Annotated in this window: 54 protein-coding genes (1 of these 54 only partly in view); 16 read left to right on the top strand and 38 right to left on the bottom strand. The window is 69.0% G+C overall.

Annotation, left to right across the window (positions count from 1 at the left end; all coding sequences use genetic code 11):
* The 4 genes from RMP09_RS16510 to RMP09_RS16495 form a co-directional block, all read right to left on the bottom strand.
* Positions 1-181, bottom strand: the 5' end (the start) of a protein-coding gene (locus tag RMP09_RS16510; protein ID WP_310567078.1) for a type 1 glutamine amidotransferase. It extends 572 nt beyond the left edge of the window; 181 of the gene's 753 nt are visible here — the first part of the coding sequence; it begins with the start codon at positions 179-181; the stop codon falls past the left edge of the window.
* A gap of 52 nt (positions 182-233) precedes the next feature.
* Entirely contained in the window at positions 234-1,028 is a 795-nt protein-coding gene (locus RMP09_RS16505) for a crotonase/enoyl-CoA hydratase family protein (RefSeq protein WP_310567077.1), read from the bottom strand.
* Positions 1,029-1,173: 145 nt separating this feature from the next.
* A complete protein-coding gene (locus tag RMP09_RS16500; RefSeq protein WP_310567076.1) occupies positions 1,174-1,554 on the bottom strand; it encodes a hypothetical protein in 381 nt (126 codons plus the stop codon).
* The gene (locus RMP09_RS16495) at positions 1,551-2,951 is read right to left on the bottom strand and encodes an acyclic terpene utilization AtuA family protein (RefSeq protein WP_310567075.1); all 1,401 of its coding nucleotides are present in this window, start codon (positions 2,949-2,951) and stop codon (positions 1,551-1,553) included. Before RMP09_RS16495 ends, RMP09_RS16500 begins: the two co-directional genes overlap by 4 nt.
* Positions 2,952-3,159: 208 nt before the next feature.
* On the opposite strand from RMP09_RS16495, the gene RMP09_RS16490 reads away from it, so the two are divergent.
* The 9 genes from RMP09_RS16490 (at position 3,160) to RMP09_RS16450 (ending at position 11,559) form a co-directional block, all read left to right on the top strand.
* A complete protein-coding gene (locus RMP09_RS16490; protein ID WP_310567074.1) occupies positions 3,160-4,035 on the top strand; it encodes a branched-chain amino acid ABC transporter permease in 876 nt (291 codons plus the stop codon).
* A 10-nt stretch (positions 4,036-4,045) separates the two neighbouring features.
* Entirely contained in the window at positions 4,046-5,122 is a 1,077-nt protein-coding gene (locus RMP09_RS16485; protein ID WP_310567073.1) for a branched-chain amino acid ABC transporter permease, read from the top strand.
* Positions 5,123-5,261: 139 nt separating this feature from the next.
* On the top strand, positions 5,262-6,092 hold the full coding sequence (locus tag RMP09_RS16480; RefSeq protein WP_310567072.1) for an ABC transporter ATP-binding protein: 831 nt from the start codon (positions 5,262-5,264) through the stop codon (positions 6,090-6,092).
* Positions 6,093-6,123: 31 nt separating this feature from the next.
* Entirely contained in the window at positions 6,124-6,912 is a 789-nt protein-coding gene (locus RMP09_RS16475) for an ABC transporter ATP-binding protein (protein ID WP_310567071.1), read from the top strand.
* Between the two features lie 115 nt (positions 6,913-7,027).
* The gene (locus RMP09_RS16470; RefSeq protein ID WP_310567070.1) at positions 7,028-8,884 is read left to right on the top strand and encodes a long-chain fatty acid--CoA ligase; all 1,857 of its coding nucleotides are present in this window, start codon (positions 7,028-7,030) and stop codon (positions 8,882-8,884) included.
* Between the two features lie 48 nt (positions 8,885-8,932).
* Positions 8,933-10,096 (top strand): ABC transporter substrate-binding protein, encoded by a 1,164-nt coding sequence (locus tag RMP09_RS16465; RefSeq protein WP_310567069.1) that lies wholly within the window; start codon positions 8,933-8,935, stop codon positions 10,094-10,096.
* A 195-nt stretch (positions 10,097-10,291) separates the two neighbouring features.
* Positions 10,292-10,510: a hypothetical protein gene (locus RMP09_RS16460; RefSeq protein WP_310567068.1), complete on the top strand. Its 219-nt coding sequence runs from the start codon at positions 10,292-10,294 to the stop codon at positions 10,508-10,510.
* 39 nt (positions 10,511-10,549) lie between these two features.
* On the top strand, positions 10,550-10,942 hold the full coding sequence (locus tag RMP09_RS16455) for a DUF2784 domain-containing protein (protein ID WP_310567067.1): 393 nt from the start codon (positions 10,550-10,552) through the stop codon (positions 10,940-10,942).
* On the top strand, positions 10,939-11,559 hold the full coding sequence (locus RMP09_RS16450) for a YdeI/OmpD-associated family protein (RefSeq protein ID WP_310567066.1): 621 nt from the start codon (positions 10,939-10,941) through the stop codon (positions 11,557-11,559). The genes RMP09_RS16455 and RMP09_RS16450 overlap by 4 nt, the downstream gene beginning before the upstream one ends.
* Before the next feature lie 65 nt (positions 11,560-11,624).
* Here RMP09_RS16450 and RMP09_RS16445 read toward each other — a convergent pair whose 3' ends face one another.
* On the bottom strand, positions 11,625-13,391 hold the full coding sequence (locus RMP09_RS16445) for an amidohydrolase (protein WP_310567065.1): 1,767 nt from the start codon (positions 13,389-13,391) through the stop codon (positions 11,625-11,627).
* 92 nt (positions 13,392-13,483) lie between these two features.
* Here RMP09_RS16445 and RMP09_RS16440 point away from each other — a divergent pair, with 92 nt between their 5' ends.
* Positions 13,484-14,431, top strand: a complete 948-nt coding sequence (locus RMP09_RS16440; RefSeq protein WP_310567064.1) for a LysR family transcriptional regulator — start codon at positions 13,484-13,486, stop codon at positions 14,429-14,431.
* A gap of 33 nt (positions 14,432-14,464) precedes the next feature.
* Here the strand turns inward: RMP09_RS16440 and RMP09_RS16435 are convergent, their stop codons facing one another.
* From RMP09_RS16435 to RMP09_RS16395, 9 genes are all read right to left on the bottom strand, one after another.
* Positions 14,465-14,890, bottom strand: a complete 426-nt coding sequence (locus RMP09_RS16435; protein WP_310567063.1) for a signal peptide prediction — start codon at positions 14,888-14,890, stop codon at positions 14,465-14,467.
* A gap of 25 nt (positions 14,891-14,915) precedes the next feature.
* Complete coding sequence (locus RMP09_RS16430) at positions 14,916-15,401, bottom strand: thioesterase family protein (RefSeq protein WP_310567062.1); 486 nt, start codon at positions 15,399-15,401, stop codon at positions 14,916-14,918.
* Positions 15,398-16,660, bottom strand: coding sequence for an acyl-CoA dehydrogenase family protein (locus tag RMP09_RS16425; RefSeq protein WP_310567061.1), 1,263 nt, complete (start codon positions 16,658-16,660; stop codon positions 15,398-15,400). The genes RMP09_RS16430 and RMP09_RS16425 overlap by 4 nt, the downstream gene beginning before the upstream one ends.
* Complete coding sequence (locus RMP09_RS16420) at positions 16,657-18,594, bottom strand: biotin carboxylase N-terminal domain-containing protein (RefSeq protein ID WP_310567060.1); 1,938 nt, start codon at positions 18,592-18,594, stop codon at positions 16,657-16,659. The genes RMP09_RS16425 and RMP09_RS16420 overlap by 4 nt, the downstream gene beginning before the upstream one ends.
* A complete protein-coding gene (locus tag RMP09_RS16415) occupies positions 18,591-19,388 on the bottom strand; it encodes an enoyl-CoA hydratase/isomerase family protein (protein WP_310567059.1) in 798 nt (265 codons plus the stop codon). The genes RMP09_RS16420 and RMP09_RS16415 overlap by 4 nt, the downstream gene beginning before the upstream one ends.
* A 102-nt stretch (positions 19,389-19,490) precedes the next feature.
* Positions 19,491-20,666, bottom strand: a complete 1,176-nt coding sequence (locus RMP09_RS16410) for an acyl-CoA dehydrogenase family protein (protein ID WP_310567058.1) — start codon at positions 20,664-20,666, stop codon at positions 19,491-19,493.
* Positions 20,667-20,821: 155 nt separating this feature from the next.
* The gene (locus RMP09_RS16405) at positions 20,822-22,438 is read right to left on the bottom strand and encodes an acyl-CoA carboxylase subunit beta (RefSeq protein WP_310567057.1); all 1,617 of its coding nucleotides are present in this window, start codon (positions 22,436-22,438) and stop codon (positions 20,822-20,824) included.
* Positions 22,439-22,522: 84 nt separating this feature from the next.
* Positions 22,523-23,413, bottom strand: coding sequence for an SDR family oxidoreductase (locus RMP09_RS16400; RefSeq protein WP_310567056.1), 891 nt, complete (start codon positions 23,411-23,413; stop codon positions 22,523-22,525).
* A 73-nt stretch (positions 23,414-23,486) separates the two neighbouring features.
* Entirely contained in the window at positions 23,487-24,146 is a 660-nt protein-coding gene (locus RMP09_RS16395; protein ID WP_310567055.1) for a TetR/AcrR family transcriptional regulator, read from the bottom strand.
* Positions 24,147-24,382: 236 nt separating this feature from the next.
* Here RMP09_RS16395 and RMP09_RS16390 point away from each other — a divergent pair, with 236 nt between their 5' ends.
* Complete coding sequence (locus RMP09_RS16390) at positions 24,383-25,291, top strand: Tim44 domain-containing protein (protein ID WP_310567054.1); 909 nt, start codon at positions 24,383-24,385, stop codon at positions 25,289-25,291.
* A gap of 64 nt (positions 25,292-25,355) precedes the next feature.
* Here RMP09_RS16390 and RMP09_RS16385 read toward each other — a convergent pair whose 3' ends face one another.
* The 3 genes from RMP09_RS16385 to RMP09_RS16375 all read right to left on the bottom strand — a co-directional run bounded on the left by RMP09_RS16385 (position 25,356) and on the right by RMP09_RS16375 (position 28,203).
* Positions 25,356-26,174 (bottom strand): DUF3047 domain-containing protein, encoded by an 819-nt coding sequence (locus RMP09_RS16385; protein ID WP_310567053.1) that lies wholly within the window; start codon positions 26,172-26,174, stop codon positions 25,356-25,358.
* Between the two features lie 27 nt (positions 26,175-26,201).
* Positions 26,202-27,455 (bottom strand): glycerophosphodiester phosphodiesterase family protein, encoded by a 1,254-nt coding sequence (locus tag RMP09_RS16380; protein ID WP_310567052.1) that lies wholly within the window; start codon positions 27,453-27,455, stop codon positions 26,202-26,204.
* Between the two features lie 421 nt (positions 27,456-27,876).
* Positions 27,877-28,203 (bottom strand): hypothetical protein, encoded by a 327-nt coding sequence (locus RMP09_RS16375; RefSeq protein WP_310567051.1) that lies wholly within the window; start codon positions 28,201-28,203, stop codon positions 27,877-27,879.
* 127 nt (positions 28,204-28,330) lie between these two features.
* On the opposite strand from RMP09_RS16375, the gene RMP09_RS16370 reads away from it, so the two are divergent.
* Together RMP09_RS16370 and RMP09_RS16365 are read left to right on the top strand one after the other, a co-directional pair.
* A complete protein-coding gene (locus RMP09_RS16370) occupies positions 28,331-30,100 on the top strand; it encodes a winged helix-turn-helix domain-containing tetratricopeptide repeat protein (RefSeq protein WP_310567050.1) in 1,770 nt (589 codons plus the stop codon).
* 171 nt (positions 30,101-30,271) lie between these two features.
* Positions 30,272-31,189 carry a DUF6929 family protein gene (locus RMP09_RS16365; protein WP_310567049.1) on the top strand — a complete coding sequence of 306 codons (918 nt, stop codon included), beginning with the start codon at positions 30,272-30,274 and terminating at the stop codon, positions 31,187-31,189.
* 24 nt (positions 31,190-31,213) lie between these two features.
* On the opposite strand, the gene RMP09_RS16360 is transcribed toward RMP09_RS16365, so the two are convergent.
* From RMP09_RS16360 to RMP09_RS16335, 6 genes are all read right to left on the bottom strand, one after another.
* Positions 31,214-32,485, bottom strand: a complete 1,272-nt coding sequence (locus RMP09_RS16360; protein ID WP_310567048.1) for an RNA polymerase sigma factor — start codon at positions 32,483-32,485, stop codon at positions 31,214-31,216.
* A 9-nt stretch (positions 32,486-32,494) separates the two neighbouring features.
* Positions 32,495-32,905, bottom strand: a complete 411-nt coding sequence (locus tag RMP09_RS16355) for a glyoxalase/bleomycin resistance/extradiol dioxygenase family protein (RefSeq protein WP_310567047.1) — start codon at positions 32,903-32,905, stop codon at positions 32,495-32,497.
* A 32-nt stretch (positions 32,906-32,937) separates the two neighbouring features.
* The gene (locus RMP09_RS16350) at positions 32,938-33,468 is read right to left on the bottom strand and encodes an SRPBCC family protein (RefSeq protein ID WP_310567046.1); all 531 of its coding nucleotides are present in this window, start codon (positions 33,466-33,468) and stop codon (positions 32,938-32,940) included.
* Positions 33,469-33,482: 14 nt separating this feature from the next.
* Complete coding sequence (locus tag RMP09_RS16345; RefSeq protein WP_310567045.1) at positions 33,483-33,908, bottom strand: YciI family protein; 426 nt, start codon at positions 33,906-33,908, stop codon at positions 33,483-33,485.
* 117 nt (positions 33,909-34,025) lie between these two features.
* Positions 34,026-34,445, bottom strand: coding sequence for a VOC family protein (locus RMP09_RS16340; protein ID WP_310567044.1), 420 nt, complete (start codon positions 34,443-34,445; stop codon positions 34,026-34,028).
* A gap of 10 nt (positions 34,446-34,455) precedes the next feature.
* Entirely contained in the window at positions 34,456-34,899 is a 444-nt protein-coding gene (locus RMP09_RS16335) for an SRPBCC domain-containing protein (RefSeq protein ID WP_310567043.1), read from the bottom strand.
* Positions 34,900-35,080: 181 nt separating this feature from the next.
* Here RMP09_RS16335 and RMP09_RS16330 point away from each other — a divergent pair, with 181 nt between their 5' ends.
* Positions 35,081-35,359, top strand: coding sequence for an AraC family ligand binding domain-containing protein (locus tag RMP09_RS16330; protein WP_310567042.1), 279 nt, complete (start codon positions 35,081-35,083; stop codon positions 35,357-35,359).
* 6 nt (positions 35,360-35,365) lie between these two features.
* Here the strand turns inward: RMP09_RS16330 and RMP09_RS16325 are convergent, their stop codons facing one another.
* Positions 35,366-35,734, bottom strand: coding sequence for a YciI family protein (locus RMP09_RS16325; RefSeq protein WP_310567040.1), 369 nt, complete (start codon positions 35,732-35,734; stop codon positions 35,366-35,368).
* Positions 35,735-35,790: 56 nt separating this feature from the next.
* On the opposite strand from RMP09_RS16325, the gene RMP09_RS16320 reads away from it, so the two are divergent.
* Entirely contained in the window at positions 35,791-36,396 is a 606-nt protein-coding gene (locus tag RMP09_RS16320) for a hypothetical protein (RefSeq protein ID WP_310567039.1), read from the top strand.
* Here RMP09_RS16320 and RMP09_RS16315 read toward each other — a convergent pair whose 3' ends face one another.
* The 3 genes from RMP09_RS16315 to RMP09_RS16305 are packed head-to-tail and all read right to left on the bottom strand — an operon-like array spanning position 36,397 to position 39,625.
* Positions 36,397-38,421: a S8 family serine peptidase gene (locus tag RMP09_RS16315; protein ID WP_310567038.1), complete on the bottom strand. Its 2,025-nt coding sequence runs from the start codon at positions 38,419-38,421 to the stop codon at positions 36,397-36,399.
* Positions 38,422-38,464: 43 nt separating this feature from the next.
* Positions 38,465-38,833: a hypothetical protein gene (locus RMP09_RS16310; protein WP_310567037.1), complete on the bottom strand. Its 369-nt coding sequence runs from the start codon at positions 38,831-38,833 to the stop codon at positions 38,465-38,467.
* 15 nt (positions 38,834-38,848) lie between these two features.
* Positions 38,849-39,625 carry an enoyl-CoA hydratase gene (locus RMP09_RS16305; protein ID WP_409559744.1) on the bottom strand — a complete coding sequence of 259 codons (777 nt, stop codon included), beginning with the start codon at positions 39,623-39,625 and terminating at the stop codon, positions 38,849-38,851.
* 144 nt (positions 39,626-39,769) lie between these two features.
* Between RMP09_RS16305 and RMP09_RS16300 the strand changes: the two genes are divergently transcribed.
* Positions 39,770-42,052, top strand: a complete 2,283-nt coding sequence (locus tag RMP09_RS16300) for a patatin-like phospholipase family protein (protein ID WP_310567036.1) — start codon at positions 39,770-39,772, stop codon at positions 42,050-42,052.
* A gap of 7 nt (positions 42,053-42,059) precedes the next feature.
* On the opposite strand, the gene RMP09_RS16295 is transcribed toward RMP09_RS16300, so the two are convergent.
* The 11 genes from RMP09_RS16295 to argB all read right to left on the bottom strand — a co-directional run bounded on the left by RMP09_RS16295 (position 42,060) and on the right by argB (position 54,820).
* Positions 42,060-42,881 (bottom strand): thioesterase family protein, encoded by an 822-nt coding sequence (locus tag RMP09_RS16295; RefSeq protein ID WP_310567035.1) that lies wholly within the window; start codon positions 42,879-42,881, stop codon positions 42,060-42,062.
* A 235-nt stretch (positions 42,882-43,116) separates the two neighbouring features.
* Positions 43,117-44,322: an acetyl-CoA C-acyltransferase gene (locus RMP09_RS16290; RefSeq protein ID WP_310567034.1), complete on the bottom strand. Its 1,206-nt coding sequence runs from the start codon at positions 44,320-44,322 to the stop codon at positions 43,117-43,119.
* Between the two features lie 64 nt (positions 44,323-44,386).
* Positions 44,387-45,097 (bottom strand): crotonase/enoyl-CoA hydratase family protein, encoded by a 711-nt coding sequence (locus RMP09_RS16285; protein WP_310567033.1) that lies wholly within the window; start codon positions 45,095-45,097, stop codon positions 44,387-44,389.
* Between the two features lie 33 nt (positions 45,098-45,130).
* Positions 45,131-47,530, bottom strand: a complete 2,400-nt coding sequence (locus RMP09_RS16280) for a 3-hydroxyacyl-CoA dehydrogenase NAD-binding domain-containing protein (protein WP_310567032.1) — start codon at positions 47,528-47,530, stop codon at positions 45,131-45,133.
* A 131-nt stretch (positions 47,531-47,661) separates the two neighbouring features.
* On the bottom strand, positions 47,662-48,099 hold the full coding sequence (locus tag RMP09_RS16275) for a DUF2147 domain-containing protein (protein ID WP_310567031.1): 438 nt from the start codon (positions 48,097-48,099) through the stop codon (positions 47,662-47,664).
* 34 nt (positions 48,100-48,133) lie between these two features.
* Positions 48,134-49,930, bottom strand: coding sequence for an acyl-CoA dehydrogenase C-terminal domain-containing protein (locus tag RMP09_RS16270; RefSeq protein ID WP_310567030.1), 1,797 nt, complete (start codon positions 49,928-49,930; stop codon positions 48,134-48,136).
* A 35-nt stretch (positions 49,931-49,965) separates the two neighbouring features.
* A complete protein-coding gene (locus tag RMP09_RS16265; protein ID WP_310567029.1) occupies positions 49,966-50,670 on the bottom strand; it encodes a TetR/AcrR family transcriptional regulator in 705 nt (234 codons plus the stop codon).
* Positions 50,671-50,850: 180 nt separating this feature from the next.
* Positions 50,851-51,534, bottom strand: coding sequence for a nucleoid occlusion factor SlmA (slmA, locus tag RMP09_RS16260; RefSeq protein WP_310567028.1), 684 nt, complete (start codon positions 51,532-51,534; stop codon positions 50,851-50,853).
* A gap of 97 nt (positions 51,535-51,631) precedes the next feature.
* Complete coding sequence (locus RMP09_RS16255; protein ID WP_310567027.1) at positions 51,632-53,110, bottom strand: ATP-binding protein; 1,479 nt, start codon at positions 53,108-53,110, stop codon at positions 51,632-51,634.
* Entirely contained in the window at positions 53,094-53,786 is a 693-nt protein-coding gene (locus tag RMP09_RS16250) for a response regulator transcription factor (RefSeq protein WP_310567026.1), read from the bottom strand. The genes RMP09_RS16255 and RMP09_RS16250 overlap by 17 nt, the downstream gene beginning before the upstream one ends.
* A 131-nt stretch (positions 53,787-53,917) precedes the next feature.
* A complete protein-coding gene (gene argB, locus RMP09_RS16245) occupies positions 53,918-54,820 on the bottom strand; it encodes an acetylglutamate kinase (protein WP_310567025.1) in 903 nt (300 codons plus the stop codon).
* Between the last annotated feature and the right edge of the window lie 155 nt (positions 54,821-54,975).

The following is a 54,975-nucleotide window of genomic DNA, read 5'->3' as shown; positions in this document are numbered from 1 at the left end:
AGCCCTTGTAACCGCGCACCGACGCCGGGTAGGCATCGCCCGCCTCGGTGCACAGCACGCGCCAGCGCACGCCCTGTGACGTGAGCCAGTCGCCGAGGTGGCCCGGGCCATCGTCCTGCAGGTGCTGCAGCACCAGCACCTCGGGCGTGTCGAACGGTTGATCGGTCAAGGGCTGGGTCATGGCCGCGATGATCGCCAGATCGCCCGGCGGCCGGGGGGCCAATCGGCGCGGTTCAGAAGGTGCCGTGCCGGCCCGCGCCCTGCGTGAACCGCACCGCCCCCTCCAGCGCGTCGGGGATGCGGGCGCGCCCGCGCTGCCACTCCTGCTGCAGCGCCTCACCCAGCGGCAGGTCCCACTGGGCCAACGCGCTCTCGCGGTCGGCGCGCAGGGTGGCCTGCGGAAATGCCGCGAGCTGCCGCGCCAGCGCGATGGCCGCCGGGCGCGCCTGCCCGGTGGGCACCACGCGGTTGGCCAGCCCCATCTGCAGGGCCTCGGCGGCCTCGACCTTGCGGCCCGTGAGGATCAGGTCCATCGCATGGCCCATGCCGATCAGGCGCGGCAGGCGCACCGTGCCGCCGTCGATCAGCGGCACGCCGAAGCGCCGGCAGTAGACGCCGAAGTAGGCGTCGGCCTCCACCACCCGCAGGTCGCACCACAGCGCCAGTTCCAGGCCGCCGGCCACCGCCGCGCCGCTGACGGCCGCGATCACCGGCTTGGACAGGCGCAAGCGCGACGGCCCCATGGGGCCGATGGCGCGCGCGTCATCGCTGTGAAAGTCCAGCTGCGACAGCGCACCGCCCTGCCCGGTCGCGGCCAGCCGCGCGCCGTGCTGCAGATCCCAGCCGGCGCAGAAGTGGCCGTGCGCGCCGTGGAACACCGCGACCTTCGCGGCCGGGTCGTCCTCGAAGGCCAGGAAGGCGGCGTGCAGCGCCTGCGCGGTCTCGCCGTCGACCGCGTTGCGCACCTCGGGGCGGTTCAGCGTGACGACGTGCAGGTCGTCGAGGATTTCGGTGGTGACGGTGGTCACTGGATGACCTTCGCCCTGGCGGCGGCGGTGCGAGCGCCCTTCGGAACGGCCGGGCGGGCGCTCATACGATTCGGCGACGGGCCGCCCCCAGCCGAATCAGCCCCCGTGGGGGGGCAGCGACCCGCGCAGCGGTGGAGCGTGGGGGTCATGGTTCACCCCACCAGCCGACGCGTCGTTCGTCCAGAGCCGTCTGCAACGCGTCTTCCGACACCTCGATCTCCAGGCGCAGCAGCGCCCCGGCCATCGCCTTGCCCAGGTTGTCCAGCCGCAGGTTGCGCGCGCCGCCGCCCTGCAACGCGCCCTTGAGCACGAACTTCAGCGCCAGGAGGTTGGGCAGCGGCCAGCACTCGACCTCACCCGGCAGCCAGGGCGCGAAGTGCTGCCGCACGCGTTCGGCCGTGACCTCGCGTTCGAGGATCGCGTAGCCCGCGGCGTTCCAGGCGAACAGGCCGAAATCCACCCAGTCGGCCTTGTCGCCGCTGCGCGCGTGCGCGAGGCGGACCAGGGGAATGCGCACCGTGCTCATGCCTTGCCTCCAATGAGTTCGACCTTGACGCCGGGCTCCACCTCGGCCCGCGGAATCAGCGTCGGCCAGATGCCCAGCAGCTCGCCGGTGTTGTGCAGGCCGGTGAAGCCGCAGGTGTAGGCCGGGCCGCTCAGGCCGATCCAGGGGAACAGGCGGCCAAAGCCATCGGCGGCGGCCTTCACCTGCGTGCGCAAGACCAGCCGGGTCCAGAGCTCGTTCATGGCATTGAGCTGTTCGGGTGGCGGCAGCGGCGCCAGCGGGCCGTGGGCCGAGTTCAGGCCCGGGTACTCCACGTACAGCTCATCGTGCGGCACGCGCCGCTCGGCCAGCTGGGTGCGGATGGTGGCGATGGCGGCCTGCGCCTTGTCCCAGGCGTCGGGCCAGGCAAAGCCCCAGGTCACCTCGGCCTTGAAGCCATCGCTGAAACCGGCGACCACCTTGAGCCGGTCGCCCGGCGCCGTGCCGCGCGCGCCGGTCAGCCGCACGCGGTCGTGGCCCTCGTCGTGCAGGTGGATGCCCCCCATGTCCAGCACCACGTCGGGCGAGTGGTAGGCGTGCGGGTTGTGCACCTCGTACAGCAGCTGCTGGCGCACGGTGTCGTAGTTGACGCGCCCACCGGTGCCGGGCGCCTTGGTGATCAGGGCCGTACCGTCCTCCCACACCTCGGCGATCGGGAAACCGATGTGGGCCAGATCGGGAATGTCCTTCCACGCACCCTGGCTGCCGAAGTTGCCGCCGCTGCCCTGGCCCGAACATTCGAGCAGGTGGCCCACGGTCAGGCCCTGCGCCAGCCGGGCCAGCCCGGCGGCGTCGGTCGCGTTCAGGTCCCAGCCCAGGCCGTGGGCGATGGGCCCGAGGAACAGCGCCGCATCGGCCACGCGGCCGGTGATGACGATGTCGGCGCCCAGGCCCAGCGCCCGCACGATGGGCGCGGCGCCCAGGTAGGCGTTGCCGAACACCAGGCGTTCGCGCACCGCCGCCACCGGCTCGCCGGTGAACAGGTGCGCCAGCGCGGCGTCGGGCCGCGCGGGATCTTGCAACTGGGGCAGCACGTCGTCGCCGCTGACCACGGCGATGCGCGGGTGCCAGCCCTTGGCCGCCAGCGCCGCCCGCACCGCCTGGGCGGCGCCCATCGGGTTGAGCCCGCCGGCGTTGCAGACGAAGCGCACGCCGCGCGCCTGCATCAGCGGCCACAGCCGCAACAGCATGGGCACCACGTCGCGCGCATAGCCCAGGCCCGGGTCGCGCTGGCGGTCTTTCTGCAGGATGGCCAGCGTCAGTTCGGCCAGGTGGTCGCTGGCGATGCACTGCACCTCGCCGCGTTCGATGCTCGCGACCACAGGTTCCCAGTGGTCACCGTAAAAGCCGAGACCGGCGCCGATGCGGATCGATTTCATGGCGGCAGCATAAGGGCATTCCCTATTTTTGCAAAGCGATTGCTTGGTGAAAATAGAGGCGCGATGCGGTAGGCACGTGAGCGACGGCCGCTGGGGTCAACCCTAGCGCCGGTTTCGAGCAAGACCGATATAACCGCCGCACCACCGATGGACTGGGCAGCACACACCATGCGGCACCACCCGTCCACGACCACACAGGAGACCTTGCGTGCAATTGTTGCAACTGCTGATCAGCGGCGTGGCCCAGGGCTGCATCTACGGCCTCATCGCCCTGGGCTTCGTGCTGATCTACAAGGCCACCGAGACCGTGAGCTTCGCGCAAGGCGACCTGATGATGGTCGGCGCCTTCGGCGGCTTGCTGACCATGACGCTGCTGGGCTTTCCGTTCTGGCTGGCGGTGCCCGCGGCGGTGGTGGGCATGGGCCTGTTCGGCGTCGTGGTCGAACGGCTGGTGATCCGCCCCATCCTGGGCCAGCCGGCCTTCTCCATCGTGATGCTGACCATCGGCGTGGGCTACGTGCTGCGCGGCGTCATCACCATGATCCCCAACATCGGCACCGACACCCACACCCTGGCCGTGCCCTACGCGGGCGAGGTGCTGCGCCTGGGCGCCCTGGTGCTGTCGGCCGAGCAGCTGGTCGTCATCGGCGTCACCGCTCTGCTCTGTGGTGGCCTGTTCGCCATGTTCAAGTACAGCAAGCTGGGCATCGCGATGCAGGCCGCGTCGCAGAACCAGCTGGCCGCCTACTACATGGGCATCCCGGTGCAGCGGCTCAACGGCCTGGTCTGGGGCCTGGCGGCCGGCGTGGCGGCCATCGCCGGCCTGCTGCTGGCGCCCATCACCTTCGTGCACGCCAACATGGGCTTCATCGGGCTCAAGGCCTTTCCGGCCGCGGTGGTGGGCGGCTTCGGCAGCCTGCCCGGCGCCATCGTCGGCGGGCTGGTGATCGGCATCGTCGAAGCCGTCTCGGGCTTCTACCTGCCCGAAGGCTTCAAGGACATCGCGCCCTACATCGTGGTGCTGCTGATGCTGGTCCTGAAACCCAACGGCCTCTTTGGCGAAAAACTGCGCAAGAAAGTCTGAGGCCAGCCACATGCGTTTTATCTTCAAGACCGATTACGACCAGGACATCCGCCTGGCCAAACACGGCGGCCATGTGTTCTGGTACGGCCTGCTGGGCCTGTTCCTCGTCGCCGCGCCCTGGGCATTGCCCGAGTACTGGCTGGCGCAGCTGACCTTCGTGCTGATCTACGCCATCGTCGGCCTGGGCCTGATGCTGCTGTCCGGCTTCACCGGCCTGTTCTCGCTGGGCCACGCGGCCTTCCTGGGCGTGGGGGCCTACACCGAAGCGGTGCTCACCAACGCAGGCTGGCCGTTCCCGATCTCGATCGCCTGCGCCGGCCTGCTCTCGGCCGCGGTGGGCATGGTGGTCGGGCTGCCGGCGCTGCGGGTCAAGGGCATCTACCTGGGCATGGCCACGCTGGCCTTCGGCTTCATCGTCGAAGAAGGGCTGGCGCGCTGGGAGCATGTGACGGGTGGCAACGCCGGCCTGTCGGTCAACCCGCCGGCCATCGGCGGCTGGGCCATCGACTCCACCGAGGGCTTCTACTTCCTGTGCCTGGTGCTGTGCGTGGGCGCCGCCCTGGCCATCATCAACCTGCTGCGCGCGTCCACCGGCCGGGCCTTCGTCGCCATCCGCGACTCCGAAATCTCGGCGCAGAGCATGGGCATCCACCTGGCGCGCTACAAGACCCTGTCGTTCGCGCTCTCGGCCGCGCTGGCCGGCATCGGCGGCGCGCTGTACGCGCACAAGATCCAGTTCCTCTCGCCCGACCAGTTCTCCATCGTGCAGTCCATCGACCTGCTGCTCATGGTGGTGATCGGTGGCCTGGGCTCGGTCCACGGCGCCTTCCTCGGCGCGATCTTCCTGATCGTGATGCCGCAGCTGATCTCACTGGGCAAGGACTTCCTGCCCGAGGCCATCGGCCAGTCCACCGGCCTGCAGGGCACGGTCTACGGCGCGGTGCTGATCGCCTTCGTGCTGTTCGAGCCCATGGGCCTGTACGGCCGCTGGCTCAAGGTGCGCACCTGGTTCCAGCTGTTCCCGTTCTACCGCAAGGGCATGTTCAAGCGGCAGAAGTCGTTCCAGAAATCGGACCGTCTGAAATGACCCACCCCCGTTGCTTGCTCACTGCGTGTAGCCGCATCCCCCCTCAAGGGGGCAACACCTGCGCCCCGGCAAAGCCGGTTGCGCGGTGTTCCGGGCTGGTGCATCTGCACTCGGACCGTTCTCTCCATGGCGAGGATTCATGACCGACGATCTGCTTCTCTCGGCCAGCAACCTCAGCGTGCGCTTCGGCGGCGTGCTGGCGGTCAACAACGTGAGCTTCGACGTGAAGAAGGGCGAGGTGTTCACACTCATCGGCCCCAACGGCGCCGGCAAGACCACGGTGTTCAACCTCATCAGCCGCATTTACACGCCCACCAGCGGGCAGATCCTGTTCAACGGCGCGGACGGCCCGCTGCCGCTGACCGCGCAGCCGCCGCACAAGGTGGCCGGCCTGGGCATCGCCCGCACCTTCCAGAACATCGAGTTGTTCGAACACGCCACCGTGCTGCAGAACCTGCTGATCGGCCGCCACACGCAGCGCCAGACCGGCCTGTGGAGCGAGATGCTGTTCAGCGGCAAGACCCGCGCCGCCGAAATCGCCGCGCGCGAGAAGGTGGAACAGGTGATCGACTTTCTGGACCTGCAGCACCACCGCGAATCGCTGGTGGCCGGCCTGCCCTACGGCGTGCGCAAGGTGGTGGAACTGGCGCGCGCCCTGTGCACCGAACCGCGCCTGCTGCTGCTGGACGAGCCGTCCTCGGGCCTGAACGTGGAGGAGACCGAAGACATGGCGTTCTGGATCAGCGACATCAAGAACGAACTGGGCATCACGGTGCTGATGGTGGAACACGACATGACCCTGGTGTCCAAGGTGTCCGATCGCGTGCTGGCCATGAGCATGGGCGCCGAACTGGCCACCGGCACCCCGGCCGAGGTGCAAAGCCACCCCGGCGTGATCGAGGCCTACCTGGGCACGGTGGACGACGTGTCCAGCCTGCGCCGGGAGAGCACCATGAAGGAGTCCGCATGAGCACCGCCGGATGCCCCCCAGGAGTGCGCGCATGACCGTGCCTGTTTCCGACCAGCCTGTGCTGCAACTGCTCAACGTCGAGAGCGCCTACGGCCCCATCAAGGCCATCCGCGGCGTCAGCCTGCAGGTGCGGCGCGGCGAGATCGCCACCGTGCTGGGCAGCAACGGCGCCGGCAAGACCACCATCCTCAAGACCATCAGCGGCATCATCGACCCGCGCAAGGGCAGCATCGGATTCAAGGGCAACGACATCACCGCCCTGGACCCGGCCCTGATCGTGCAGCAGGGCCTGATGCACGTGCCCGAAGGGCGCGAGGTGTTCCCGCTGCTGTCGGTGCGCGACAACCTGCTGATGGGCGCCTACACCCGCAGCGACCGCGACGGCGTGGCGCGCGACATGGAGCGGGTGTTCGACTACTTCCCCATCCTGCGCGAACGCGCCGCGCAGGACGCCGGCCTGCTCTCGGGCGGGCAGCAGCAGATGCTGGCCATCAGCCGCGCGCTCATGGCCAACCCCGACCTGATCCTGCTGGACGAACCCAGTCTGGGCCTGAGCCCGAAGCTGACCAAGGAGATCTTCGAGATCGTGGTGCGCATCAACCGCGAGCGCGGCACCACCATCCTGCTGGTCGAGCAGAACGCCAACATGGCGCTCAATGCATCGGACTACGGCTACGTGCTGGAGAACGGCCGCATCGTGATGGAAGACACCTGTGCCCGCCTGCGCGAGAAGGAGGACATCAAGGAGTTCTACCTCGGCATGAAGGCCGAAGGCGTGCGCGCCGACCGGCGCTGGAAGAAAAAGAAGAACTGGCGATGAGGACCCACCACGCCGTTCGGGCTGAGCCTGTCGAAGCCCTCACACCTTGCACCGCCAGAGCCCTTCGACAGGCTCAGGGCGAACGGACCTGTCTGGCCCGCTCACGAGGCACACCATGAGCTACCTTTGGGACCTGTCCCACATCCGCCCGCAGACCGACGACGTCATGCCGGGCGAGACCCTGCCCGCCATCTTCTGGAACGCGGTGGACAAACGCGGCGCCAACATCTGGCTGCGACAAAAGGAATTCGGCATCTGGCACAGCTGGACCTGGACCCAGGTCGGCCAGGCGGTGCGCGAGATCGGCCACGGCCTGATCGCCATCGGTTTCTCCGAACGGGAGACCGCGTCCATCCTCTCCAACACCAACGTCGAATGGGTGCTGTGCGATCTGGCCGTGCTCAGCGCCAACGGCGTGTCCAACGGCATCTACCCCACCGACGCGCCCGAACAGGTGCAGTACCTCAGCGAGGACTCGGGCACCACCGTGCTGTTCGTGGAGGACGACGAACAGCTGGACAAGGCCCTCGAAGTGCGCCAGCAGCTGCCGAAGCTGAAGAAGATCGTGGTGTTCGACATGGAAGGCCTGCGCGACTTCCACGACGAGCAGGTCATCAGCCTGGACGCGTTGCGCCAGCTGGGCCGCGAGCACCTGGCCCGGCACCCGCAGGCGCTGGACCAGCGCGTGGCCGCCGTGCGGCCGCAGGACCTGGCCATCCTGGTCTACACCTCGGGCACCACCGGCAAGCCCAAGGGCGCGATGCACGCCCACCAGGGCCTGGCCTACACCGTGCGCGGCTACAACACGCTGATCGCCCGCAACGAGACCGACGAGTGCATGTGCTTCCTGCCGCTGTGCCACATCGCCGAACGCATGGGCGGCGAGTACTTCTCGCTCTACACCGGGGCCAGGCTCAACTTCGTCGAGAACCCCGAGACCGTGCCCGAGAACGTGCGCGAGATCGCGCCCACGGTGTTCACCGCCGTGCCGCGCGTGTGGGAGAAGTTCTATTCCGGCGTGATGATCGCGCTCAAGGAAGCCAGCGGCCTGCAGCAGGCCGCCTACGCCTGGGCCATCGGCGTGGGCCAGCGCGTGGCCGACCATGTGCTCAAGGGCGAGGCCGTGCCGGGCGGACTGAAGCTGCAGTTCCGCGCCGCGCGCCTGCTGGTGCTGGACAACGTGCGCAAGCTCATCGGCATCCACCGCGCCAGCTTCCTCGTGACCGGCGCGGCCCCGATCTCGCCCGAGCTGGTGCGCTGGTACCTGGCCCTGGGCGTGCCCATGCTGGAGGTCTGGGGCATGACCGAGACCTGCGGCGCGTCCACCGGCGTCCCGGCCGCGCGCATCAAGCCCGGCAGCATCGGACCGGCCGCGCAGTTCAACGAAGTGAAGCTCGACCCGCAGACCAGCGAGATCCTGGTGCGCGGCCCCAATGTCTTCATGGGCTACCTGAACCTGCCCGAGAAAACGGCCGAGACCATCGACGCCGACGGCTGGCTGCACACCGGCGATGTGGGCATGGTCGATGAGGAAGGGTTTTTCCGCATCACCGACCGCATGAAGGACATCATCATCACCGCCGGGGGCAAGAACATCACCCCCAGCGAACTGGAGAACGAGCTCAAGTTCTCGCCCTACATCACCGATGCGGTGGTGATCGGCGACAAGCGGCCCTACCTCACCGTGATCATCATGATCGACCAGGAAAACGTCGAGAAATTTGCCCAGGACCACGACGTGCCCTTCTCCAACTACGCCAGCCTCACCCGCGCGCCCGAGGTGCAGCAGCTGATCCAGGACGTCATCGATGCGACCAACAAGAAGTTCGCCCGCGTCGAGCAGATCAAGCACTTCTGGCTGCTCGAAACCCAGCTGAGCGCCGAAGACGAAGAACTCACGCCCACCATGAAGCTCAAACGCAAGCTGGTGCAGCAGAAGTACGCGCAGCAGATCGACGCCATGTACCGCTGAGCCCGATTGCCGCCCCACCGTTTTCATCCACCCTAGGAGACCCGCCCCATGAAAGTCCGCACCACCCTGACCGCCGCCACGCTGGCGCTATCGGCCAGCGCCGCCCTGGCCCAGCAACAGGGCGTGAGCAAGGATGAAATCGTCCTCGGCACGATCCAGGACCTCTCCGGCCCGCTGGCGGGCTTCGGCAAGCAGATCCGCCTGGGCATGAACCTGCGCGTGGACGAGATCAACGAGCAGGGTGGTGTCAACGGCCGCAAACTCAAGCTGCTGGTGGAAGACAGCAAGTACGACCCCAAGAACGCCGTGCTCGCGGCGCAGAAGCTGGTCAACCAGGACAAGATCTTCGCCATGGTCGGCCACCTGGGCACGGCGCAGAACATGGCCGCCATGCCGGTGCAGTTCCAGAAGAACGTCGTCAACTTCTTCCCGGTCACCGCCGCGCGCGAAATGTACGAGCCCTTCCACAAGCTCAAGTACTCGTTCGCCGCCACCTACTTTGACCAGATGAAGAACTCGCTGCCCAAGGTGGTGAAAGAGAAAGGCGCCAAGAAGGTCTGCGCCGTGTACCAGGACGACGAGTTCGGCCTCGAAGTGGTGCGCGGCGCCAAGGAAGGCCTGAAGTCCATCGGCATGGAAATGGCCGAAGAAGCCAGCTTCAAGCGCGGAGCCACCGACTTCGGTTCGCAGATGCAGAAGCTCGCCGCCGCTCAGTGCGACTTCGTCGTGCTCGGCACCATCATCCGCGAGACGGTGGGCACCGTCGCGACCGCGCGCAAGCTCGGCTTCAACCCCACCTTCATGGGCAGCAGCGCGCTCTACACCGACCTGATCCACAAGCTCGGCGGCCCGGCCATGAACGGCATCTACGCCACCATGACGGTGCAGAACCCCTACCTGGACGACGCCTCGCAACCCGTGCGCTTCTGGGCCAACAAGTACAAGACCAAGTTCAACGAAGACCCGACCGTGTTCTCGGTCTACGGCTACAACATCATCGACACCTTCGCCAAGGCCGCGGGCAAGGCCGGCGTCAACCTGACGACCGACAGCTTCGTCAAGTCCATGGACAGCATGACCATCCCGTCCGACATCTTCGGCAGCGCCCAGGCCAGCTTCGGCCCCAACAAGCGCCTGGGCAGCAACGCCTCGCGCCTGTCGCAGATCGTGGACGGCAAGTGGAAGGTGATCGCCGACTACCCGAAGAACTGATTTCAGGTCAGAGCCTGCGCGCTGCCTGCGCCGACAGGCCATGCGCGAGAGCCGCCACGCCGGGTGCGTTGGCGGCTTTTTTTCGACTGCGGCCTTGGCCTACGGCGGGCATAGGACCTATCCTACGAACACGGAAGCCGGCCCGGGTCCAATGGCGCCACCGGGCAACCCATCCCCCTTTCAGAAGGCAGCACCATGGGAATCGCACGCATCGCCGCATTGATCGTCATCGTCGCCGGGATCGCCGTCCTGGTGTACGGCGGCTTCTCGTACACGACGGAAAGCACCGCAGCCAAACTGGGCCCCCTGGAACTCAAAGTCCGGGAAGAAAACCGGGTCAACATCCCCGTGTGGGCCGGCGTGGCGGCAATCGTGGCAGGCGGCCTCGTGCTGCTGATCAGCGCGCGCAAGTGACAGCGTGCACCCCTCGCACCACCAGCGCTGACGGGCAGCATGAACCCCGCCACAGCGGCCCTGCTCGCCGATACCCTGCTGGCGCTGCACATGGGCATCGTGCTCTTCGTGGTGGGCCTGCTGCCCCTGGTGCTGGCGGGTGGTGTGCGCGGCTGGCACTGGGTGCGCCACCGCGGCCTGCGGCTCACGCACCTGGGCCTGATGCTCTTCATCGCCGCCCAGGCCTGGCTGGGGCGGCTGTGCCCGCTGACGGTGTGGGAACAGGACCTGCGGCGGCTGGCCGGACAAGGCGCCTACGGAGAGAGCTTCATCGAGCACTGGCTCTCGCGCCTGCTCTATTGGGACCTGCCCTGGTGGGTGTTTGTGGCGACCTACACCGGTTTCGCAGGGCTGGTGGCGTGCGCCTGGTGGTGGGTGAGGCCTGACCAATGATCACGGACATCGAGGACTTCTTTTCGAAGGGTTGCGGCCGGTGCGACCGCTTCGCCACCCCCGCCTGCTCGGCCAACAAGTGGCACGACGGCTTGACCGGTCTGCGTGCCATCTGCCAATCGGCCGGGCTGATCGAAACGGTGAAGTGGGGCCACCCCTGCTACATGCACGCCGGGCGCAACATCGTGCTCATCGGTGCGCTGCAGGGTGACTTCCGGCTCAACTTTTTCAACGCCGCGCTGATGAAGGACCCCGACGGACTGCTGGAGCGGCAGGGCCCGAACACGCGCCACCCCGACTCGATCCGCTTCACCGCGAGCGCACAGGTCGACGACCGGGCGGCGTCGATCCGCGCCTACCTGCTGGAGGCGATGGGCTACGCCGACGCCGGCGTTCTGCCGCCGAAAGAAGCGCATGCGCTGGAACTGCCCGATGAACTGGTGGAGGCGATGGACGCCGACCCCGAGCTGGCCGAGGCCTTTCATGCGCTCACCCCGGGCCGCCAGCGCAGTTATGCGATCCACCTCGCGTCGGCCAAGACGGCGGCCACGCGCGTGGCCCGCATCACCAAGGCCCGCACGCACATCCTGGCGGGCAAGGGGGCCAACGAGCGCTGACCGGGTTCCGCGACCGGCCGGTCACCCGGACCGGCCCCGACACCCGGGCCACTGGCCCGGCGACCTCAGCGCTTGCCGATCTCCGACGCCGGAAACACGCGCCCGCCCAGCACCGTGCCCCACACCGGAATGTCCCGGATCGCCGCCGGCTTGACGTTGTGCGGATCCTGTTCCAGCACGGTGAAATCGGCCAGCTTGCCGGGTTCGATGCTGCCGACCTTGTGGTCCATGCCCAGCACGTAGGCGGCATCGATGGTGATCATGCGCAGCGCCTGGTCGAGGTTGATGCGCTCACCGGCGCCCAGCGTCTTGCTGCCGGACTGCCCCAGGCGCGTCAGGCCCAGCGTGACGCCCAGCAGCGGCTTGGGCGGCGCCACCGGGTAATCCGAATGGAAGGTGGTCGGCACGCCTTCGCGCACCAGGGTGCCCACGGGCGACAGGTCTTCGGCGCGGTCCTTGCCGAAGGTCTTGGGGTACGACTCCCCGCGCAGCCAGACGTAATACAGGTTCACGTTGGCGTTGGCGCCCAGGGCCTTCATGGCGCGGATCTGGTCGTAGCGCGCCATGCCCACATGCTCAAAGGTGAAGCGGTGGTCCGAGCGCGGCGTCTTGGCCTGCAGCTTGCGCAGCGTGTCCAGCGTCACGTCCTGCGCCTCCACGCCAATGGAGTGCACAAAGATCTGCTGGCCGTTTTTCCACCACGGCTCGATCAGGACTTCGAGCTTGTCGGGCGCCGTGATCCATTGGCCGGTGCTGCCGTCGATATAGCCCGGGCCGCCCGGCTTGAACGTCAGGCCGTTGAAGCTGTCGTCGGTGAAGAACTTGACACCGCGGTAGGTCAGGCGGTCGGTGTTCTTGGCCTGCAGGGCGTTCACGGCTTCGATGGCTTTTTCGGCCGTGCCGTACTTGGCCACGAAGCTGCGCATGTCTGGAATGGCCATCAGGCGCTGCGGCGTGTCCGGGTTGTTGAACATGGCGTTGAGCAGACCGGCCTCGGCGTCCACGTTGAAGATGCCCATGGAGTGGTCGGTGGTGGTGGTGATGCCGTTGCGGCGGTTCAGGTCCACCAACCAGCGCATCAGGCGCGAGGCCTCGGCCGGCGCCAGCTTGCTGGCCAGCAGCGGCAGGATCACGTAGCTGGCCGCCGGCACGCCCAGGAACTGGCCGTTCAGTTCACCGCTGGCGTCGTGCCCGACACCGACCAGCTTCAGGTCGGCCGGGATCTTGCGCTGGGCGATCAGCGCGCTGTTGACGTAGCCGTGGTGCTGGGAGGCGTCCCACACCAGCACCGGGCGGGTGGTCGAGATCTTGTCCAGGTCCTGGCGCGTCAGGTGGCGGCCCATCGCCGGTACGTCCCAGCCCCAGATCAGGATGGGGGTGGTCTGGTCCTTCATCTCGGCCTCGTAGCGGCGCATGCGTTCAAAGGCTTCGGCCTCGCTCTTCACACCCTTGATGTCCGGCCCGTAGGCCTGGGGCGTGTCCAGCGCGGCGATGGCGGGGAGGTTGGCGGTGATGGCGCCCAGCAGCGGATGCGAGTGCGCCTCGATGAAGCCGGGGAACACCGTCTTGTCGGCGAAGCGGGTGTCCACGGTGGTGGGCACCTTGCTGGTCCATTCCTTCAGGTCGTCCAGCGAATCGCCCAGCGAGACGATGCGGTCGCGGCACACAGCCACGGCGCGGGCCTCAGGGTGGCCGGGGTTCATGGTGTAGAACTTTTTGGCGGTGAAGACGGTGAGCTGCGTGCACGGTGGCGCGGCCTCTTCGTGGGCCTGCGCCTGCGCGGCGGCGACCACCAGCAGGGCGGCGGCGAGGGATTTGAGAGGGAACGTCATGGGTTTTGTCTCCGTGTTGTGGTGGGGTCCCGAGACAGTTTCCAAGCTGACACAAAAGGTGTCCAATGCATTATTCGACGACCTTTTATGTAATGACCACATCAATAGAGCTCAAGCGCCTGCAGCATCTGGTGTTGCTGGCCGACGAACTGAACTTCTCCCGGGCCGCCGAGCGCGCGCACCTGTCGCAGACCGCGTTCAGCCGCAGCATCCAGGCGCTGGAAGCCGAGTTCGGCATGCGCCTGTTTGACCGCGGTACCCGTTCGGTCCGGGCGACAACCACCGGCTTGCACCTGATTGCCCGGGCCCGGGAGCTGCTGGCGCGGGCCCGGGATCTGGCCCAGGAGGTCACCTACCTGTCGCAGGCCGAGGGCGGCACCCTGAGCTTTGGTGCGAGCCTGTTTGCGGTGGACAGCGTGCTGCCGGGCCTGCTGCCCCAGCTGACGCAAAGCCGCCCCGGCGTGCGACTCAACGTCGAGGTCAGCCAATGGGAAATCATGCTGCAGCACCTGGAGAGCGAGCAGATTGAGTTCTTCATCGCGTACGCGGGGCACCTGGCCCAGGATGCCCGGTTTGCCGTGGTTCCGTTGGCGCCGCGACCGGCCTCCATCTACTGCCGCGCCGGCCACCCCCTGCTGGCGGACCCGGCGCGGGCGCCGCACCCGAAACAGGTGCCGCTGTACCCCTGGGCGGCGGTGCAGCTGGACAGCTCCATTGCCCAGCAGCTGCGTGGCCTGTTCGGCATGCCGGCGTCGGGCGATCTGCCGCTGACCATGAGCTGCGACAGCCAGGCGCTGTTGCGCGAAACCACGCTGAACAGCGACACCCTGCTGTTCACCTGGGCCGCCCTGGTGGAGGCCGACCTGCAGCGGGGCACGCTGGTCGACCTGGGGCAACGGCTGCGCCCCGCCCTCCCCGCCCAAGCCCGGCAACTGGGCTGCGCCATCGTGCACCTGGCCGATCGCACCCTCTCGCCGCTGGCCCAGCGCATGATCGGTCTGGTCCTGCAAGCGGAGCAGACACACGCCCAGGGCTCGTGATCCGCGGCGCGTAACGCTCGCGAGAACCGCCGCTCAACACCCGCCGGTCCGCCGCGCCTCCACCTCGAACGGGTTGTCCCGGTAGGCCCGCCGACCGCACAACCACTGCCACAGCCCGGCCAGCGCATAGGCCGGCAGAAACAATGGTCCCCAGCGTTCGCATTGCCGCACATGCACCCGCTCGTGCGCGCGCAGGCGCTCCAGTTCGGCGGCGTGGGTGCCGACGATGACGTGACCGAGCGTGATCGCGGCAAAGGGCCAGCGGCGGCGGGGGGCGTGGTGCAGGGCGGCGATCTCGATCACGCCGCCCACCCGCCGCCAGCGGGCGCCGAAGGCCAGCAGCAGCGACAGGCCGAACGCCAGGCCGATGAGGGTGTTGGGGGCGGCCCAGAGCACGCGGGCCCAGCGCAGCAGGCGCCGACCGCGTGAGGGCTTCGACAGGCTCAGCCCGAACGGCATGGAGATGGATCGACGAAAGGGCGCTTCAGGAGACGATGTAAGCGCCCGAGCCGCAGGACAGCAGCTTGCCGTCCGGGCCCAGGAACTCCATGCGGGTGGAAGCCACGCGCGAGCCCAGGCGCATGACTTCGGCACGCAGTTCAAAGAACTCGCCGATGCCGGGGCGCAGGTAGTCGATGCGCAGGTCGATGGTGCCGAGCTTGCCAAAGCGGTGCAGGCGCTGCTCGGGCGTTTCGTCCATGTGGCGCGCGCCGATGGCGGCCATGCAGGCCAGGCCGCCCATGGCGTCGAGCCCCGCGCTGATGACGCCGCCGTGCACGCGGTTGTAGCTGTAGTGGCCCACCAGCTGCGGCTTCATGTCGATGCGGGCGATCACGCGCTCGGGCCGCAGGCTGGTGATCTTCAGCCCCAGCACCTGGTTGAACACGATCTTCTCTTCAAAAATGGCTTTGAGCCCGGCGACGAACTCGGGCTCGAATTCGGCGGGCAGCGGCGGTGGGGTTTTGGTCATAGTCCGGATTGTCGTGCGGCGAGTTCTTTCATGATCTCTTCAGCGCCGCCGCCGATCATCATGACCTTGACTTCGCGGTAGATGCGTTCACTGGCGGTGCCGCGCATGAAGCCCATGCCGCCGAGGATCTGCACCGCGGCGTCGGCGCAGAACTGCATGGTCTGCGTGGCGTGGTTCTTGAGCAGACACACGTGCGCGACCCAGTCACTGTGTGCCCCCACGCTCCCCTGCTGCGCATGGGTCGCTGCCCCCCGGGGGGGCTGTTCCGCCTTGGGGCGGCCCGGCGGCGGAACGCCCGCTTCGCCCGCGTCGGCGCGTGCGGTGACGGCGTCCACCCAGGCCTGGGTGCTTTCGATGCGCATGCGCATGTCCATGAGTTTGTGGCGGATGGCCTGGCGTTCGATCAGCGCGGCGCCGAAGGTCTGGCGCTGGCGCGCCCAGTCCACCGCCTCGTCGTAACAGGCCTGAGCAAAGCCCAGCGCCATGGCGCTCATGGCCAGGCGCTCGCCGTTGAAGTTGCCCATGACCATGCGAAAACCTGCGCCCTCTTCGCCCAGGCGGTAACGCACCGGCACGCGCACGCCGTCGAAGCGCAGGTGCGCGGTGTCGGAGCAGTGCCAGCCCATTTTCTGCAGCGCGCTGCGCGAGATGCCGGGCCGGTCCATGGGCACGACGAGCATGCTGATGCCGCTGGCGCCTTTGTTGTTCGCGTCCGTGCGCACGGCCAGCGTGAGCCAGTCGCAGCGCATGCCGGAGGTGATGAAGACCTTCTCGCCATCGATCACGTAGTCATCGCCCTCGCGGCGCGCGGTGGTGCGCAGCGCGGCCACGTCCGATCCGCCGCCGGGTTCGGTGATGCCCAGCGCCGCGATGCGTTCGCCGCGCAGCACGGGCGGAACCACCTCGGCCTGCAGCTCGGGCGTGCCGTGCGCCAGCACCGGCGGCAGGCCGATGTTGAACGAGAACAGGCTGGCCATCAGGCCGCCGCTGGTGCCATGGCGGGCCAGGGTCTGCGACAGCGCGTTGCGCGCGCGCCAGGGCGCGGGCGTGCCGCCCAGGTGTTCGGGGTAGCCCAGGCCCAGCAGGCTCAGGTCGGCGGCGTCGCGGTACAGGTCGCGCGGGAACTCGCCCGCGGCCTCCCAGGCGTCGAGGTGCGGGCGCACGCGTTCGAGGGCGAAGCGGCGCACGGTGTCGGTGAGCGCCTGCAGGTCGGCGGCATCGAAGCTGTCGACAGCGTCGGCGGTGGCGTGGGTGTTCATGCGGGCTCCGCTTCAAAGACCACGAGCACCTGGCCCGGGCCGACCTGCTGGCCGGGCGCGACCGCCACCGAGGCCAGAGTGCCGTCGCGCGGCGCGGCGATCTGGTGTTCGATCTTCATGCTTTCGATGGTCAGCAGGGCCTGGCCGCGTGTGACGCGATCCCCGGCCCGCGCGGCCAGCGCCACCAGCTTGCCGTTGAACGGCGCACGCAGTTCGCGCGCGGCGGGTCCGCTGCCATTGGCCACGGCGGCTGTGTGGCTCAGGTCCTGCAGGCGCAGATCGTGGGCACCCCAGCGCACATGGGCGTGGCCGTCGGCGCTGCGCACCACGGCGGCCGGCCGCGCCACGCCGTCCAGCGCCACGCCGTCCAGCGCCACGGTGTCGGTGCCGATGTGCGCCGTGTGCTGGCGTTCACCGGCCTGTACCTGCAGCGCACCGTGGCCGAGTTCGCGAACGCTGAGCGCCAGCGTGGCACCGCCCAGCTGCGCGCGCAGTGGCCGCGCAAACGGACTGGGCAGCGACGCGCCCGGCCGCCCGAGCCAGGTCGCGGCCAGCACGGCGGCCACACGGGCTTCGTGCGACGGCGCCAGCGCCTCGCGGATGCGCTCGCCATGTTCGGACAGGAAGGGAATGGTCGCGCCGCCTGCGGCGAACACCGGCTGGCGCAGGCAGGCCGCGAGGAAGGCGCGGTTGCTCGGCAGGCCCAGCAACACCGTGTCGTCCAGCGCCCGCGCCAGTCGCTCGATGGCCTCGGCGCGCGTGGGCGCGTGGGCGATCAGCTTGCCCAGCATGGCGTCGTAGTGCGGCGTGACCACCGCGCCGTCTTCGAGCGCGTGGTCGAAGCGCAGGCCTTGCGCCGGCGGCGGTTCGGCAAAGCGCTGCACCGTGCCGGCGTGCGGCGTGAAGTGTTCGTCTTCGGCGCAGAGGCGGACTTCGATGGCGTGGCCGTTCAGTTGCACCTGGTCCTGGGTCAGCGGCAGGGGTTCGCCGCGGGCGATGCGCAACTGCCACTCGACCAGATCGAGGCCCGTCAACATTTCCGTCACCGGATGTTCAACCTGCAGCCGCGTGTTCATCTCCATCAGGAAAAACGCATGGCCTTCCAGCAGGAATTCCACCGTCCCGGCACCGACATACCCCGCCCCTTGTGCCAATGCCACCGCACAGCGGCCCAGCTCGGCGCGCAGCTCGGGCGAGACGGCCGGGCTGGGCGACTCTTCGATGATCTTCTGGTGGCGGCGCTGCACCGAGCAGTCGCGCTCGCCCAGGTGGATGCAATGGCCCTGCGCGTCGGCGAACACCTGCACCTCCACGTGGCGCGGGTTCAGCAGCGCGCGTTCGATCAGCAGGTCGCCGTTGCCGAAACCGGCCAGCGCTTCGGAGCGCGCGCTCTGCAACGCCGCGGACAACTGCTCGGCGCCGTGCACCAGGCGCATGCCGCGCCCGCCACCCCCGGCCACGGCCTTGACCATGAGGGGGTAGCCGATGCGCTGCGCCTCGGCGGCGAAGGTGGTGTCGGACTGGTCGGCGCCGAAGTAGCCGGGCAACACCGGCACGCCCTGCCGCAGCGCCACCGCCTTGGCCGCGGACTTGCTGCCCAGCGCGTGAATAGCGGCCGGCGGCGGGCCGACCCAGGTCAGGCCGGCGTCGATGACGGCCTGCGCGAAATCGGCGTTCTCGCTCAGGAAGCCGTAGCCGGGGTGCACCGCGTCGGCGCTGCTGGCGCGCGCGGCGGCGATCAGCTTGTCGATGCGCAGGTAGCTGTCGGCCGAGGCGGTGCCGCCCAGGGCCACGGCGGCGTCGGCATCGCGCACGTGCAGGGCGCCGCGGTCGGCGTCGGAAAACACGGCCACGGTGGACAGCCCCAGGCGCCGCGCGGTGCGCATGACGCGGCGCGCGATCTCGCCGCGGTTGGCGATCAGCAGGCGTTTCATGTGCCGCCCTCCACCCAGGGCGCCGGCTGTTTGCGCGCGAAGGCCTTGAGTCCGGCCGCGGCTTCCGGCCCGCGCAGGGCCGCGGCAAAGGCGATGGCGGCTTCGTCGCGCAGGTCGGGCAGCGGCCCGTGCAGCCGGCGCAGCAACTGTTTGGTGGCGGCCAGCGCGCCCGGCGCGGCCGCGCGGTGGCGCACCAGGGCGTCGGTCAGGGCCGCTTCGAGTTCACCGTCGGCCACCACCGCGTTGACCAGGCCCAGCGCCTGGGCTTCGAGGGCGCTGTGGTGGCACCCGGCCAGCAGGCATTCGCGGGCCGCGCGGTCACCCAGGCGCCGCCAGACGAAGGGGGCGATCTGCGCCGGCGGCAGGCCCAGCGTGACCTCGGGCGTGGCGAACACCGAACGCTGGGTGGCCAGCACCACATCGGCGCAACAGACCAGACCGAAGCCCCCGCCCATGGCCGGCCCGTCCACCGCCACCAGCAACAGCTGGGGCAGCTGCGTCAGCGCGTGCAGCACATCGCCGAAGGCGCGGTTGGCGTCGATCAGCGGGTCGTGCGCGCCCTCGGCCAGCGGCTGGCCAATGCTGCTGGCGAAATGCCCCAGGCTGCCGCCCGCGCAGAAGGCGCCCCCCGCGCCGGTCAGCACCACAACGCGCAGCGTGGTGTCGGCCTGGGCGCGCAGGCAGGCTTCGAACAGCGCCACCACCACTTCATCGGTCAGGGCATTGCGCGACGCCGGGTCGTTGAGCGTCCAGCGTTCGGTATCGCCTTGTCGCACCACCAGAAAGTTGTTCATGATCACCTGCAAAATTGGAAGGAGGATGTCTGTTCCAGTGGTCGCCGAGGATCCGGCTTTGCCGGTCCCAGGGCGACGTCCCCCCGGTGGGGGGAAGCCGCGTCAGCGGCGCAGGGGGGTCTTCTGCAACCCCATGAACTTGGTCAGGATGCCGAGCATGACCTCGTCCGCCCCACCGCCGATGGACGCCAGCCGCCCGTCGCGGTACAGGCGCGAGACCTTGTTGTCCCAGGTGAAGCCCATGCCACCCCAGAACTGCAGGCAGGTGTCGGGCACCAGGCGGTTCAGACGCCCCGCCTTGAGCTTGGCCATGGTGGCCCACTCGGTCACGTCCTCGCCGGCCACGTAGTGTTCGCAGGCCATGTAGGTCAGCGCGCGCAGGCTTTCCACCTCGGTCTTGAGCTCGGCCAGTTTGAACTGCACCCACTGCTGGTCGGCCAGCGTGGCACCGAACAGCTGGCGCTCCTGCGCATAGTCCACCGTCCACTGGATGCAGTTGGTGAGGCTCTGCAGGCAGCTCGCGGCGCACCACAGGCGCTCTTCCTGGAACTGCTGCATCTGGTAGATGAAGCCCGAGCCTTCGGCGCCGATGCGGTAGCGCTGCGGCACGCGCACCTCGTCGAAAAACAGCAGGCCGGTGTCGCTGCTGTTCATGCCGATCTTTTTGATCTTCTGGCCGACCTCGAAGCCTTTGACGGTCTTGCCGTTCTCGCGCAGCGGCACCATGACCAGGCTCTTGTTCTTGTGCGCCGGGCCGTCGCTGGTGTTGACCAGCATGCACATCCAGTCGGCCTGCAGGCTGTTGGTGATCCACATCTTCTGGCCGCTGATGACGTAGTCGTCGCCGTCCTTGCGCGCCACGGTCTTGATGGCGGCCACGTCACTGCCCGCGCCCGGCTCGCTCACGCCGATGCAGCCGACCACGTCGCCCGCAATCGCCGGCGCCAGGAACTGTTCGCGCAGTTCGTCGCTGCCAAAACGCGCCAGGGCCGGCGTGCACATGTCGGTCTGCACGCCGATGGCCATGGGCACACCGCCGCAGTGGATGTGGCCCAGGGTCTCGGCCATGGCCATGCTGTACGAATAGTCCAGCCCCATGCCGCCATAGGCCTCGGGCTTGGTCAGGCCGAGCAGGCCGAGCTGGCCCATCTGCTTGAAGACCTCGTGCGCGGGGAAGATTTCGGCCGCCTCCCATTCGTCGACGTGCGGGTTGATCTGCTCGTCGATGAAGCGCTTGAGCGTCTTCTGGATCTCGCGGTGTTCGTGGGTGAACTGCATGGTGTGGTCTCCTGTGCGTTGAACCGTTCGCGCCGCTCGTTCTGGGCCGCCGCCCCGTTCGCCCTGAGCCTGTCGAAGGGCTCACCACCGTGCGGCGTGGGCGTCGACAGGTTCAGCCCGAACGGGCCGGGTCCCGGTCCGAACGGTTGTGTTGTCTACATACGCGCGACGCCAAACTGCATGGGCCGTGGCTGGCGCTGCGCCGCTTCGGCCACGGTGTCGAGGCAGAACGCCAGCACCGCACGCGTGTCGCGCGGGTCGATCACGCCGTCGTCGAGCACCAGGCCGCTGGTGCTGAAGGCGTCGGCCTGCGACTCGAACTTCTGCACGATGGCGTCGAACTGGGTTTTCATCTGCGCCTGCACCTCGGGCGTGTCGACCGGAATGCCTTTGCGCGCCAGCCCAGCCTCAGCCACGATCTGCATGGTCTTGGCGGCCTGCTCGCCGCCCATGACCGCGGTGCGCGCGCCCGGCCAGCTGAACAGGAAACGCGGCGCGTAGCCGCGGCCGCACATGCCGTAGTTGCCGGCGCCGAAGCTGGCCCCGCACTGGAGGGTGATCTGCGGCACGGTGGCGTTGGTCACGGCCTGGATCATCTTGCTGCCGTGCTTGATCATGCCGGCCTGCTCGCTGTCCTGGCCGACCATGTAGCCGGTGGTGTTCTGCAGGTAGATCAGCGGGTGGCCGAGCTGGCACATCCACTGGATGAAGTGCGTGGCCTTGTTGGCACCGGCCACGTCGATGGGGCCGTTGTTGCTGATGATGCCCACCGCGTGGCCGCCGATGTGCGCCTGGGCGCAGACCGTGGCGGCGCCGTAGAGCGCCTTGAACTCCAGCAGGTCGGAGCCGTCGCAGATGCGGGCCATGACCTCGCGCATGTCCACCGGCTCGCGGTGGTGCGGCGGCATCAATGACAGCAGGTCGTCGGCGTCGAAGCGCGGCACGGGTGCGGCCGGGCGCGGTGGCATCTGCCAGCCCGTACGCGCCACGATGTCGCGTGCGATGCCCAGGGCCTCGCGGTCGTCCTCGGCCAGGTGCTCGCCCAGGCCGGAGACCGATGTGTGCATCTCGGCCCCGCCCAGGGCTTCTTCGGTCGCCACCTCGCCGGTCGCGGCCTTGAGCAGTGGCGGCCCCGCGAGGAAAGCGCGCGAACGACCGCGCACCATGATCACGATGTCGCTCAGCCCCGGCATGTAGGCGCCACCGGCCGTGCCCGAGCCGTGCTGCACGGTGATCACCGGCAGGCCCGCGGCCGACAGGCGCGCCAGGTTGCGGAACAGACCGCCACCGAGCACGAAGCCTTCGACCTGGTACTTCATCAGGTTGGCGCCCGCGCTCTCGACCAGGTGCACGAAGGGCAGCCTGTTTTCCAGCGCGATGTCCTGCACGCGCAGGATCTTCTCCAGCCCACGCGGCTGGATCGCGCCGGCCTCGATGCCCGAGTCGCTGGCCACCACCATGCAGCGCACACCGCCGATGAAGCCGATGCCCGCCAGCACACCGCCGCCGGGCACGGACCGGTCGGGGTCCTGGCTGTCGTGCAGGAAGCCGGCCAGCGAACACAGCGGCAGATACGGCGCACCCGGGTCGAGCAGCAGGCCCACTCGCTCGCGCGGCAGCAGCTGGCCGCGCTTGTGGAACATGGGCAGGGACTTCGCCGAGGCCTGCGCGGCGCGGTCTTCCAGCGCACGCAGCTGGGTGATGCGCGCCAGCATGGCCTCACGCCGTTGCGCAGCCTGTTCGCTGTGGGGGTTGAACGTGGTGTCAAACATGGATGAACTCACTCCCCCGTTCGGGCTGAGCTTGTTGAAGCACCCGCGAGCCCTTCGGCGGGCTCAGGGCGAACGGTGTTTTTTTCATGACTGGAACACCTTGGGCGTGACCGCTCGGTGGAAGCCGTCAAAGGCCCGGACCGCCTCGCGCTGCTGCACCTGGTCGGACGCCGCCACCGGGCCCCAGCCCATGCGCACCTGCGGCCGCGCGCCATCCACGCGCAGCACCGTGCCGCTGACGAAGCTGGCCGCCGGCGAGAGCAGGTACACGATGGCGGCCGATGTTTCGGCCTCGTTGCCGAACCGGCCCAGCGGCACGGTCTGACGCATCTCGCGCAACATGGGCCCGGCCTCGGGCGGGTAGTGGTCCATGCCGCTGGAAGCGATGTAGCCCGGCGCCACCGCGTTCACACGCACGCCACTGCGGGCCCATTCCATGGCCGCGGTCTCGGTGAAGCTGACCATGCCGGCACGCGCCGCACCGCTGTGGCCCATGCCGGGCATGGAGCCCCACATGTCCGCCACGATGTTGACTATTGAGCCCCCGTGCGCCGCCATGCTTTGCAGGTAACACTCGCGCGCGACCAGGAAGCCGCCGGTGAGGTTGGTGTCGATCACCGCCTGCCAGCCCTTGGCGCTGATCTGTTCCAGCGGCGTCATGTACTGGCCGCCCGCGTTGTTGACCAGGCCGTCGATGCGACCGTGCGCGGCCACCACATCGGCGACCAGGGCCTTGACGCCGTCTTCCTGGCGGATGTCGCAGACGTGGAAAGTCACCCGGCCGCCGTCGGCCACGATCTCGCCCGCCGTGGCCTGCAGCTTCTCCAGGTTGCGCCCCACCAGCACCACCGTCGCGCCCAGCCGCGCGAGCTCGTGCGCGGCGCAGCGGCCGATGCCCGACCCGCCGCCCGTGACCATGACCACGCGGCCGGCGAACAGCCCGTCGCGGAACACCGACCGGTACTGAGGGCTCATGCCCGACCTCCGCCGGGCCGCCCCAAGGAGGTCGAGCCCCCTCGGGGGGCAGTGAGCGCAGCGAACGTGGGGGTCATTGAATTTCCTTCAGAAACAGTCGCAGCGCGGCCTCGGTCAGGTCGTCGAGCGAAGACCGGCGCCCCGGCTCGAACCATTGCACCGCCCAGTTGAGCGCGCCAAACATCATCAGCCGCGCCAGGCTCGGGTCGCCCTGCAGCTCGCCACGTTCGTGCAACGCCTGCAGCACCGGCACCCAGACCGCCTCGTACTCGCGCCGCAGCTCGTTGACGGCCTGGCGCTGAACTTCTGACAGCGAGCGCCACTCGTACAGCATCACCGGGATGAAGTCGCTGTCCGGGCCCAGCAGCACCTCCAGGTGGTTGCGCACCAGCACCCGCAGACAGTCGCGTGCGCTCAACGCAATGCCAGGGGAAGCCGCGGCTTGCATGGCACCCGACTGGCAGCTGGTGGCGCGCTGCATGCCTTCGAGCATGACGGCGGCGAGCAGCGCTTCCTTGTTTTCAAAGTGGTAGAAGGGGGAGCCCGAGCGCATGCCGGCGGCGGTGGCGATGTCGCGCGTGCTGGTGGCGGCAAAGCCTTGCTGGCGGAACAGGCGGGCCGCAGCGCGCAGCAGTTCCTGGCGGCGGTTGCCGTCGTCGCGTTCGTCGGCGGTTTTGCGGGGACGCCCGCGCGTGCGGCGGGCGGGAGAGTCGGATGCGACCGGTTCGTTCATGGGGCCACACCCTATCAGAGGCTTGTATTTTCAGCAAGCAAATGCTTTGTGAAAATGAAACCCCGCTGTTGCACAGCCGACCGCTCCCCAAGCGATGCCGCTGTGCGCCAAGGCGCCAGGCGCCAAGACACATCGATCAAACGGGAGTATTGTTAAGTGATTGGCTTATTTTTCAGAAACCTCGCAACACCTACACTCCCCCCGTTTTCGTTCATTCCTTTATCAGGAGACCCCTCATGAAAAAACTGCTTTCACTGCTGGCCGTGGTCATCACGCTCGGCCTGGGCACCGCCCATTTCGACGCCGAGGCCAAGCGCATCGGCGGCGGCCGGTCCCTGGGCATGCAACGCCAGGCCACGCCGCCAGCCCGCACGCCCGATGCCACCCCGAATGCGGCCCCGGCCGCCGCCGGTGCGGCCGGGGCCGCCGCTGCCGCCCCCAAGCGCAGCTGGATGGGCCCCATCGCCGGTCTGGCCGCGGGCCTGGGCCTGGCCGCGCTGGCTTCGCACCTGGGCTTTGGTGCCGAACTGGCCAACATGCTGATGATCGGTCTGCTGGTCATGGCGGTGATGGCGGTCATCGGCTTCGTCATGCGCAAGAAAGCCGCCCAGCAAGGTGGCGGCATGGCCTACGCCGGCGCACACGCGGGATCGGGTGCCGGTCAGCCAAACAACACCTTGCGCATCCCGCCCACGCAGCCCGCCACGCCGTCGTTCGGCCAGGGTGGTTCGATGATCGGCAGCGCGATCGGTGCCAACGCGCCCGCGCAAGCCCGCATCCCGGCCGACTTTGACGTCAACGGTTTCGTGCGCAACGCCAAGGTGCAGTTCATCCGTCTGCAGGCGTCCAACGACGCGGGCAACCTGGACGACATCCGCGAGTTCACCTCGCCCGAAATGTTCGCCGAGATCCAGATGGACATCCGCGAGCGCAACGGTGCCACGCAGGAGACCCGCGTGATGGACCTGAACGCCGAGGTGCTGGAAGTGGCCGAAGAGGGTGCGCGTTACGTGGTGAGCGTGCTGTTCACCGGCCGTGTGCAGGAAGACGGCGCCGCGCCCGACGACATCCACGAAGTCTGGCACCTGACCAAGCCCCTGGCGGGCAGCGGTGGCTGGGTGCTCGCCGGCATCCAGCAACGCTGAGCTGCCCCCGCGCTTTCTCTGCTCGCATGAGCGCCTCATTGCCCCGGCCTTGGCCGGGGCTTTTTTATGGGGCCAGCGCCTGCGCCGCGCCGACCGGTGCCCGCTGGGGCGCGGTGGTGAGCGTGAGCGGCCCGTACCAGGCGTCCACCGTGGCGCCGGTGTTGTTGGCATCGCTGAGTAGGCCGATGCCTTGCAGCGGGCCGGCGGTTTCGCCGAAGGCGTGGCGGAAGTCGGCCTGCACATCGCGTTCGATGTCCACCCAGCGCCCCAGGTGTGCCGGCCCACTCTCCACCACCAGTTGCCGGATGCGGGCGGTGTGCGGGTTGGCGATGACCGTGCCCACCGGGTAGCGGTTGTCCCAGACGTACATCAGCGTGGCGTAGGGCAGCGGCTCGCCGGTGACCAGCTGGGCCAGTTCCGACAGCAGGTGGTCGCGGGCCGTGAAGCGCCCGGCGCGGTCGCCGTCAAAGCTCAGCACCACGCGCGCGACCGCGTCGTCGATGCTGCTGTCGCACAGGTCGGCCGCGGCGTTGAGCCGGGGCACGAACCAGGCGAACCGCAGCACGTCCGCCGCCCGGCCGGGCGGCAGGGCCACGGCCTTGCGCAGGCTGCTGTTGCCGGCGGCGCTGTGGGCGTGCACCGCGGGCCGCCCGTGCAGGAGCACCGGCTGGTAGCGCGTGGGGGTGCGGTCGCCAAAGGTCTGGTGCACCCAGGCCGCACCGGCGGTGTCGGCCTCGATCTGTGACCGCAGGGCCCAGTCGGTCACCGGGAACGCGGCCACCCGCTCACCGGCGTCGCCGGTGCCTTCGGGCGGCCCGCCGGCACACCCCGCGAGCAGCAGACACAGGCCGGCCCGGCACAGCGCCGGCCACGGCCCGGTCAACAGGGGACCGCGCGCGCGTGTCACCGCTCAGCGCAGGCCCATGCAATTGGCGTAGAAGGTGGTGGTGGCGGGCCAGTCGGAGAACACCCCCATCACGCCCACCTCCTTGGCCAGCACGTGCAGGGCCTGCAGCATGTCGCCCTCGGTCTTCACGGCGCTGTCGAAGGTCTGGTGGTACCAGCCGTTGTTGCCGTCGGCCAGGATGCCCGAGCGTTCCAGCGTCCAGGTGATCAGGCCCAGGCCCGCGGCCTTGGCGTCTTTGGCGGCCTGAGAGGGCACGATCTGGCCGTTCTCGGCGGCCAGCAGCGCAAAGGTGGGCGGCGCCCAGATGTGGATGCCCCGGGTCTTGTAGCCCACCAGGGTGTTGTAGTCCGGCAGGTCGGCCACGGTGTTGGCGTCGTCCAGGTACACCGCCTGTTGGCCGAACGCGGCCTCGTGGTTCACCCAGTACAGCACGTCGTCGATGTTGAACGACTGGGGAAACACGTGGCGCGGATTCACGCCGGCGCGCTTGTACTCGTCGATCATCTTCTGCGCGTAGGCCTGCTGCGTGAAGCCGTCGAACGGCATGGTCACGCTGGCGCTCTTGAGTTCGGGCGTCATCTTCACGCCCAGCCGCTTGAACAGCTCGATCGATTCGGCGTGCGTCATCAGCGTGCCGCTGGTCGGGCCTGAATACAGGTCGGTGCGCCAGTTGGCGGTGCCGCCCAGGTACTGCTCGGGCGTGCGGGCGGCCGGGTTGAAGGCGTCCATCTTGCCGCGCAGGGTGCGGAACTCGGCCAGGGTGATGTCGCTGGTGCGGCACTCGGCCTTGGCGGGCGTGACCACCTTGCCGTCGGCGTCGAGCACGGCGGGCACGAAGGGCTGGGTGCACTTGGCGGCCAGCGGCGTGACCAGGATGTTGGTCGTCGTGTGCAGGTCGTTCTGCGCGTGGCGGCAGACCAGCGCCTTGTCCTTGGTGAAGGTGACGTCGCACTCGACGATGCCCGCGCCCATGCGCGCGGCCGCGGTGTAGGACTCGACCGTGTGCTCGGGAAACTGCATCGCCGCGCCACGGTGGCCGATGGAAAAGTCGCGCGGCGTGAAGTCGCCGCGGCGCGCGCAGCGCTGCAGGTCGCGCTTGAGCGGGCTCTCGGCCATGTCGTCGACCAGGAAGAACGGGCGCGGGCCGAGCTGGACATGGGTGGGACGCTCGGCCGGCGGCATCGGCGAGCGCGCCAGGGCAGACGAAGCAGCCAGACCCAGCAGGGCCAGACCCAGGACACGGGGCAGGTAGGACATGGGGATTCCCTCCGGTGGAATGAACGAATGATCGGCGGCGGATCGGCGCTCCAGGAATGGACGACCGACGGCCGGATCATCGGGAGGGGATGTGAAGGGGGTGTGACGGGAGGACAGCTGACGGCCAGGAGCAGCAGGTCGCCAGCGACGGCAATGTAGCAACGCAAAGATGGCGTCGGATCGCTCACACCCGCCCGCCCTGCCCGCGTATGCGCGGGCAACAGCAACTTTCATCGCCCTCTGCAAATCCCGAGACCGGCCAGGGTGCCTGGGATACCTCGATCTGGGGCGTCTCGACCGCTGCGCCGCGGTCGGTTGACCCAGCCCGATGCGTTCTCCGGCCGCACCATCGGTCTTGAACTCGGGGTCGGTTCTGCCGAAGCGGTGATGGCGCCGTGAGGACGCCGCCTGTCCCGCTGTCTCAAGGCGTGGCGATGCGTTCGTCGCGCCTTGACGCGATGCGCTCGGCGTGCCACCAGGCGAGCAGACGTTTGAAGTCGCCATCGAAGCCGACCTTGAGCAGCTTTTCGTGAATGGCCGAGCAGTTCGCCGCCTCGCCCACGTCGAGCAGGCGCTCGGTCGCGGCCCTGTCGCAGCGCAGGTAGGCCACCTTCAGATTGCGCACTTCGCGGTTGGTGGCCGCTTGGGTGCCGTTGTGCGGTTGCGCGTGCAGGTTCGAAGCAAGGGACAGGAGCAGAAGCAAGGCAGTGACGGGGGCTGCGATGGGCAGGGTACGGTTGTGGGTCATAGGGCCTCCGATGGCTGGTGAGTGCGTCGCTTCCATTGCGCACCCACAGCTCGCTCGCCGTCATGAAGGAACCAGCGCGCGTGGTGAAAAAGGCTGAAAATTCCTCCCCACAGGCCGAGGAGACCAGATGCAGGTTCGAGCCTCCCACCGTTTGCGCTTCGAAGAGTTCGATCTCGACGTCGGCTGCCGCACACTGCACCGGGCCGGTCGGAGGCTCGACCTTCGTCCGCGCAGCTTCGATGTGCTGGTCTACCTGGCCGAGGCCGCGGGCCGGCCGGTGGGCAAAGACGAGGTCCTGGCAGCCGTCTGGCCCGATGTCGTTGTCGGTGAGGAGTCGCTCACGCGCTGTGTCTCCGACATCCGGCAGGTGCTCGGTGAGCACGGGCAGCGCATCATCAAGACGCTGCCGCGGCGGGGGTATGTCTTCGCGGTTCCGGTCGAACCTGTGCCGCCTTCGCGCGCCGCCGATGCGGGGCCGCCCACACCCGCGGACGAAGCGGCAGTGCCATCCTCGTCGGATCGGGCGGCGATAGGGACGGTCGCGGGTAAGGCCGTCGTGCCGGTTCGGAGAGGCGCTGCTGCCGTCGCGCTCTGGATCGGCCTCGCGGCGGCCACCGTCGCTGCAGTGGCGTTGGCGTGGTGGTGGCAGCAGCGTAGCGCACCGGTGGCGCCACCCATGCTGCCTCGCATGTCGATCGTCGTGCTGCCCCTGGCAAGTGATGGCGGCGATCCGGCGCAGGACCGGCTGGCCGCCGTGCTCACCGACGAGATCACGGTCGACCTGTCACGCATTCCCGAGAGCTTCGTGATCGCCCGGGCGACCGCGGAAAGCTACCGCGGGCGCAGCGTCGACGCCCGTCAGGTGGGCCACGAGCTTGGCGTGCGCTACGTGCTCGACGGCGACCTGGTGCGCCTGGGTGACGCGGCGCGCCTGACCCTGCAGCTTGTCGACAGCGAGAGCGGGCTCACCCTGTGGGCCGATCGCATCGATGGCGAGCTGCCCGACCTTTCTGCGTTGTACCGCCGAGTGACAGGGACGGTGGCGAGGTCGCTGGACCTGAGGCTGCAGGAGGTGGAAACGTCACGAGCGCGAGCGAGGCCCCCCGCCGACGCGCAGGACCTGTTGCTGCAGGCGCGCTGGCTGCTGCTGCAGTTCAACCGGATGACGCCAGACTCGCTGCAGGAAGCGCGCCGGCTGCTCGAGCAGGTGAGCGCACGCGACCCGGGGTCGGCACTGGCCATTGCGCTGCTGGCACAGACCTACAACTACGACGTGTCGCAGCGTTGGCTGGGCCTGCGCGGCGCGACACGCGAACAGTGGCTGCAACAGGCGGACAGGCTCTCGGCGCAGGCATTCCAACTGGATCGTACCGATGCACGTATCGTCGGCGTGCGCGGTACCACGCTCGCGCTGGCCGGTCGCTCCGAGCAGGCGGTGGAGTTGCTCGAGCGCCAGATCGGACTCAACCGCAACGATGCCAGTGCCTGGTTCTGGCTCGGTTATGCCCGCTGCACACTCGGCCGGCAGGATGAAGCGATCGCCGCCCTCGAGCAGGCGCAGCGGCTCAGCCCGCGCGATCCGAATCTCAACGGCATCTTCGTCGTCACCGCGGCCGCGCATCTGTACCTGGGCCGCGACCGCGAAGCGCTCGAATGGGCGCAGCGCTCGGTGCTCGAACGGCCGCAGCACGCGGTGGCTCATTCGTGGGTCGCCGCGGCGGCAGCGAACCTGGGCGAGACGGAAACCGCGCGCGCGGCGCTGGCGGAGTTCAGACAGCGGCTGCCCGCCTACACCGTCTCGGCGTTCCGCGACGAGCGGCTTTGTGCGAACGACCTTTGCCGCGCCCAGCGCGAGCGTTACTACGCTGGGCTGGCGAAGGCTGGGTTGCCTGAATAGGTTGATGCCGCGCTGCGGGCCTTCGTCGGGTGGTTGGGCATGGGGCATATCGGCTGAGCGACCAGCGGATTTGTGGCGACAAGCTCAAGACAACGGAGGTCGCTGATGGGTCGCAAGCCCCGACCCGACACCCCGGGACTACCATCGATGGCCTGCCATCCCGGTCTCGTCATGCTGAACGTCCACACCCTGCGCACCCTGCTTCTGCCCCCTAGCTCCGGGCTGGAGCACCTGAGCGCGGCCAGCGGGCTGGTCCGGGTCGGACAGCGGCTGTATGTGATTGCCGACGACGAGCACCTGCTGGGGATGTTCGATCTTGCCGATGGGAAGTCGGGCGCGCTGCAGCCGCTGTTCGCGGGCGCGCTGCCCGCGACACACAGTGCCCGAAAGGCGGCCAAACCCGATCTGGAGTCGTTGACCTGGCTCCCGCCTTTTGCCGGCCATCCGCAGGGTGCGCTGCTGGCGCTGGGCTCCGGGTCGAGGCCACAGCGCCAGCGCGCGGTGTTGCTGCCGCTGGACACCGCGGGCACTCTCCGGGAGCCTGTGCTTGAGATCGATCTGTCGCCGCTGTACGCCCCGCTGGCGCTGCAACATCCGCAGCTGAACATCGAAGGCGCGTTCGTCTGCGGGGACCGCTTCTGCCTGCTGCAGCGCGGCAACGCGGCCACACCGGTGAACGCCCTGATTGTTTTCGACTGGTCCGCCACGAAGGCCTGGCTGTGCGGGCAACAGCCAGCGCCACCACCGTTGTCGAGCGCCCGCTTCGCGCTCGGCGAGCTGGACGGCGTGCCGCTGTGTTTCACCGACGGCGCGGCCTTGCCCGGGGGTGGCTGGGTGTTCAGTGCTACGGCGGAAGCGAGTGGCGACAACTACGCGGACGGTCCCTGCCGGGGCTCGGCGATCGGCTTGGTGGCGGACGATGGGCGCCTGCGCGGGCTGTGGCCCGTGTCGCTGCGCTGCAAGGTCGAAGGCGTCGCCGTCACCGTCGAGCACGAGGTGCTCCACTTGCTGCTGGTGACCGACGCCGATGATCGCGGAACGCCCGCCGCGTTGTTGTCGGCAACGCTGGACCTGAGCAAGTGGCCCTGACCTGACACCAGAACAGGTCAAGCATCAGGCCGCTTCGCCGGCCCTCTGCAGCAGCAAGGTTTTCTCCCGCTCGTTCCCAGCCAGGCCGGCGGCCCGCGCAAACGCCTCCCTCGCCGCCGCCCGCCGCCCCAGCTTGTCCAGCAGGTCGCCCTGCACCGCCGGCAGCCAGTGGTAGCGCTGCAGGGCCTTGTCCTGCAGCAGGGTCTCGACGATGGCCAGCCCGGCGGCCGGGCCTTCGGCCATGCCCACGGCCACCGCGCGGTTGAGTTCGACCACCGGCGAGGGCGCCACGCGCATGAGTTCGGCGTAAAGCGCGGCGATGCGGTGCCAGTCGGTGTCGCTGGCGCGGTGCGCGCGGGCATGGCAGGCGGCGATCTGGGCCTGCAGGCGGTAGCGGCCGGCCGGCTGGCCCAGCGCCTGCGCACGGTCCAGCGCGGCCAGGCCGCGGCGGATCAGCAAGCGGTCCCAGCGCCCGCGGTCCTGCTCGGCCAGCAGGATGGGGTGGCCCTCGCGGTCGGTGCGCGCCGCGGTGCGCGAGGCCTGGATTTCCATCAGCGCGAGCAACCCCAGCACCTCGGCTTCGTGTGGCGCCAGCCCGGCCAGCATGCGGCTCAGGCGCAGGGCCTCGTCGCACAGCGCGGGGCGCATCCAGTCGGCGCCGCTGGTGGCGGTGTAGCCCTCGTTGAAGATCAGGTAGACCACTTCGAGCACCGAACCCAGGCGCTCGGCGAGCTGCGCGCCATGCGGCACCTCGAACGGCACCTTCGCTTCGGTGAGCGTGCGTTTGGCGCGCACGATGCGCTGCGCCAGCGTCGCCTCGGGCACCAGGTAGGCGCGCGCGATCTCGCCGGTGGTCAGGCCGCCCAGCAGCTTGAGCGTGAGCGCCACACGCGCCTCGGTGGGCAGCACCGGGTGGCAGGCGGTGAACATCAGGCGCAGCAGGTCGTCGCCGAGGGCGGCGTGTTCGCGGGCCGCGTCCAGCGCGTCGCTGAAGTCGGGCACCACGTGCGTCTGCAGGGCCTCGGCGTCGGCGGCGATGTCACCGTGCCGCGCGTCGGCCATCTGGCGGTGGCGCAGGTGGTCGAGCGCGCGGTTCAGGGCGGTGGTCATGAGCCAGGCTCCGGGGTTGTGGGGCACGCCGTCCGCGGGCCAGCGCTCCAGCGCGGCCACCAGTGCGTCCTGCGCCAGCTCTTCGGCCACGCCCAGGTCGCGCACGCGCCGCGCCACCGCCGCGGTGATGCGGGCGGATTCGATGCGCCAGACGGCGGCGATGGTGTCGTGGACGGCGGAGTGCACGCGCGCAAGTCACATCTGTTCGGGCGCCGCGGATTCGTCCATCCAGAACACTTCCCACTGGTGGCCGTCGAGGTCGGCGAAACCGTCCTGGACCATGAAGCCGTAGTCCTTGGTGGCCGGAATCCGGGTCGCCCCGGCGGCCACGGCCTTGGCCATCACCGCTTCGACCTCGGCACGGCTGTCGACCGAAAGGGCCAGGATGACTTCGGTGCTTGTGTGCGCGTCGCTGATCGGCTTTGTGACAAAGCCCTGGAAGAAGGACTCGACCAGCAGCATGGCGTAGAAGTTCTCGCCGATTTCGAGGCAGGCGCCCTGCTCGTTGGTGAAGCGCGGGTTGAACGTGAGGCCCAGGGCCTTGAAGAAGGCCTGCGAGCGGGCCATGTCCTGGATGGGCAGGTTGACGAAAATCTGGCGGAACATGGGGTTCTCCTGAAAGGGTGGTGACGTGGGGCTCAGGCCTTTTCGGCGAGCTGCTTGAGGTTGGCGAGACCGGCTTCGAAGTCCTTGCCGATCATCTGGTCCATGTTGAAGAACAGGCCCATCAGCTTGGTGATGAAGGCGCTCGGCCCGTGCATGGCCCAGGTCACGCGGGTGCCGGCGCCGTCGGGAACCAGCGTGAAGTTGACCTCGTTGTGGCCCTCGAAGGGTTCCCACATGTCCAGCTGCATGGCAACGCTGGAGGGTGCAGAGGAATCCGTGATCGAGATGCGGCCCTTGCCCACCTCCTTGTTGCCCTGGAAGTTGAACACCGCACCCGGCCCGGCCTGTGGTCCGCTGTATTCGGCCTTCATCGCCGGGTCCTTTCGCGCGTAGGGGTTCCAGGTGTTGAAGGCCCGGAGGTCGTTGATGAGCGGGAACAGCCGCTCGGCCGGCGCCGCGATGGTGGTCGAGCGTTCGACGCGGAAGGTGTCGGGCCGGGTGGCGGCGACGATCAGCAGCAAAGCGATGGCCGCGACGACCACCAGCAGAACGGTCTTGATCACGCGGGGGGGCTCCTTCAGGCTTTGCCCAGGCCGTCGATGGCCCGCATTTTCTCCAGCACGGCGCTGGGCGGGAACTCGTCGAGCTCGATCAGCTGGCGCAGCTCGATCACCGCCGCCTGGCCTTTGCCCGCAGGGTTGGGATAGCGCCGGCTCCATTCCAGGGCCTCTTCGCGCGAGCGCACCTGGATCAGGGTGTAGCCGGCGATCAGCTCCTTTGCTTCGGCAAACGGGCCGTCCACCACCCGGCGGCCACCGGCCGCGTCGTAGTGGATGCGCCAGCCGGTGCGGCTGGGGTGCAGGCCGCTGCCATCGAGCAGCACACCGGCGCGGGCCAGTTCCTCGTGGTACGCGGCCATCTCGGCCATGAGTTCTTCGGGCGCCTCGGGGCTGACTTCGGCCTCGAAGGCGTCGCAGCTCTTGACGATGATCATGAATCGCATGGCGAACGTTCTCCGGTTTTCAGAATCCAGAACACCGCGGAACTGGCTTCGCCAGGCCGCAGGTGTTGCCCCTTGAGGGGTATGCGGCTACGCGAAGCGAGCAAGCAACGGGGTGGGTCACATCTTCGGCTGGAGCATGCTGTTGTGGTTGCCCTCGGTGTCGCGGAACACCACGTATTCGCCCACACCGGGGATCGCCATGGGCTCGCCGATCACCTCGCCGCCCGCGTCGCGCACCCGCTGCATCGCGGCACGGATGTCCGGCACACCGACCACCACCGAGGGGTGCTGCATCGGCCAGTCCGCCTTGAAGGGGAACAGGCCGCCGTTGATCGAGCCCAGCGCGGCCTCGGGCGGCATGGACGGGCGGGCACCGGCGGGCGCGGTGCTGACCAGCAGGTAGTCGCCCATCTCGGGGCCCAGGAACTGGTGGGTCCAGCCGAAGGCGGCGGCGTAGAAGCGCGCGGCGCGCTCGCGGTCCCGGTAGGGCATCTCGAAATGCACGACGGAACACATCGGAACGGGGGTGGTGGTCATGGGACTCTCCTCAGGTGGGGGTTTCACAAACCGCTTTCAGCGCCTGCAAGGCCTGGGGCCAGGTCTGCGCCATCCAGTCGGCGTAGGTGCCGAACACATCAACATCGACGCGCACACGGGTGCCACCGGCTTCGTCGGCAAACGTGTAGTTTTCAAAACACGGGGCCCAGGCGCGCACGGCCTCGCTGGTGGTGTCTTCCACCCCGTTCTGCACCATGCCGAGGTGGCGGATGGACACGAACTCGGCCGGCCGGTGTTCGGCGATCTCGGCCAAGATGCCATCGCCGTTGGGTGCGCAGAAACGGATGGGAGTTCCGGCGTCCCAGGACCCCTCGTAGCGCGAGCCCTCGCAGAAGGCCGCGGTCCAGCGCTCGTAGCCGGGCGAGAACAGCATGCAACGCCAGACCTGCGGGCGCGGCGCGTGAATCAGGATGTCGTGGTGCTGGGTGGTCATGGCGGGCTCCTGGCGAGGTGTCATCGCTACGACGAAGCAGCGTGCGGGTTTTCGACCGTTGGCCGGTCTCGGGAAAACCCTGATTCGAAAGCGGTCCCCACGCCCGGCCCGCGGTGGGGGGAACCGAGCATGGTGCAATGGCACTTCACGGTGACCCATAGGAGACCGACAGGAGACCACCATGACCCCCGATTTCGACACGTTCAAGAGCGCGGCCCTGGCCGAAGGTTTTGACGAGGTGCTGGAGCGCGTGTGGGCGCCCGACACGGTGCTGGACACGCACACCCACCCGTTCGCGGCGAAGGCGCTGGTGGTGCAGGGCGAGATGTGGCTGACCACGGGCGACACGACCCAGCACCTGGTCCCGGGCGACCTGTTCGAGCTCGAACACAGCGAGCCGCACAGCGAGCGCTACGGCGCCGAGGGCGCCATCTACTGGGTGGCCCGCCTCAACACCTGAAGCGGGTCAGACCGAGGCCTTGTCCTCGAAACAGGGGGCCAGCGCCCGCACCTCCACCGTGCACCACTGCGCGGCCGGGCAGGCGTGGGCATACGCCAACGCCTCCTCACGCGTCACGTTCTGCAGCAGAAAGAAGCCGCCCACCATTTCCTTGACCTCGGCAAACGGGCCGTCCAGGGTCTGGGCGGGGCCCCGGGCGTGGCTCACGCGCACCGCCGTGTCCAGCCCGGCCAGCGACGCCACCGCCTGCAACTGACCGCGCGCGGCGATGCCCTCGCCAAACGCCTCCATGGCGGCGTAGGCGGCACGGCCCTCGGCCTCGGTGCGGGTGGCGCGCTGGCCGACGGGTTCATGGATCAAAAGCATGTAGGCCATGGGCAAACCTCTGCGGTGGCGGGTGAGGCGGTGGTGAGACCCCCGACAATACCGCCATGGATGCAATGTTGTTGTGGGCGCTGCTCGCGGGTGGTTTCTGGATGTTCAAGCGCCACGATGAGCAGCGGCGCATCGTGCTGCTCAGCGGGTTCTTGCGCCAGTTCCGGCTGGAAGAGCGCATGGCGCAGCTCACCGACGCGTACCTGCGCGCGCTGGGCGAGGCCGATCCCGAGCGGGCCGAGCCGATCTGGCGCAACCTGGCCGCCACCGAAGCCGCTCTGCAGAGCGAGCTGCAACAGCTGGCCGCGGCCCTGAAGGACGTGTGGGGCGAACACCTGCGGGTGAGCCGCTGGCCGGTGAGCCTGCCCATGGCCACGCGCCTGTTCCCGCAACACAGCTTCGACCTGCACGCCCTGGTGGCGCTGCACGCCCAGGGCGTGGCCGCCACGCTGCGCAACGACGAAGGCCTGTCCATCCGCGACCGGGCTTTTCGCACCACCGCCGAGCTGCTGCTGTTCCAGCACAGCTGCCATTGGTTCTGCCGCTCGAAGACGGTGGCCTCGGCCCGGGTGCTGCGGCGGCACCAGACGAGCTATGCGCAGGTGCTGGCGGCCGTTTCGCCCGCCACGCGGGCCGCGTATGAGCGGCTGGTGTCGGGCTGATCAGCCCGCGCCGCGGCGGCGCCAGAGCAGCGCCAGCGCCGCGACCAGGGCCAGCAGCGGCAGGCCGGCGTCGGCCTGACCCGTCGGCGCCACGGTGCAGCCCCCGCCGGCGCCAGACGCCACCGACAGGGCCGAGTCGACCGTGACCAGCACCAGACGGTCTTCGTTGTTGTCCAGGCTGGTTTCGGCCACGCTGTTGTCGACCCGGGCGGCCACCCAGCGGGCGCCGTTGCCGTTGACCCGCACCGTGACGTTGAGCTGCAGTTCGCCATCGGGCGCCAGGCTGGGCAGGGTGGCGCTGAGCGTCGAGCCGTTGTGGGACGCCGTCACGCCCTTGGTCGACGTGCTGACCGACTGGATCACCAGATCGGCCGACACCGTGCCCTGGACGGTCAGCCCGGCCGCGCTGACCGCGCCCCAGTTGCGCAGCACGATGGCGTAGGTCACCACCTCCCCCGCCGCCACGGTGCCCGAGACCATCCGCTGACCGAGCTCCAGGTCGGCCTGGCCGGCGGCGGCGGCCTGCGCCGCGGTCACCGCCGCACCGGCATCCAGCAGACCCGCGCCGCAGAAGCCGGGGGCCAGCCCGTCCGGGTTGCGCTGGCAGTAGCCCTCGTTCGGGAAGCCGCGCGCCGTGTCGCGCAGAAGGCCTTCCAGACTGGCCATGGGCAGGTCCGGACGGGCCGCCGCCATCAGCGCCAGCACGCCCGACACCATGGGCGCGGCCATGCTGGTGCCGTACATGCCCCCCCAGCTGTCACCGCCAGGGCTGGCATCGGGCCCTGTGAGACCGGTGTTCTGGGTGGAGACGATCGGATCGGCGCCGTCGCCACCGGGCGCGCTGATGGACACCCCCAACCCGACGTTGGCATAGTCCGCGCTGTCACCCGCTCGGGTGTGGGCGGTGACGGCCACCACACCCTTGCAATTGGCCGGTGAGCCGATGCTGGTCTCCGACCCGTTGCCGGCAGCGGCCACGATGGACACGCCCGTGCGGCGGATCTCGTCAACGACCTCCTGCGCGCCGCTCGCGCAGCCGCCGTCCACGGCCAGGCTGAGGTTGAGCACCCGGGCGGGCTGCGGATTGACCGCGACGCCGTCCACGGCCAGCCCGGCGGCCCAGCGCGCGGCCATCAGCACGTCCGACTCGTAGCCACCGCAGCGCCCGAGCACGCGCACGGGCAGCACCCGGGCGCCAAAAGCCACGCCCACACCTTCGCGGCCATTGGCCGTTGCGCCGAGCAGCCCGGCGACGTGCGTGCCGTGCCAGGAGCTTTGCGGGTCGCCCTCCGCGCACAGGGTCTGTTCGGAGCGCGGCACCCAGTCCCCCGGGTCCAGCGCGTCGGCGTCGCGGGCGTCGCCGTCGTTGGCCGTCCAGAGATCGAGGATGAAGTCGTGCCCGATCACGTTGCCACTGCCGTCGCGCGCCAGGTTGCCGACCAGGTCGGCATGGGGTCGGTACCCGCCGTCGAGCACAGCCACCACCACACCGGTCCCCGTGCTGCCCGCCCAGGCGGCGCCCGCGTTGATGCCCCCGGGCACGCTGCTGCTGCTCTGCAGATGCCACTGGCGCGGGACCGTCGTCGCAGTCCCGGCAAAGTACGGGTCGGTCGGCACGGTGGACCGGCGCACGCGCCGGTCCACCGCCACCGACACGACCGCGGGATCGGCCCGCAGCCGCTGCAGCAGCGCCTGCGCCTGATCGGCGGGCAGGGCCTGGTCCAGCCGGGCCACGTGCAGACGCGGGGAGACCGACCGGAGGTAGTGCAGACCGGGCACCTGGGCCTGCGCCGCGCTGCGCGCCACGCGGCGCCCCGCCGAGAGCGCTGCGGCCCCCGCCTGCCGGGCCTCCGCCGGGCCGTTGTCCTGGTACTGGATGATGAGCTGCTCGACCGGCGCTTCGGGTGCCTGCCCCAGCCGTGGCGCCGCCCCCCATTTGGTGCCGGCCACCGCGGGCAGCGCCAAGGCGCCGCACAGCAGCCACAGGCCACTGGCTCGGCCACGGAATGAAGAGAAAAAACGCATGCTTACGCGCCCTGGAGATGGTTGAACGGATCGGGCGGGCACTTCATGGCGGTGCCGTGGCGCGCACGCGGCCATCGGCCTGCACATCGCGCACGAGCGGCCAGCGCTGCAGGCGCTGACGCAAGAGATCGAGCGAAGCCACACCACTGAAGCGGTAGGCGTGCAGCGTCGGCGACACACTGGTGACCGGCTGCACGCAGGCCTGGCTCAGGCGCTCAAGCTGCTGCACGGTGGACGGGTCGCGTCCCTGAACGGGTTCGCGGAAGTGCACCAGCACCTGCCAGGTCGGGGCGGCGTCGGCCCGCGCCGACGGCGGGCAGGACAGGGGCACCGTCTGGGCACAAGCGGCCAGCACCAGCGTGGCCCCCAGCGCCCCGAATGCCCAGCGATACCCTTGTGCCCATCCGGCCATCGACCCGCTCCCGGTTCAGAGTTGCGAAAAATCCGGCTTGCGGCGTTCCATGAAGGCGCCGAAGGCCTCGCGGGCCGCCGGCTCGCGCAGCATGCGGCCAAAACGCTGGCCTTCATCGGCCATCACAGCCAGTACTTTCGGCAGTTGAGACTGTTTCATGAGGGTTTTGGTTTCCACCAGCGCGCTCAGCGGCTTGGCCGCCAGCTTGCGCGCCACGGCCTGGGCGTAGCCCGCGGCCTCGCTGGGCGGCAGCACGCGGTTGGCCAGGCCCACTTCCAGCGCGGCTTCGGCCATGAAGGGCTCGCCCAGCAGCAGCGCTTCGGCCGCGCGGTGGTAGCCCAGCATCTGCGGCACCAGCAGGCTGGACGCGGCTTCGGGGCACAGGCCCAGGTTGACGAAGGGCATGGAGAACGCGGCGTTGTCGCCGGCATAGACCAGGTCGCAATGGAACAGCAGCGTGGTGCCGATGCCCACCGCCGGGCCGCAGACGGCGGCGATGAGCGGTTTGGGGAACTGCGCGATGGCGCGCAGGAAACGGAACACCGGCGAGTCTTCGGTCGCGGGCGGGTTGTTCAGGAAGTCGGCGATGTCGTTGCCGGCGCTGAACACGGTTTCGTGGCCCTGGAACACCACGCAACGCACGGCCGGGTCGGCCGCGGCGGCTTCCACCGCGTCGGCCAGGGTGGCGTACATGGCGGCGGTGATGGAGTTTTTCTTGTCGAGGCGGTTGAAGGTCAGCGTGGTGGTGCCGGCTTCGGTGTGGACGAGGATGTCGCTCATGGTGGTGGTCATGGAAAAAATGGGACGCCCGGGCCGCCGGTGCATCGGACCGGCCAGGGACCGGCCGGCAAATTACCACGAACGGCGCCAGGCGTCTGGGGTTGGCCCCTCACACGGTGGCCCTGCGGGACAGGCCGCGCCTCTACACTGCGGCGCATGCCGTCCCTGCGCCCCACCCTGCACGCCTTTGTCCTGTTCCTGCTGTGTGCCGCCCTGAGCGGGCCGCCGCCGGCCAGCGCCCAGGTGCTGGACACGCCCGCCGCCGGCCCCGGCCGCCCGCGCGTGGGCCTGGTGCTCTCGGGCGGAGGCGCGCGCGGCCTCACCCACGTGGGCGTGCTCAAGGTGCTCGAAGAGGCGCAGGTGCCGGTGGACCTGATCGTGGGCACGTCCATGGGCGCCATCATCGGCGGGCTGTACGCCAGCGGCATGAGCGCCGCCGAGCTCGAACGCGAGGTGCTGGCCATCGAATGGGGCAATGTGTTCGAACGCCGCGAGCCGCGCCAGCAGCTGTCGCAGCGCCGCAAGGAAGAAGACTTCGAACTCTCGCCGGTGATGGAGCTGGGCTTTCGCGATGGCGAATTCCGCCTGCCCACCGGCGCCGTGTCCACCCGCGGGCTGGAGGTGCTGCTGCGCCGCTACACCCTGCCCACGCGCCACCTGGCCACCTTCGACGGGCTGCCCACGCCGTTTCGCGCCGTGGCCACCGACATGGAGACCGGCCAGCCGGTGGTGCTGGATCACGGCGACCTGGCCGCCGCGCTGCGCGCGAGCATGTCGGTGCCGGGCGTGTTCTCGCCGCTGGAGGTGGACGGCCGCATCCTGGGCGATGGCGGGCTGGTGGACAACCTGCCGGTGGCGGTGGCGCGGCGCATGGGGGCCGAGCTGATCATCGCGATCAACATCGGCACGCCGCTGGCGGGGCGCGAGACGCTGGGCAGCCTGCTGGGCATCACCACGCAGATGGTCAACATCCTGACCGAGCAGAACGTGCAGGCCAGCGTGGCTCTGCTCACGCCGCAGGACCTGCTGCTGCAACCCTCGCTGGGCAAGCTCACCTCGGCCGACTTCGACCGTGCCCCCCAGATGGTGAAGATCGGCGAGGACTACGGCCGTTCGGTGCTGGCGGCCTTGCAGCGTTTCGCTGCGGAACCCGACCGCTACGCCCGGTGGCTGTCGCAACGCGGGGAACTGGCGCAGACCAACCAGGCCCGCAACGGCAGCATCAGCGCGATCCGCTTCGAGGGCGTGAACGAGACCCGCGCGCAGCGGCTGGCCCACACCCTGGACACGCGACCGGGCATGCCGCTGGACGTGGCCGCCATCGAAGACGACCTGCAGAAGCTGGCCGCCAGCGGCGACTACGAGCGGGTGGACTACCGCCTGCAGCGCCTGGGCGACGGCGAGGCCCTGCGGGTGCAGCTGCGCGAGAACGACTGGGGCCCCAACTACCTCAAGCTCGGCCTGGACCTGCGCACCGACTTCGAGGGCCAGGGCGATTTCAACCTGCGCATCAGCCACAACCGCCACTGGCTCAACGACCAGGGCGCCGAGTGGCGCAACCGCCTGCAGGTCGGGCGCACGCTGGCCGCCTACTCCGAGCTCTACCAGCCCCTGGGCGGCGTGGGCGACCGCTTCGTGTCGGGTTATGTGGACGCACAGCAGCAGCGCGTGGAGCTGTATGGGGACGATGGCGAAGCCGCCGCCATCGGCTTCCGGCAAGGCGTGAAGCTGGGCGTGGACATCGGCTGGCCCATGGGCCTGCGCAGCGAGTTCGGCGACATGCGGGTGGGCGTGGTCGGCTCGCTGCACCGTGCGGTGCCCGAACTGGTGGGCAGCCAGCTGGCGTCCAGCGGGCTGGTCGTGTCCACCCAGCGCTGGCGCGAGCTGGGGCTGCGCGCCGCGGTGATCGCCGACCAGCTGGACTTTGCCAACTTCCCCTCGTCGGGTTACCGCGCCAAGGGCGAACTGGTGCTGGGGCGGCGCGCCTATTCGGCCGGCGGCAGCAGCAGCTTCTCGCGCCTGGAAGGCAGCTTCACCGGCGTGCGCACCTGGGGCCGGCACAGCTTCAACGTCGGCGCACGGCTGGCCCATGCCAGCCAGATCCCGCTCGGCGCCATCGACGAGTTCTCGCTCGGCGGCTTCCAGCAGCTCTCGGGCTACCGCGTCGGCCAGGTGGCCGGCAACTACCTGCTGTTCGGGCGCCTGACCTGGTACCGGCGCATGGACTGGAGCCCCGGCGTGGCCCGGGCCATGTTCACCGGGGCCTCACTGGAAGCGGGCAACGCCTGGCTGAGCGGCAGCGACATCGGCTGGAAAGGCCTGCGCGCGGGCTCCAGCCTGTTCGTGGGCGCCGACACCGGGCTGGGGCCGCTGTACCTGAGCCTGGTGCACGCGCCCAAGGGCTACACCGGGCTGTACCTGTTCCTGGGTCGGCCCTGATGCCCGCCTACTCTTTGTAGTAGACGACCTGGTGGCTGGAGCACAGCAGGTGCCCGGCCTCGTTCCAGAGCAGCGCGGTCTGGTCGAAGAAGCCGTTGCGAAAGGCCTGGGCGCGGGCCTGGCCCAGCACCCAGCCGTGGCCGACCTCGGCCAGCTGCACCGAACCGGCGTGGAAGTACACCGTCATCGACACCGTGCCCGCCGGCACCCGCGTGGCGCGGCGCAGCCAGACGCGCGGGAAGAACACGTCGGCCAGCGCCGCGAGGCCACACAGGTCCAGCGGCCGCGGCACCACGTCGCGCATCCACAGGCGCGAGCGGCTGTCGCTGCCGCCGCCGTCCCAGCGGTGCGGGATCGCGCCTTCGACGGGACGCAGCTCGTAGCGCCGGATCCATTCGACGGGTGAGGGCACGGCGTACGGCGCCACCGCATCGGGCATCGGGACCGACGGCATGGGCTCGTCGTCCACGCTCCAGGTGCTGCGGCGCGCAGCGGTGACGACCGTGGCCGTGACCACCGTCTCGGCTTCGCCCGAGGCACCGGCTTGCGTGATCGCCACCACCCAGTGCTGGGTCGAGCGGTTGGTGCGCACCGGCTGCGCCGACACCGCGAACGGCCCGTCGGCCAGCGCGGCGCAGAAGTTCACCGTCAGCGACAGCGGCTCGCCCAGCAGCGCCGGGTGCCGCATCACCGCGTTCAGCGCCGTGGCCGCCGTGACGCCGCCGAACGGGCCCACCATGTTGGCGTAGGCGGGTGAGGTCGCGCCGGTGTAGCGGCCGTCACCGGTGGCAGTCAGCGCAATGGCCTGGTCAAAAACGTGTGTGTTCATGGGCAACAAGTGTGCAGAAGACTGCGCAGATCCGGAGTCGTCTCCGAGACGACGTGTATCCGGCCAGGGCACCGCGGAACTGGCTTTGCCAGGCCGCCAGTGCCGCCCCCTTTCAGGGGGCTGAGGGCTGCGGCGCCGGGTCTGCCTGCGCAGACCTGGACAGCCCGAAGTGGCAGCGGCTGTGACGCTGCCGCGGTCGGCAAGACACGCCCGATCGCGGCGCGGGGGTGGGTCGTCAGACCCTTTCGAACACGCCCGCAGCGCCCTGCCCCATGCCCACGCACATCGTGACCATGCCGTACCGCTTGTTGTGGCGGCGCAGCGCGTGCACCACGGTGGCCGAACGGATGGCGCCCGTCGCGCCCAGCGGGTGGCCCAGCGCGATGGCGCCGCCCATGGGGTTGACCTTGGCCGGGTCCAGGCCCAGGGTGTTCACCACCGCCAGCGACTGCGCGGCGAAGGCTTCGTTGAGTTCGAACCAGTCGATCTGGTCCTGCGTCAGGCCGGCGTTTTTCAGCGCCGCCGGAATCGCCTCGATCGGGCCGATGCCCATCAGGTGCGGCGGCACGCCGCGGCTGGCGTAGCTCACGAAGCGGGCCAGCGGCGTCAGGTTGTAGCGCTTGAGCGCGGCTTCGCTGACCAGGATCAGCGCGCCCGCGCCATCGCTGGTCTGCGAGCTGTTGCCCGCCGTCACCGAGCCGCGCGCCGCGAACACGGTGCGCAGCCGGGCCAGGCCTTCGAGCGTGGTGTCGGGGCGTGCGCCCTCGTCCAGGCTGACCACGCGCTCGCTGATCGACACCTCGGCGGTCTCCAGGTTCACGCTGCGCTCCTGCACCGTCACGGGGGTGATCTCGTCGCTGAATTCGCCGTTCTTCATGGCGATCACGGCGCGCTGGTGCGACTGCACCGCAAACGCGTCCTGCGCGTCGCGGCTCACCTTCCACTGCTGCGCCACCTTTTCGGCCGTCAGGCCCATGCCGTAGGCGATGCCGTAGCTCTCGATGTCGTCGGTGTTGCGGAAGATGGTGGGCGAGAGGCTGGGCGAGTTGCCCATCATGGGCACCATGCTCATGCTCTCGACCCCGGCGGCGATCATCACGTCGGCCTCGCCGACGCGGATGCGGTCGGCCGCCATGGCCACGGCCGACAGGCCGGAGGCGCAGAAGCGGTTGACCGTGATGCCACCCACGCTGTTGGGCAGGCCAGCCAGGATGGCGCCGATGCGCGCCACGTTCAGGCCCTGCTGGGCTTCGGGGATCGCGCAGCCGGCGATCACGTCTTCCACCGCCTTGGGGTCCAGGCTGGGCACCTGGGCCATGGCGGCGCGCAGCGCGTGGGCCAGCAGGTCGTCCGGTCGCAGGTGCTTGAACGAACCCTTGTGCGAACGGCCGATGGGCGTGCGGGTGGCGGCGACGATGTAGGCGTCTTGAACTTGTTTCATGGTGAGGGCCTGGTGGGTCGGCGAGGAGGGTCGCGGTGAAAGAGGTCGGTGAAAGTCAAAGGCGTCAGGCCGGGGGCGCGCCCAGGCGCTTCCAGTCGGCGATGTCCTGGTCGATGGCGGCGGGCATGGCGGTCAACACCGGGGCACGCAGCCGCTGTTTGGTGGCGGTGAACGACGCGGGGTGGGCTTTCTTCAGGCGCTCGACCTGGGCACGCGTGGCGTCGGCCAGCGCGTCGGTGGCCACCGCCTCGTCCAGCAGGCCCGCGCGCACCGCGCCGTCGCCGTCGTAGGGCGAGGCCGTGCCCACCAGGTGCAGGTGCGGTGCGGTGACCCGCTGGCGCAGGGTCTCCAGCGCGAAGTGCGGCAGCGTCATGCCGATCAGCACCTCGTTGGCCTGGAAGCTGGCGCCCGTGCTCGGCCCGATGCGCACGTCGGCACACTGCAGCAGGAACAGGCCCATGGCCATGGCGTGGCCCGAGCAGGCCGCGACCACCGGATGCGGGTAGGCCAGCAGCCGCTGCGCCAGCTGGGCGCCGCCCGTGAGCATGCGAAAGGTCTCGCGCGGGTCGCCCGCCTTGAAGACCGACAGGTCAAACCCGCCGGAGAACACGCCGGGCCGGCCGGTCAGCACCACGAGCGCCCGGTCGGCTTCGGCACGGTCCAGCGCCGCGTTCAGGGCGTCCTGCATGCGCGGCCCGATGGCATTGGCCTTGCCATCGTCCATGGTCAGGGTCGCCACACCATCGGTCAGCGCATAGGTCACGAGATCGGTCATACAGCACTCCAAACGTTCGGGTCGGCGCGGGGTTCAGTTCCGCACGGGCTTGCCGGTGTTGAGCATCCCGAGGATGCGTTCCTGCGTCTTGGGGTGCACGATCAGCGCGCAGAAAGCCTGGCGCTCCAGCGCCATCAGGTATTCCTCGCTCACCAGCGTGCCGGGCTCGACGTCGCCACCGGTGACCACGTTGGCGATCAGGCTGGCGATGTGGAAGTCGTGCTGGCTGATGAAGCCCCCGTCGCGCATGTTGACCAGGCTGCCCAGGATGGTGGCCTTGCCGTCGCGCCCGGCGACCGGAAATAGGCGCTTGTGCGGCGCGCGGTAGCCGCCCGCGAACAGTGCCTTGGCTTCGTTGATGGCAACGAACAGCAGCTCGTCCTTGTGCGGCACGATCAGGTCGGAATGCAGCACGTAGCCGAGCTGGCGCGACTCGATGGCGCTGGTGCCGACCTTGGCCATGGCCGCGGCGGTGAAGCCTTCGGTCAGGAAGGGCAGCAGGTCTTTGCCGGTCGAGGTCTCGGCGTTCTCGGCCGCGCGGCGCGCGATGTAGGTCAGGCCGCCGGCGCCGGGCACCAGGCCCACGCCCACTTCGACCAGACCGACGTAACTTTCCATGTGCAGCACGCGGCGCGCGCTGTGCACCGCCAGTTCGCAACCGCCGCCCAGCGCCAGGCCGCGCACGGCGGACACCACCGGCACGTTGGCGTAGCGCAGGCGCAGCATCACCTGCTGCATGAAGCCTTCGGCGTCTTCGATGGCGGCCACGCCCACGGCCATGAAGGCCGGCAGCATGGCCTGCAGGTCGGCGCCGGCGCTGAAGGGCTCGTCGCCCGACCAGACCACCAGGCCCTGGTATTCCTGCTCGGCCAGGTCGATGGCGGCCATCAGGCCTTCGCAGACCTCGGGGCTGATGGCGTGCATCTTGGTCTTGATGCTGGCGATCAGCACCTGGCCGTCCAGCGTCCAGGTGCGCAGGCTGTCGTCCTCGGCGATGGTGGTGCCGGCGGTTTCAAACTTCGGCCCGGCTTCGCCCAGCAGCAGCTCGGGGAAGTGCTGGCGCTCATAGACCGGCAGCGAGCGACGCGCTTCGAACACGCCCTTGGACGGGTTCCACGAACCCTGGGCGGTGTGCACGCCGCCGGCCTCGGCGACAGGGCCTTTGAACACCCAGTCGGGCAGCGGCGCCTTGCACAGCGCCTTGCCCGCATCGATGTCCTCCTGGACCATCTTCGCCACGTCCAGCCAGCCAGCTTCCTGCCACAGCTCGAACGGGCCCTGCTGCATGCCGAAGCCCCAGCGCATGGCCTGGTCCACGTCGCGCGCGGTCTCGGCAATGGTGGCCAGGTGCACGGCGGCGTAGTGGAAGCTGTTGCGCAGGATCGCCCAGAGGAACTGGCCCTGCGGGCCTTCGGCGTTGCGCAAGAGCTTCAGGCGCTCGGCGGCCGGGCGCTTGAGCATGCGGCCGTAGACCTCGTCGGCCTTTTCGCCGGCGGTCACGTACTCGCCGCTGTCGAGGTCAAAACGCAGGATGTCGCGGCCCACCTTCTTGAAGAAGCCGGCCTTGGCCTTCTGGCCCAGGTGCCCCAGCTCGATCAGCTTGGCCAGCACGGGCGGCATGCCGAAGCTGCCGTAGAACGGGTCGGTCTGCTCGTTCAGGTTGTCCTGCAACGTCTTGATGACGTGGGCCATGGTGTCCAGGCCCACCACGTCCGCGGTGCGGAAGGTGCCGCTGCTGGCGCGCCCCAGGCGCTTGCCGGTCAGGTCGTCGACCACGTCATACGTCAGGCCGAAGTTCTCCACCTCCTTCATGGTGGCCAGCATGCCGGCGATGCCGATGCGGTTGGCCACGAAGTTGGGCGTGTCCTTGGCGCGCACCACGCCCTTGCCCAGGCCGCTGGTGACGAAGGCTTCGAGGTGATCGAGGATCTTGGGCTCGGTGGTCGGGGTGTTGATCAGCTCCACCAGCGTCATGTAGCGCGGCGGGTTGAAGAAGTGGATGCCGCAGAAGCGCGGCTTGATCGCCTCGGGCAGGCCCTCGCTGAGCTTGGTGATCGACAGGCCCGAGGTGTTGGACGCGACGATGGCGTGTTCGGCGACGAAGGGCGCGATCTTCTTGTAGAGATCGAGCTTCCAGTCCATGCGCTCGGCAATCGCCTCGATGATGAGGTCGCAGCCGCGCAGCTGTTCCAGGTGCTCTTCGTAGTTGGCCTGGCCGATCAGGTCGGCGTCGGCCGCCACACCCAGCGGCGAAGGCTTGAGCTTCTTGAGGTTGTCGATGGCGCGCGTGACGATGCCATTCTTGGCGCCTTCCTTGGCGGGAAGATCGAACAGCACCACCGGCACCTTGACGTTGACGAGATGTGCCGCGATCTGCGCGCCCATCACGCCCGCGCCGAGCACGGCGACTTTTTTCACTTGGAATCGTTTCATTGCTTGTTTCCTTAACGCCTCATGCGACGCGCGAGGGGGATTGGTTCAAGAGGCGCCGCGGAACCGGCTCTGCCGGGCCGCCAGCGCCGCCCCCTTGAGGGGGTCGCGCGCAGCGCGGCGGGGGTGGTCCTTCACTCCACGCGATGCCAGATCTGTGTGCGGTAGAACGGGCCGATGTAGCCGCGCATCTCCAGCTTCTTGCCACCGTCCACCGGCTTGAGGCGGGCGCGGTAGACCTTGCCGTTGTTCGGGTCGGTGATGTCACCACCGTCGTAAACGGCCTTGTCGTCGGCGTTCTGCTTGAGGTTGCGCAGGATGGTCATGCCCAGCACCGGCTTGTCCTTGCGGTCGTCGCTGCACTTCTCACACACCGCATCGGGCTTGGTGTCCGGGTCCAGCAGCTTGTCGATGCGCCCGCTGAAGACGCCGTTGCTCTCGGTGATGCGCACCAGCGACTTCTCTTTCTTGGAGTCGTCGTCGATGGTCTTCCACACGCCCACCGGCGACATCTGCGCGAAGGCGGACACGGCGGCGAGGCTCAGCAGGGATGCAAAGGCAATCTTCTTCATGTGGGTCTCCGGTGTGTGGTGGAAAAAAGCAAGATCAGGCCAGCGCGGCGTCGGTGTCCATCAGAACCTTCGAGCCGGCACGCGCCGTGCGCATCAGCGTCGCGGTCTCGGGGAACAGCTTGGCGAAGTAAAAGCGCGCGGTCTGCAGCTTGGCGACATAGAACGGGTCGGTGTTGCCCTCGGCAATCTTCTGCAGCGCCACCTGGGCCATGCGGGCCCAGAAGTAGCCGAACACCAGGTGGCCGGCCACGCGCAGGTAGTCCACCGCGGCGGCGCCCACTTCGTCGGGGTTCTGCAGGCCCTTGAAGCCGATTTCCGTCGTGAACTTGGTGATCTGCTCGCCCAGCACCGCCAGCGGGTTGATGAACTCGGCCATCTTCTCGTTGACGCCCTCTTCCATCACCAGCGCGCCGACCAGCTTGCCGAACTTCTTGAGCGTGGCGCCGTTGTTGCCCAGCACCTTGCGGCCCAGCAGGTCCAGCGACTGGATGGTGTTGGTGCCTTCGTAGATCATGTTGATGCGGGCATCGCGCACGAACTGCTCCATGCCCCATTCCTTGATGTAGCCGTGGCCACCGAAGACCTGCTGGCACATGGTGGCGGCCTGGTAACCGTTGTCGGTCAGGAAGGCCTTCACGATGGGCGTGAGCAGCGACAGCATCTCGTCGGCGTCCCTGCGCACCTTCTCGTCGGGATGGTGGTGCACCTTCTCCAGCAGCACCGAGCTGTAGATGGCCAGCGCCCGGCCGCCTTCGGCGTAGGCCTTGGCGGTCAGCAGCATCTTGCGCACGTCGGGGTGCACGATGATCGGGTCGGCCGGCTTGTCCTTGGCCTTGGTGCCGCTCAGGCTGCGCATCTGGATGCGGTCCTTGGCGTAGGCCAGGGCGTTCTGGTAGGCCACCTCGGTCAGGCCCAGCGACTGGTTGCCCACGCCCAGGCGGGCGGAGTTCATCATCACGAACATGGCCTGCATGCCCTTGTGCGGCTGGCCGACCAGGGTGCCGATCGCGCCGTCGATGACGATCTGCGCCGTCGAGTTGCCATGGATGCCCATCTTGTGCTCCAGGCCGCCGCAGTAGATGCCGTTGCGCGCGCCCAGCGTGCCATCGGCACTGGCCAGGAACTTCGGGCAAACGAACAGGCTGATGCCCTTGATGCCGGGGGGCGCGTCGGGCAGGCGGGCCAGCACCAGGTGCACGATGTTGGCGGCCATGTCGTGTTCACCGGCGCTGATGAAAATCTTGTTGCCGGTGATCTTGTACGTGCCGTCGGCCTGCGGCTCCGCCTTGGTGCGCATCAGGCCCAGGTCGGTGCCGCAGTGCGGCTCGGTCAGGCACATGGTGCCGGTCCACTCGCCGCTGACCAGCTTGGGCAGGTACAGGGCCTTCTGCTCGGGCGTGCCGTGCTCGTGCAGCGCGGCGTAGGCGCCATGGCTCAGGCCGGGGTACATGGTCCAGGCCTGGTTGGCCGAGTTCATCATCTCGTACAGGCACTGGTTGACCACCAGCGGCAGACCCTGGCCACCGTATTCGGGGTCGCAGGAGAGCGCCGACCAGCCACCGTCGGTGTAGGTCTTGTAGGCGGCCTTGAAGCCGGTGGGGGTCTTGACCTCGTGCGTGGTCTTGTCCAGCGTGCAGCCCTCGGTGTCGCCGCTGATGTTGAGCGGGAAGATCACCTGCGAGGCGAACTTGCCGGCCTCTTCCAGCACAGCGTTGATGGTGTCGACGTCCATCTCGGCGTGCTGCGGCATGGTCTGGAAGTCGGCGCTGACGTTCAGCACCTCGTGCATCACAAACTGCATGTCGCGCAGGGGCGGGTTGTAGACGGGCATGGTGGACTCCTGTGGTGGTTTGTGAAGAAAGGGGGTCAGGCGGACGCGCGGGGTTTGCGCGGTGCCTTGCTGGGCGTGGCGGGCGCTTCGGCCGCTGCGGCGCTGTAGCGCCGCACGATGCCGTCGAAGGCGGCCACCGCCTGCTGGAGCGAGTCGGGCGCGCGCAGGAAACGGGCCTCGTAGTGCAGGGCCAGGATCAGCGAATGGATCTCGAAGCGCATCTGGTGGGCATCGGTGTCGGGGCGCAGATGACCTTCTTCGATGGCGATCTCGATCGCGCGGCCCATCGCCGCCAGCCAGGTGCTGACCGAGCTGGCCAGGGCGTCGCGCACCGGCCCGGGCCGGTCATCGAACTCGACCGCGCCGCTGATATAGATGCAGCCCGAGTCGATTTCGACCGAGGTGCGCTTCATCCAGTTGTCGAACATCGCACGCAGGCGGGGCAGACCACGCGGCACCGTCATGGCCGGGTAGAACACCTCTTCCTCGAAGCGGTGGTGGTACTCGCGCACCACGGAGATCTGCAGCTCTTCGCGCGAGCCGAAGTGGGCGAACACGCCCGACTTGCTCATCTGCATGACCTCGGCCAGGGCGCCGATGGACAGGCCTTCGAGGCCGATCTGGGTGGCCAGACCCAGCGCCGCATCGACGATGGCGGCCTTGGTCTGCTGGCCTTTTTGCAGCGGCCGGGAAGCCGCGGCATCGGCTCGGGCGCGTGAGGCGGGACGGGTGACGGACATGGGCGGCGGTACCGGAACGGTGGGGTAAAAAAAGACCGCGCGACGAATCGAACGGTCGTGCTATTTTTACCGCAATTTCCGCCGCGTGCGCGTGCCCGGCGCGCTTTGGGGACATTTTGTTTAGGGCGTCGGCCCTAAAAAGTCACGGCCACCGGCACGGCCGGCCCGCCGCCGTTTCGTTCAGAGGCGTTCGAGCGGCAGGAGCAGCGCCAGGCTGTGCTCCAGGCTCTCGCTGGGCTGGCGCTTGAAGCCGCTGCGCGCAAAACGCTGCAGGCGCCCGACGCAGAACGCCGTGATGACCGAGGCATCGGCCTGGGCGTCCACCGTGGGCGTGGCGGTGTCGCCCAGCACGGCCGCTTCGCGCAGGTTCTGGCGCAGGGTCGATTCGATCTTGTCGAAGAACAGGTTCATGCGCTGCTGCAGGCGTTCGTTTTCGAACACCAGGGCATCGCCCACCATCACGCGCGTCATGCCCGGGTTCTTCTCGCCGAACTGCAGCAGCAGCGTGACCAGCTTGCGCGAGCGCGACGCGGGATCGGGCTCGCGCTCGCCCAGCTGGTTGAGCAGTCCGAAGATGGACTGCTCGATGAATTCGATCAGGCCCTCGAACATCTGCGCCTTGCTGGCGAAGTGGCGGTACAGGGCCGCCTCGCTCACGTCCAGCCGGGCGGCCAGCGCGGCGGTGGTGATGCGCTCGGCCCCGGGCTGCTCCAGCATGGTGGCCAGGGCTTGCAGGATCTGCACCCGACGCTCGCCCGGCTTGGGCCGCTTGCGCCCGGTGCCCGGGGTGGCCGCATCGGCCTCGTGGCCGGTTTCGGGCGTGGCATCGGCCGTGTGCAGGGGCTCTGAGGCGCTGGAGGTCATGGGCGGGGAATCCCTCGGTGGGCGGCTGTGTTGGCGGGGCATGGGCCCCTGCGGGTCGGCCAGGTTGTCATCCTTTGTTTCATTTTCGCACAGCGTTTCAGGCCGTCCGGGGGCCTGGCGCCGCCACAAACGCCACCCGCACGCACAGGCCACGACCGCTCGCCCCGGTGCGCAATTGCAACTGCGTGTGGTGCGCGCGTGCGATCTCGTCGGCAATGGCCAGCCCCAGGCCATTGCCCTCACCGGCCGAACCCTGCAAGCGGTAGAAGCGCTGCAGCACGTGCCCGTGCTCGTGCTCGGGAATGCCGGGGCCATCGTCCTCGACCCCGATCCACGCCAGCTCGACGCCGCCCACCCGTTCCTGCCCGCAGCGCAGCGTGATGCAGCCGCCATCGGGCGTGTACTTCACCGCGTTGTCCACCAGGTTGATCAGCAGCTCGCGCAGCAGCCAGGCGTGACCGTGGGTCTGCGCGGGCTGGCTCTCCAGGCCCAGGTCGATGCCCTTGGCCGCGGCGGCGTCCAGGTACAGCGCGAGGATGTTCTCGCACAGGTCCTTGAGGTCCACCTGGTGCAGCGGCTGGGCGTCGGCGCTCAGCGCGTCGGCCCGCGAGAGCGCCAGCAGCTGGTTCGCCAGCTGCGAGGTGCGGCGCGTGGCGTCGCGCAGGCGCTGCACCTGCTCCACCCGCAGGCTCAGCAGGTCGCCCGTGCCCATGCTGCGCGCGGCCTGGGCCCAGGCCTCCACCTGCGCCTGCAGGCCGGCCAGCGGCGTGCGCAGCTGGTGCGCGGCGTCGGCCACGAAGCGCCGCTGCGCCTCGGACTGCGCGTTGACCAGCGCGAACAGGCGGTTGAGCGAGCTCACCAGCGGCCGCACCTCGGCCGGCGCGCTGTCGGCGTCGATGGGGCTGAGGTCGCGCGGCGAACGCCGCTCCACCGCCTGCTTGAGGTCGATCAGCGGCCGCAGCGCGCGGGCCACGGCCCAGGTCACGGCCACGACGGCCACCACCAGCAGCAGCAGGTTGGGCAGCAACACCCGTACCAGCACGGTGTCGAGCCAGCGCTGGCGCTCGTCGGAGCCGTCGGCCAGCATCACGATGAGATCGCCTGCGCTGCTGTTGTTGCGTTGCGCCACCACCCGGTAGGTGATGCCGCCCTCGACCACGCTCAGGAACTCGGCCCCATCGGTGGACGGCAGCACCGTGGGCAGCCAGCCGTCGCCCAGCACATGGCGGCCGCTGGCCTCGCGGATGGCGTAGGCGGCAAAACCCTCGCGGGCCTTGAGGAACTCGTCCACCGGCGGCGCCAGCAACAGCGCCAGACCGGGGGCATTGCTCGGGGCCAGCGCCTCGGGCGCGGCTTCGGCGTTGTGGGTCACCACCACCGAATCGGCCAGCAGCGGCACCAGGCGCAGCAACTGCTGGTCTTGCTGCAGCGCGGCGGTGCCCGCACTCTGGTAGTGCAGCCCGAAACTGACCAGGCCCACCAGCCCCAGCGGCAGCAACAGCAGCAGCATCAGGCGCCGCTGCAGGCCCCAGATCACCCCCTCGGGCCGGGCGCCGGCGTCAGAGCCCGGCGCCATGATCGGCCGGCGCGGCCAGCTCCAGCCGGTACCCGAAGCCGCGGATGGAACGCAGCAGCACGCCTGCCGGCTCCAGCTTGGCGCGCAGGCGCGAGACATAGACCTCGATCGCGTTGGGCGTGATCTCCTTGTCCCAGCCCGTCAGCGCCGCGAGCAGCTTGTCCTTGGCGGCCGGCTTGGGCGCCTGCATCAGCAGGTATTCGAGCACCGTCCATTCGCGCGGCCCCAGCTCCATGGGCTTGCCGCCCAGCTGCACACGGCGCAGCGCGGTGTCCATTTCCAGCGGACCGAAGGCCAGCACCGCGGACGTCGCGGCCTGCGAACGGCGCAGCAGGGCACGCAAGCGCGCCAGCAGCTCGGGCAGCTCGAAAGGCTTGAGCATGTAGTCGTCGGCCCCCAGGTCCAGCCCCTGCACGCGGTCGTGCAGCGCATCGCGCGCGGTCAGGATCAGCACCGGCATGGTCAGCCCGCGCGTGCGCAGGCGCCGCGTGAGCTCCAGGCCGTCCACACCGGGCAGGCCGATGTCCACGATGGCCAGATCGAAACTCTCGCCTTCCAGCGCCTGCTCGGCGCGCTCGGCACTGCCAACCCAGTCGACCGTGTACCCGGCGTTGGTCAGCCCCAGCTTGATGCCGCTGGCGACCATCACGTCGTCTTCAACAAGAAGAAGCCTCATGTCAGAGCCCCCCCCTGCCGCGCTGCGCGCGATCCCCCCAAGGGAGACGCACCCTTGGACCGGCGAAGCCGGATCCTCGGGTGCCCTGGATCAGGCACTCTGCGTCGGAAAGGGGCTTGTGAACGTTCATCTCAGTGGGAACGAATCATGGTGCCGAAAGGCTGGTCGCCCAGCACTTCGAGCAGCAGGGCGTGCGGCACGCGGCCGTCGATGATGTGCACCGCGTTGACGCCGCTCTTGGCCGCGTCCAGCGCGCCGGCGATCTTGGGGATCATGCCGCCGCTGATGGTGCCGTCCTCGCACAGCTCGTCGATGCGGCGCGGCGTCAGCTCGGTCATCAGGTTGCCGGCCTTGTCCAGCACGCCGCGGATGTTGGTGAGCATGAGCAGCTTCTCGGCCTGCAGCACGGTGGCCAGCTTGGCGGCCACCACGTCGGCGTTGATGTTGTAGCTCTCGTTCTGTTCGCCAAAACCGATGGGGCTGACGACGGGGATGAACTGGTCGTCCTGCAGCGCCTTCACCACGCTCGGATCGATGCTGACGATGTCGCCGACTTGGCCGACGTCGTGTTCCTGTGCGGGGTTCTGCTGGTCGGCCAAGCGCAGTTTTTGCGCGCGGATCATGGCGCCGTCGCGCCCGGTCAGGCCCACGGCCTTGCCGCCGGCGGCGTTGATCAGGCCCACGATGTCCTGCTGCACTTCGCCACCCAGCACCCACTCGACGACCTCCATGGTCTCGGCGTCGGTCACGCGCATGCCCTGGATGAACTCGCCCTTCTTGCCCAGGCGCTGCAGCAGGGTTTCGATCTGCGGGCCGCCGCCGTGCACGACCACCGGGTTGATGCCGACCAGCTTGAGCAGCACCACGTCTTCGGCAAAGTCCTGCTGCAGGGCCGGGTCGGTCATGGCGTTGCCGCCGTACTTGATGACCATGGTCTTGCCGTGGTACTTGCGGATGTACGGCAGGGCCTGGGCCAGGATTTCGGCTTTTTCGCGGGGGGCGATGGTGGAGAGGTCGACGGGGGAGTGGGTCATGTCGGCGCTTTCTGTGTTGGGCGGCTGATGAGGTGGGGGAATTTTAGGCTCCGCCCGGGACTTGGTTGGCGCCGGTGGCGTGCCGGGTCGCGCCCCGGCGGGCGCCTCACTTTCTTTTGCTTCGCCAAAAGAAAGTAAGCAAAGAAAAGGCGAGC

Source organism: Hydrogenophaga sp., from assembly GCF_031426985.1.
Taxonomy (GTDB): Bacteria; Pseudomonadota; Gammaproteobacteria; order Burkholderiales; family Burkholderiaceae_C; genus Hydrogenophaga.
Note: the sequence above shows the minus strand (reverse complement) of the source record. Positions and strands in the feature narration are given on the sequence as shown.

Excerpts from the sequence above, each read along its gene's own strand:
- RMP09_RS16335 (WP_310567043.1), bottom strand. The coding sequence starts at position 34,899 with ATGACCACCCAGCACCACGACATCCTGATTCACGCGCCGCGCCCGCAG.
- RMP09_RS16300 (WP_310567036.1), top strand. The coding sequence starts at position 39,770 with ATGCCGTCCCTGCGCCCCACCCTGCACGCCTTTGTCCTGTTCCTGCTG.
- RMP09_RS16340 (WP_310567044.1), bottom strand. The coding sequence starts at position 34,445 with ATGACCACCACCCCCGTTCCGATGTGTTCCGTCGTGCATTTCGAGATG.
- RMP09_RS16270 (WP_310567030.1), bottom strand. The coding sequence starts at position 49,930 with ATGCCCGTCTACAACCCGCCCCTGCGCGACATGCAGTTTGTGATGCAC.
- slmA (WP_310567028.1), bottom strand. The coding sequence starts at position 51,534 with ATGACCTCCAGCGCCTCAGAGCCCCTGCACACGGCCGATGCCACGCCC.
- RMP09_RS16380 (WP_310567052.1), bottom strand. The coding sequence starts at position 27,455 with ATGTCCTACCTGCCCCGTGTCCTGGGTCTGGCCCTGCTGGGTCTGGCT.
- RMP09_RS16315 (WP_310567038.1), bottom strand. The coding sequence starts at position 38,421 with ATGCGTTTTTTCTCTTCATTCCGTGGCCGAGCCAGTGGCCTGTGGCTG.
- RMP09_RS16345 (WP_310567045.1), bottom strand. The coding sequence starts at position 33,908 with ATGCGATTCATGATCATCGTCAAGAGCTGCGACGCCTTCGAGGCCGAA.
- RMP09_RS16375 (WP_310567051.1), bottom strand. The coding sequence starts at position 28,203 with ATGACCCACAACCGTACCCTGCCCATCGCAGCCCCCGTCACTGCCTTG.
- RMP09_RS16320 (WP_310567039.1), top strand. The coding sequence starts at position 35,791 with ATGGATGCAATGTTGTTGTGGGCGCTGCTCGCGGGTGGTTTCTGGATG.
- RMP09_RS16295 (WP_310567035.1), bottom strand. The coding sequence starts at position 42,881 with ATGAACACACACGTTTTTGACCAGGCCATTGCGCTGACTGCCACCGGT.
- RMP09_RS16355 (WP_310567047.1), bottom strand. The coding sequence starts at position 32,905 with ATGTTCCGCCAGATTTTCGTCAACCTGCCCATCCAGGACATGGCCCGC.
- RMP09_RS16265 (WP_310567029.1), bottom strand. The coding sequence starts at position 50,670 with ATGTCCGTCACCCGTCCCGCCTCACGCGCCCGAGCCGATGCCGCGGCT.
- RMP09_RS16470 (WP_310567070.1), top strand. The coding sequence starts at position 7,028 with ATGAGCTACCTTTGGGACCTGTCCCACATCCGCCCGCAGACCGACGAC.
- RMP09_RS16500 (WP_310567076.1), bottom strand. The coding sequence starts at position 1,554 with ATGAGCACGGTGCGCATTCCCCTGGTCCGCCTCGCGCACGCGCGCAGC.
- RMP09_RS16325 (WP_310567040.1), bottom strand. The coding sequence starts at position 35,734 with ATGGCCTACATGCTTTTGATCCATGAACCCGTCGGCCAGCGCGCCACC.
- RMP09_RS16395 (WP_310567055.1), bottom strand. The coding sequence starts at position 24,146 with ATGAACGAACCGGTCGCATCCGACTCTCCCGCCCGCCGCACGCGCGGG.
- RMP09_RS16445 (WP_310567065.1), bottom strand. The coding sequence starts at position 13,391 with ATGACGTTCCCTCTCAAATCCCTCGCCGCCGCCCTGCTGGTGGTCGCC.
- RMP09_RS16425 (WP_310567061.1), bottom strand. The coding sequence starts at position 16,660 with ATGAACACCCACGCCACCGCCGACGCTGTCGACAGCTTCGATGCCGCC.
- RMP09_RS16435 (WP_310567063.1), bottom strand. The coding sequence starts at position 14,890 with ATGCCGTTCGGGCTGAGCCTGTCGAAGCCCTCACGCGGTCGGCGCCTG.
- RMP09_RS16420 (WP_310567060.1), bottom strand. The coding sequence starts at position 18,594 with ATGAAACGCCTGCTGATCGCCAACCGCGGCGAGATCGCGCGCCGCGTC.
- RMP09_RS16495 (WP_310567075.1), bottom strand. The coding sequence starts at position 2,951 with ATGAAATCGATCCGCATCGGCGCCGGTCTCGGCTTTTACGGTGACCAC.
- RMP09_RS16475 (WP_310567071.1), top strand. The coding sequence starts at position 6,124 with ATGACCGTGCCTGTTTCCGACCAGCCTGTGCTGCAACTGCTCAACGTC.
- RMP09_RS16465 (WP_310567069.1), top strand. The coding sequence starts at position 8,933 with ATGAAAGTCCGCACCACCCTGACCGCCGCCACGCTGGCGCTATCGGCC.
- RMP09_RS16450 (WP_310567066.1), top strand. The coding sequence starts at position 10,939 with ATGATCACGGACATCGAGGACTTCTTTTCGAAGGGTTGCGGCCGGTGC.
- RMP09_RS16485 (WP_310567073.1), top strand. The coding sequence starts at position 4,046 with ATGCGTTTTATCTTCAAGACCGATTACGACCAGGACATCCGCCTGGCC.
- RMP09_RS16405 (WP_310567057.1), bottom strand. The coding sequence starts at position 22,438 with ATGTTTGACACCACGTTCAACCCCCACAGCGAACAGGCTGCGCAACGG.
- RMP09_RS16250 (WP_310567026.1), bottom strand. The coding sequence starts at position 53,786 with ATGAGGCTTCTTCTTGTTGAAGACGACGTGATGGTCGCCAGCGGCATC.
- RMP09_RS16255 (WP_310567027.1), bottom strand. The coding sequence starts at position 53,110 with ATGGCGCCGGGCTCTGACGCCGGCGCCCGGCCCGAGGGGGTGATCTGG.
- RMP09_RS16365 (WP_310567049.1), top strand. The coding sequence starts at position 30,272 with ATGCTGAACGTCCACACCCTGCGCACCCTGCTTCTGCCCCCTAGCTCC.
- RMP09_RS16310 (WP_310567037.1), bottom strand. The coding sequence starts at position 38,833 with ATGGCCGGATGGGCACAAGGGTATCGCTGGGCATTCGGGGCGCTGGGG.
- argB (WP_310567025.1), bottom strand. The coding sequence starts at position 54,820 with ATGACCCACTCCCCCGTCGACCTCTCCACCATCGCCCCCCGCGAAAAA.
- RMP09_RS16280 (WP_310567032.1), bottom strand. The coding sequence starts at position 47,530 with ATGAAACGATTCCAAGTGAAAAAAGTCGCCGTGCTCGGCGCGGGCGTG.
- RMP09_RS16285 (WP_310567033.1), bottom strand. The coding sequence starts at position 45,097 with ATGACCGATCTCGTGACCTATGCGCTGACCGATGGTGTGGCGACCCTG.
- RMP09_RS16480 (WP_310567072.1), top strand. The coding sequence starts at position 5,262 with ATGACCGACGATCTGCTTCTCTCGGCCAGCAACCTCAGCGTGCGCTTC.
- RMP09_RS16370 (WP_310567050.1), top strand. The coding sequence starts at position 28,331 with ATGCAGGTTCGAGCCTCCCACCGTTTGCGCTTCGAAGAGTTCGATCTC.
- RMP09_RS16415 (WP_310567059.1), bottom strand. The coding sequence starts at position 19,388 with ATGAACAACTTTCTGGTGGTGCGACAAGGCGATACCGAACGCTGGACG.
- RMP09_RS16430 (WP_310567062.1), bottom strand. The coding sequence starts at position 15,401 with ATGACCAAAACCCCACCGCCGCTGCCCGCCGAATTCGAGCCCGAGTTC.
- RMP09_RS16305 (WP_409559744.1), bottom strand. The coding sequence starts at position 39,625 with ATGACCACCACCATGAGCGACATCCTCGTCCACACCGAAGCCGGCACC.
- RMP09_RS16330 (WP_310567042.1), top strand. The coding sequence starts at position 35,081 with ATGACCCCCGATTTCGACACGTTCAAGAGCGCGGCCCTGGCCGAAGGT.
- RMP09_RS16410 (WP_310567058.1), bottom strand. The coding sequence starts at position 20,666 with ATGCAGTTCACCCACGAACACCGCGAGATCCAGAAGACGCTCAAGCGC.
- RMP09_RS16390 (WP_310567054.1), top strand. The coding sequence starts at position 24,383 with ATGAAAAAACTGCTTTCACTGCTGGCCGTGGTCATCACGCTCGGCCTG.
- RMP09_RS16455 (WP_310567067.1), top strand. The coding sequence starts at position 10,550 with ATGAACCCCGCCACAGCGGCCCTGCTCGCCGATACCCTGCTGGCGCTG.
- RMP09_RS16290 (WP_310567034.1), bottom strand. The coding sequence starts at position 44,322 with ATGAAACAAGTTCAAGACGCCTACATCGTCGCCGCCACCCGCACGCCC.
- RMP09_RS16440 (WP_310567064.1), top strand. The coding sequence starts at position 13,484 with ATGACCACATCAATAGAGCTCAAGCGCCTGCAGCATCTGGTGTTGCTG.
- RMP09_RS16275 (WP_310567031.1), bottom strand. The coding sequence starts at position 48,099 with ATGAAGAAGATTGCCTTTGCATCCCTGCTGAGCCTCGCCGCCGTGTCC.
- RMP09_RS16460 (WP_310567068.1), top strand. The coding sequence starts at position 10,292 with ATGGGAATCGCACGCATCGCCGCATTGATCGTCATCGTCGCCGGGATC.
- RMP09_RS16400 (WP_310567056.1), bottom strand. The coding sequence starts at position 23,413 with ATGAGCCCTCAGTACCGGTCGGTGTTCCGCGACGGGCTGTTCGCCGGC.